The sequence below is a fragment of the Geothermobacter ehrlichii genome (genome assembly GCF_008124615.1).
Classification (GTDB): Bacteria; Desulfobacterota; Desulfuromonadia; order Desulfuromonadales; family Geothermobacteraceae; genus Geothermobacter; species Geothermobacter ehrlichii.
The window spans coordinates 1-56,696 of record NZ_VNIB01000003.1; the positions used below are offsets into that span (position 1 = coordinate 1).

At 62.8% G+C, this 56,696-nt stretch carries 51 protein-coding genes, 1 tRNA gene and 1 riboswitch (1 of these 53 running past the window's edge); of the genes, 31 read left to right on the forward strand and 21 right to left on the reverse strand.

The annotated features are described in order from the left end of the window. Positions 1-326 precede the first annotated feature (326 nt). The 5 genes from EDC39_RS03995 (at position 327) to EDC39_RS04015 (ending at position 7,451) form a co-directional block, all read left to right on the forward strand. Positions 327-1,145, forward strand: coding sequence for a radical SAM protein (locus EDC39_RS03995; protein ID WP_187426639.1), 819 nt, complete (start codon positions 327-329; stop codon positions 1,143-1,145). Positions 1,146-1,255: 110 nt separating this feature from the next. Beyond that, positions 1,256-1,561, forward strand: a complete 306-nt coding sequence (locus EDC39_RS04000) for a helix-turn-helix domain-containing protein (RefSeq protein ID WP_407925430.1) — start codon at positions 1,256-1,258, stop codon at positions 1,559-1,561. 421 nt (positions 1,562-1,982) lie between these two features. Next, complete coding sequence (locus EDC39_RS04005) at positions 1,983-6,533, forward strand: acyl-CoA dehydratase activase (protein WP_148895090.1); 4,551 nt, start codon at positions 1,983-1,985, stop codon at positions 6,531-6,533. Between the two features lie 178 nt (positions 6,534-6,711). Then, entirely contained in the window at positions 6,712-6,990 is a 279-nt protein-coding gene (locus tag EDC39_RS04010) for an EamA family transporter (protein WP_148895091.1), read from the forward strand. Positions 6,991-7,235: 245 nt separating this feature from the next. After that, a complete protein-coding gene (locus EDC39_RS04015; RefSeq protein WP_148895092.1) occupies positions 7,236-7,451 on the forward strand; it encodes a hypothetical protein in 216 nt (71 codons plus the stop codon). Here EDC39_RS04015 and EDC39_RS04020 read toward each other — a convergent pair. Then, positions 7,448-7,786, reverse strand: coding sequence for a hypothetical protein (locus tag EDC39_RS04020; RefSeq protein WP_148895336.1), 339 nt, complete (start codon positions 7,784-7,786; stop codon positions 7,448-7,450). The two genes, EDC39_RS04015 and EDC39_RS04020, sit on opposite strands and share 4 nt — an antisense overlap. A 23-nt stretch (positions 7,787-7,809) precedes the next feature. Here EDC39_RS04020 and EDC39_RS04025 point away from each other — a divergent pair, with 23 nt between their 5' ends. Beyond that, positions 7,810-8,721, forward strand: coding sequence for a radical SAM protein (locus EDC39_RS04025; protein ID WP_148895093.1), 912 nt, complete (start codon positions 7,810-7,812; stop codon positions 8,719-8,721). A 127-nt stretch (positions 8,722-8,848) separates the two neighbouring features. Here the strand turns inward: EDC39_RS04025 and EDC39_RS04030 are convergent, their stop codons facing one another. After that, the gene (locus tag EDC39_RS04030; protein WP_148895094.1) at positions 8,849-9,547 is read right to left on the reverse strand and encodes a DUF4124 domain-containing protein; all 699 of its coding nucleotides are present in this window, start codon (positions 9,545-9,547) and stop codon (positions 8,849-8,851) included. 139 nt (positions 9,548-9,686) lie between these two features. Next, positions 9,687-9,896 (reverse strand): hypothetical protein, encoded by a 210-nt coding sequence (locus tag EDC39_RS04035; RefSeq protein ID WP_148895095.1) that lies wholly within the window; start codon positions 9,894-9,896, stop codon positions 9,687-9,689. A gap of 467 nt (positions 9,897-10,363) precedes the next feature. Between EDC39_RS04035 and clpB the strand changes: the two genes are divergently transcribed. Then, on the forward strand, positions 10,364-12,961 hold the full coding sequence (gene clpB / locus EDC39_RS04040) for an ATP-dependent chaperone ClpB (protein ID WP_148895096.1): 2,598 nt from the start codon (positions 10,364-10,366) through the stop codon (positions 12,959-12,961). Between the two features lie 92 nt (positions 12,962-13,053). Here the strand turns inward: clpB and EDC39_RS04045 are convergent, their stop codons facing one another. Beyond that, positions 13,054-13,977 (reverse strand): LysR family transcriptional regulator, encoded by a 924-nt coding sequence (locus EDC39_RS04045; RefSeq protein WP_148895097.1) that lies wholly within the window; start codon positions 13,975-13,977, stop codon positions 13,054-13,056. Between the two features lie 177 nt (positions 13,978-14,154). Between EDC39_RS04045 and EDC39_RS04050 the strand changes: the two genes are divergently transcribed. The 3 genes from EDC39_RS04050 to EDC39_RS04060 all read left to right on the forward strand — a co-directional run bounded on the left by EDC39_RS04050 (position 14,155) and on the right by EDC39_RS04060 (position 17,657). After that, positions 14,155-15,087 (forward strand): YeiH family protein, encoded by a 933-nt coding sequence (locus tag EDC39_RS04050; protein WP_148895098.1) that lies wholly within the window; start codon positions 14,155-14,157, stop codon positions 15,085-15,087. Positions 15,088-15,151: 64 nt separating this feature from the next. After that, complete coding sequence (locus EDC39_RS04055; RefSeq protein ID WP_148895099.1) at positions 15,152-15,640, forward strand: universal stress protein; 489 nt, start codon at positions 15,152-15,154, stop codon at positions 15,638-15,640. Between the two features lie 436 nt (positions 15,641-16,076). After that, the gene (locus tag EDC39_RS04060; protein ID WP_246140175.1) at positions 16,077-17,657 is read left to right on the forward strand and encodes a cytochrome c3 family protein; all 1,581 of its coding nucleotides are present in this window, start codon (positions 16,077-16,079) and stop codon (positions 17,655-17,657) included. 129 nt (positions 17,658-17,786) lie between these two features. Here EDC39_RS04060 and EDC39_RS04065 read toward each other — a convergent pair whose 3' ends face one another. Beyond that, complete coding sequence (locus EDC39_RS04065) at positions 17,787-19,106, reverse strand: radical SAM/SPASM family putative metalloenzyme maturase (RefSeq protein ID WP_148895101.1); 1,320 nt, start codon at positions 19,104-19,106, stop codon at positions 17,787-17,789. 274 nt (positions 19,107-19,380) lie between these two features. Continuing rightward, positions 19,381-19,497, forward strand: a riboswitch (molybdenum cofactor riboswitch). A 21-nt stretch (positions 19,498-19,518) separates the two neighbouring features. On the opposite strand from EDC39_RS04065, the gene EDC39_RS04070 reads away from it, so the two are divergent. From EDC39_RS04070 to EDC39_RS04090, 5 genes are all read left to right on the forward strand, one after another. After that, entirely contained in the window at positions 19,519-21,255 is a 1,737-nt protein-coding gene (locus EDC39_RS04070; RefSeq protein WP_148895102.1) for an aldehyde ferredoxin oxidoreductase family protein, read from the forward strand. Between the two features lie 238 nt (positions 21,256-21,493). After that, positions 21,494-22,105 (forward strand): hypothetical protein, encoded by a 612-nt coding sequence (locus tag EDC39_RS04075; RefSeq protein ID WP_148895103.1) that lies wholly within the window; start codon positions 21,494-21,496, stop codon positions 22,103-22,105. Further along, positions 22,102-22,326: a MoaD/ThiS family protein gene (locus EDC39_RS04080; RefSeq protein WP_148895104.1), complete on the forward strand. Its 225-nt coding sequence runs from the start codon at positions 22,102-22,104 to the stop codon at positions 22,324-22,326. Before EDC39_RS04075 ends, EDC39_RS04080 begins: the two co-directional genes overlap by 4 nt. Position 22,327: 1 nt before the next feature. Further along, positions 22,328-23,146 carry a HesA/MoeB/ThiF family protein gene (locus EDC39_RS04085; RefSeq protein ID WP_148895105.1) on the forward strand — a complete coding sequence of 273 codons (819 nt, stop codon included), beginning with the start codon at positions 22,328-22,330 and terminating at the stop codon, positions 23,144-23,146. A 249-nt stretch (positions 23,147-23,395) separates the two neighbouring features. Then, on the forward strand, positions 23,396-24,151 hold the full coding sequence (locus EDC39_RS04090; protein ID WP_148895106.1) for a sulfite exporter TauE/SafE family protein: 756 nt from the start codon (positions 23,396-23,398) through the stop codon (positions 24,149-24,151). 16 nt (positions 24,152-24,167) lie between these two features. Here EDC39_RS04090 and EDC39_RS04095 read toward each other — a convergent pair whose 3' ends face one another. From EDC39_RS04095 to EDC39_RS04105, 3 genes are read right to left on the reverse strand one after another with little or no spacing between them, the layout of a single operon-like run. Continuing rightward, positions 24,168-24,950, reverse strand: coding sequence for an iron chelate uptake ABC transporter family permease subunit (locus EDC39_RS04095; protein ID WP_148895107.1), 783 nt, complete (start codon positions 24,948-24,950; stop codon positions 24,168-24,170). Next, positions 24,943-25,683 carry an ATP-binding cassette domain-containing protein gene (locus EDC39_RS04100; RefSeq protein WP_148895108.1) on the reverse strand — a complete coding sequence of 247 codons (741 nt, stop codon included), beginning with the start codon at positions 25,681-25,683 and terminating at the stop codon, positions 24,943-24,945. The genes EDC39_RS04095 and EDC39_RS04100 overlap by 8 nt, the downstream gene beginning before the upstream one ends. Next, positions 25,676-26,170, reverse strand: a complete 495-nt coding sequence (locus EDC39_RS04105; RefSeq protein WP_148895109.1) for a Fur family transcriptional regulator — start codon at positions 26,168-26,170, stop codon at positions 25,676-25,678. The genes EDC39_RS04100 and EDC39_RS04105 overlap by 8 nt, the downstream gene beginning before the upstream one ends. 127 nt (positions 26,171-26,297) lie before the next feature. On the opposite strand from EDC39_RS04105, the gene EDC39_RS04110 reads away from it, so the two are divergent. Further along, complete coding sequence (locus tag EDC39_RS04110) at positions 26,298-27,203, forward strand: zinc ABC transporter substrate-binding protein (RefSeq protein WP_187426640.1); 906 nt, start codon at positions 26,298-26,300, stop codon at positions 27,201-27,203. A gap of 154 nt (positions 27,204-27,357) precedes the next feature. Continuing rightward, on the forward strand, positions 27,358-28,254 hold the full coding sequence (locus EDC39_RS04115) for a zinc metalloprotease HtpX (protein ID WP_148895111.1): 897 nt from the start codon (positions 27,358-27,360) through the stop codon (positions 28,252-28,254). Positions 28,255-28,269: 15 nt separating this feature from the next. Here EDC39_RS04115 and EDC39_RS04120 read toward each other — a convergent pair whose 3' ends face one another. From EDC39_RS04120 to EDC39_RS04155, 8 genes are all read right to left on the reverse strand, one after another. Next, the gene (locus EDC39_RS04120; RefSeq protein WP_148895112.1) at positions 28,270-30,096 is read right to left on the reverse strand and encodes an ABC transporter ATP-binding protein; all 1,827 of its coding nucleotides are present in this window, start codon (positions 30,094-30,096) and stop codon (positions 28,270-28,272) included. Between the two features lie 251 nt (positions 30,097-30,347). Then, complete coding sequence (gene cbiQ, locus EDC39_RS04125) at positions 30,348-31,271, reverse strand: cobalt ECF transporter T component CbiQ (RefSeq protein WP_148895113.1); 924 nt, start codon at positions 31,269-31,271, stop codon at positions 30,348-30,350. After that, a complete protein-coding gene (gene cbiM / locus EDC39_RS04130) occupies positions 31,268-31,891 on the reverse strand; it encodes a cobalt transporter CbiM (RefSeq protein ID WP_148895114.1) in 624 nt (207 codons plus the stop codon). The genes cbiQ and cbiM overlap by 4 nt, the downstream gene beginning before the upstream one ends. Positions 31,892-31,904: 13 nt before the next feature. After that, positions 31,905-32,189, reverse strand: a complete 285-nt coding sequence (locus EDC39_RS04135; protein ID WP_187426641.1) for a hypothetical protein — start codon at positions 32,187-32,189, stop codon at positions 31,905-31,907. Beyond that, positions 32,186-32,527, reverse strand: a complete 342-nt coding sequence (locus EDC39_RS04140; RefSeq protein ID WP_148895115.1) for a carboxypeptidase-like regulatory domain-containing protein — start codon at positions 32,525-32,527, stop codon at positions 32,186-32,188. Before EDC39_RS04140 ends, EDC39_RS04135 begins: the two co-directional genes overlap by 4 nt. Positions 32,528-32,622: 95 nt before the next feature. Next, positions 32,623-33,411, reverse strand: a complete 789-nt coding sequence (locus EDC39_RS04145; protein ID WP_148895116.1) for a DUF4198 domain-containing protein — start codon at positions 33,409-33,411, stop codon at positions 32,623-32,625. A 32-nt stretch (positions 33,412-33,443) separates the two neighbouring features. Further along, on the reverse strand, positions 33,444-34,547 hold the full coding sequence (locus EDC39_RS04150; RefSeq protein WP_148895117.1) for an LbtU family siderophore porin: 1,104 nt from the start codon (positions 34,545-34,547) through the stop codon (positions 33,444-33,446). A gap of 234 nt (positions 34,548-34,781) precedes the next feature. Next, positions 34,782-34,857: transfer RNA gene (locus EDC39_RS04155), tRNA-Phe, on the reverse strand. A gap of 154 nt (positions 34,858-35,011) precedes the next feature. On the opposite strand from EDC39_RS04155, the gene otsB reads away from it, so the two are divergent. From otsB to EDC39_RS04205, 10 genes are all read left to right on the forward strand, one after another. Further along, positions 35,012-35,803, forward strand: a complete 792-nt coding sequence (gene otsB / locus EDC39_RS04160) for a trehalose-phosphatase (protein WP_246140184.1) — start codon at positions 35,012-35,014, stop codon at positions 35,801-35,803. Further along, entirely contained in the window at positions 35,803-37,233 is a 1,431-nt protein-coding gene (locus EDC39_RS04165) for an alpha,alpha-trehalose-phosphate synthase (UDP-forming) (RefSeq protein WP_148895119.1), read from the forward strand. The genes otsB and EDC39_RS04165 overlap by 1 nt, the downstream gene beginning before the upstream one ends. A gap of 374 nt (positions 37,234-37,607) precedes the next feature. After that, complete coding sequence (gene aroF / locus EDC39_RS04170; RefSeq protein ID WP_148895120.1) at positions 37,608-38,639, forward strand: 3-deoxy-7-phosphoheptulonate synthase; 1,032 nt, start codon at positions 37,608-37,610, stop codon at positions 38,637-38,639. 20 nt (positions 38,640-38,659) lie between these two features. Further along, the gene (locus tag EDC39_RS04175) at positions 38,660-38,938 is read left to right on the forward strand and encodes a hypothetical protein (protein ID WP_148895121.1); all 279 of its coding nucleotides are present in this window, start codon (positions 38,660-38,662) and stop codon (positions 38,936-38,938) included. Positions 38,939-38,951: 13 nt separating this feature from the next. Then, positions 38,952-40,283 (forward strand): DUF1015 domain-containing protein, encoded by a 1,332-nt coding sequence (locus EDC39_RS04180; protein WP_148895122.1) that lies wholly within the window; start codon positions 38,952-38,954, stop codon positions 40,281-40,283. Positions 40,284-40,509: 226 nt separating this feature from the next. Next, positions 40,510-41,598 carry a 3-phosphoserine/phosphohydroxythreonine transaminase gene (gene serC / locus EDC39_RS04185; RefSeq protein ID WP_148895123.1) on the forward strand — a complete coding sequence of 363 codons (1,089 nt, stop codon included), beginning with the start codon at positions 40,510-40,512 and terminating at the stop codon, positions 41,596-41,598. Between the two features lie 36 nt (positions 41,599-41,634). Further along, on the forward strand, positions 41,635-42,108 hold the full coding sequence (locus EDC39_RS04190) for a PaaI family thioesterase (protein ID WP_148895124.1): 474 nt from the start codon (positions 41,635-41,637) through the stop codon (positions 42,106-42,108). Positions 42,109-42,241: 133 nt separating this feature from the next. Beyond that, complete coding sequence (gene serA, locus EDC39_RS04195) at positions 42,242-43,834, forward strand: phosphoglycerate dehydrogenase (RefSeq protein ID WP_148895125.1); 1,593 nt, start codon at positions 42,242-42,244, stop codon at positions 43,832-43,834. 302 nt (positions 43,835-44,136) lie between these two features. Then, a complete protein-coding gene (locus tag EDC39_RS04200) occupies positions 44,137-45,861 on the forward strand; it encodes an acyl-CoA carboxylase subunit beta (protein WP_148895126.1) in 1,725 nt (574 codons plus the stop codon). A 63-nt stretch (positions 45,862-45,924) separates the two neighbouring features. Further along, positions 45,925-48,801, forward strand: a complete 2,877-nt coding sequence (locus tag EDC39_RS04205; RefSeq protein ID WP_148895337.1) for a biotin/lipoyl-containing protein — start codon at positions 45,925-45,927, stop codon at positions 48,799-48,801. A 235-nt stretch (positions 48,802-49,036) separates the two neighbouring features. Here EDC39_RS04205 and EDC39_RS04210 read toward each other — a convergent pair whose 3' ends face one another. From EDC39_RS04210 to EDC39_RS15280, 5 genes are all read right to left on the reverse strand, one after another. Continuing rightward, positions 49,037-49,255, reverse strand: a complete 219-nt coding sequence (locus tag EDC39_RS04210; RefSeq protein WP_148895127.1) for a hypothetical protein — start codon at positions 49,253-49,255, stop codon at positions 49,037-49,039. Positions 49,256-49,409: 154 nt separating this feature from the next. Continuing rightward, positions 49,410-50,243, reverse strand: coding sequence for a menaquinone biosynthesis family protein (locus EDC39_RS04215; protein WP_148895128.1), 834 nt, complete (start codon positions 50,241-50,243; stop codon positions 49,410-49,412). Continuing rightward, positions 50,236-50,973 carry a futalosine hydrolase gene (gene mqnB / locus EDC39_RS04220; RefSeq protein ID WP_148895129.1) on the reverse strand — a complete coding sequence of 246 codons (738 nt, stop codon included), beginning with the start codon at positions 50,971-50,973 and terminating at the stop codon, positions 50,236-50,238. Before mqnB ends, EDC39_RS04215 begins: the two co-directional genes overlap by 8 nt. Before the next feature lie 22 nt (positions 50,974-50,995). Continuing rightward, positions 50,996-52,084 carry a hypothetical protein gene (locus tag EDC39_RS04225; protein WP_148895130.1) on the reverse strand — a complete coding sequence of 363 codons (1,089 nt, stop codon included), beginning with the start codon at positions 52,082-52,084 and terminating at the stop codon, positions 50,996-50,998. A 203-nt stretch (positions 52,085-52,287) separates the two neighbouring features. After that, complete coding sequence (locus tag EDC39_RS15280) at positions 52,288-52,431, reverse strand: hypothetical protein (protein WP_187426642.1); 144 nt, start codon at positions 52,429-52,431, stop codon at positions 52,288-52,290. Between the two features lie 52 nt (positions 52,432-52,483). On the opposite strand from EDC39_RS15280, the gene EDC39_RS04230 reads away from it, so the two are divergent. From EDC39_RS04230 to EDC39_RS04245, 4 genes are all read left to right on the forward strand, one after another. Beyond that, on the forward strand, positions 52,484-53,053 hold the full coding sequence (locus EDC39_RS04230; protein WP_148895131.1) for a helix-turn-helix domain-containing protein: 570 nt from the start codon (positions 52,484-52,486) through the stop codon (positions 53,051-53,053). 57 nt (positions 53,054-53,110) lie between these two features. After that, the gene (gene scpA, locus EDC39_RS04235; protein WP_148895132.1) at positions 53,111-55,258 is read left to right on the forward strand and encodes a methylmalonyl-CoA mutase; all 2,148 of its coding nucleotides are present in this window, start codon (positions 53,111-53,113) and stop codon (positions 55,256-55,258) included. A 134-nt stretch (positions 55,259-55,392) separates the two neighbouring features. After that, positions 55,393-56,367: a methylmalonyl Co-A mutase-associated GTPase MeaB gene (gene meaB, locus EDC39_RS04240; protein WP_222862839.1), complete on the forward strand. Its 975-nt coding sequence runs from the start codon at positions 55,393-55,395 to the stop codon at positions 56,365-56,367. Between the two features lie 47 nt (positions 56,368-56,414). Then, positions 56,415-56,696 carry the 5' portion of a GxxExxY protein gene (locus EDC39_RS04245; RefSeq protein ID WP_148895134.1) on the forward strand. 102 nt of this gene lie beyond the right edge of the window, so only the first 282 of its 384 coding nucleotides appear in the window; the start codon lies at positions 56,415-56,417; the stop codon falls past the right edge of the window.

The following is a 56,696-nucleotide window of genomic DNA, read 5'->3' on the forward strand; positions in this document are numbered from 1 at the left end:
AGGTCATCAAGCGAATGGCTTATGGTTTCCGAGACGAGGCTTACTTCTTCCTTAAAATCCGCGCCGCGTTCCCCGGAAATCTACGATGAACCTTTTTTTTGCCTGGGGAGGCGGTTCTTTTCCGTCAGCTTAAGCGTTGGTCACCTCTTCACTTGTGCGGCGTACCGTACAGGTACGCCTCCGCGCTCATCGGTGTCCGTCTTGATCTGACGAAAAATCCCTCGCCCTTCAACGGGAAGGGCGAAAAGGGTTCGTCCCTCTTGCCGGCCGGTTGTCTTTCGGCCGGGTAGAGATTGTCGAACACAGGGTTGCTTGGAGCTGCTATGATGGTGCGGCATTCTGAACCGATCCCCTGCGTGATGGAAGAGACCCCCAATCAGCGCTTCGCGGTTGCCCTCGCCGACGGCCTCAGGGTCGAGGCGGTCTGGTACGCCAGCGGCACCCTGTGTATCTCGAGTCAGGCCGGCTGCGCCCTCGGCTGCCCCTTCTGCGCCTCGGGGCGGGGCGGCCTGCGCCGCAACCTGACCCTGGCCGAGCTGGAGCAGCAGGTCGAACAGGCGCGAAATCTGGGGTTGGCGCCACGGCGCCTGACCCTCTCCGGCATCGGTGAGCCGCTGCACAACCTGGCTACCGTCCGCCGCTTCATCGAGACCTGCCGTGCTAGGCAGCTGCCGGTGTCGCTGACCACCACCGGCACCCCGCTGGCAAAGCTGCGCGAGGCGCTACGTCTGCCCCACAACGGCCTGATGCTCTCCCTTCATGCCGGCTCTACCGCCACCCACCGGCGCCTGGTGCCGCGCGGCCCCGACTACGATGCCCTCTGGGAGCTGCTCGACCGCGAGCTGCCGCGCCTGTCGCGCCGCAACCGGCGCCGGATCGGCATCAACTATCTGCTGCTCGCCGGGGAAAACGATTCCGCCGAAGAGCTTGACCGGCTCGCCAGGCGCCTGGCGCCCCACCCCGAGCTGACCCTGCACCTGCTGGTCTGCAACCCGGTGCCGGACAGCCCCTTTCGCAGCCCGCCGCAGGAGAGCATCGACGCCATCCACACCCGCCTGCGCGCCGCCGGCATACAGGTGCGCCGCGCCAACCGCTGGCGCCGGCAGCAGGAGGGCGGGTGCGGGACGCTGGTATTGCGGCACTGATGAGCATTTGTTGAAAGTCCCGTTTTGCCTGTGCCATAACCGACTGGAATTGTTGCTTGGGGGGAGCATGAGATGAAGACGCTGCAAAGGCCACTTCGACAAAAAGCGAAGTGGCCTTTTGTTTTTTGCGGTGCAGTCAGACGTATCAACAATTAAACAACGTCCCCGAAAGTGACCCGATCGCCCAGCTGATTATGCAGATCATCACCAAGAGCCACATGACGCAAAAGGAAGCGGCGGAGGTTTTGGGCATGACCCAACCCAAGGTGTCGCTGATCATGAACGGAAGGCTGGAAGACTTCTCCCTCGAGCGGTTGATTATGGCCATGACGTCGCTCGATCGCGATGTGGAAATCCGCATTCGCAAGAAGCCGAGGTCCCGTGAACATGCGCGACTGAATGTTGTCTATGTGTAGGCTAGGGCTTTGATGCCTGCGGAAACGACACCCATTGAGTTAAAGGTGGGGGGAAAATCGGTATTATGCCCCCCGAATTCGCCGTGAAATATGGACTTTATAAAGTGCCGACGACAGCAGGCTGGACGAGGGCGCATGCCCCGCGGTGAAGAACATCGGAAGGCCGTGTGCGGGAAAACCGCAAGCACGGCTTGATGAGGGATGGCTGGTCAAGGCCGCCACGAAAAGGCTCTTTAGGCACCGTCAGACGAAAGGGACGGCAACGGATAGGCCGAACCTGAAGCTGCTGAGACCTGCTCTCTACTCTACCCACGTCCTACCAGAAATCTCATCATGTCCTGCTTTTTAGCTCAATTTGTGAGTGGTACACTTACGAATAGAATCTACCGTCCCGATTTTCCTATCCACCCAGGGAGGAATTATGCCTCAAGCGAAGAAGCGCCCCGTGGTCATTGGCCTCGACTCGGGCTCAACGGGCGTGAAGATCGTCACCGTCGACACCGGCACAGGCGGGATCATCGAAGTTCTTCCCTACCGGAGGCATCACAACAACTACGAGCAGACTGCCCGGGCACTGCTTCGGGAACTCCTCGGCCGCTACGACGTACAGGCGGTAAACGTCACCGGCTCGACAGGCAAGGTTCTGCACCTGGCCTGGCCGTCGACCTCATTCGTGGCGGAGGTCGAGGCCCAGGCCGCCGGGGCCAGGAGCCTGAACCCCGAGGTCGAAGCCGTTATCGACGGCGGCGGCTCGGAGATCAAGTTCTTCAAAGTCGACAGGGAGGGGCGCATCTGCGACTTCGCCATGAATCCCGAATGCGCCGCCGGCTCGGGGAACTTCCTCGACGTACAGGCCAAGCGGCTCATCCTCGAGATCGACGACGACTCCAACCCCGCCAGGCACTTTCCGACCCTGGGACTCGAGGCGATCCGCTCCGGCAAGACCGTCCCCATTTCAGGCCGCTGCTCCGTCTTCGCCAAGTCCGACATGATACACCAGCAGCAGAAACTGGTGTCCGTCGCCGCGATCGTGGGCGGACTCCACGAGTCAATGGCCAACAACATAAAGGCGACCATCATCCAGCAGCGCCTGAGAGGGTTCCGGGGCATCCTCGCCTTCCAGGGGGGGCTCTCGCAGAACACCTCCCTTTGTCACTGCCTGGCGACCCAGCTCGGCCTTGCACCGAACCAGCTCTTCCGCCACCAGTTCGGATACGCCGCGGGCGCGATCGGAGCGGCGCTGGCAGGCACACGCACCCCCTTCGACCCGACCGACCTCGACCGGGAGACCCGAAACGGCACTACGCACCACGTATGGGAAAAGCTCACCGAGGACTTCCGGGCCGAAAAGGGCGAGGTCTCCTCAGTGACGTGCGACCTTGTGCCCGGCGGCCCGCGGCTCAGGGCCTACCTAGGAATCGATATCGGCTCGGTGAGCACCAACGTCGTCCTCCTCGAAGAAGGGAGCGAGCAGGTCCTCGCCAAGTATTACGGACCCACCATGGGCAGACCGATCGAGGCGGTGAAAAAGGGCCTTGTGGACATGGTCGAAGACCTCGCCTCGCAGCTCGGTATCAGGGGCCCGCTCGAAGAAAAGGTCGCCGCCGTGGAGAGGCGGATCGAGATCGCCGGCGTCGCCACCACCGGCTCCGGCCGCTTCATGACCGGTCATTTCCTCCCCGCCGACTGCATCCGCAACGAGATCACCGCCCAGGCGACCGGGGCGGTGCGACTCGCCAAGCCGCTGGGCGTGCACATCGACACCATCTTTGAAATCGGCGGCCAGGACTCCAAGTACATCAAGCTCAACCCTGATGGCGGCGTGCGCGACTACACCATGAACAAGGTCTGCGCCGCAGGTTGCGGCTCGTTCCTCGAGGAGCAGGCCGAAAAACTGGCGCTCAACGTCAAGGAGGAGTTCGCCAGGATCGCCCTCTCGGCCGAGCGCCCCGCCAACCTCGGCGACCGCTGCACGGTCTTCATCGAGTCGGTGCTGGACAGCCTGTCCGGCTCGGGTGAGCCCAGGGAGAATCTGGTCGCCGGCCTGGCCTACTCCGTGGCCCACAACTATCTCAACCGCGTCGTCGAAGGACGTGACATCGAGGGCAACATCTTCTTCCAGGGCGGCACCGCCTTCAACAGGGCGGTGGTTCTCGCCTTCCAGAAGGTGCTGAACAAGCCCGTGTGGGTCACCCCCCACAACGAGGTCACGGGCGCCGTGGGCGCCGCATGCCTGGCCAAGGACTACGTCAAGGAGCAGCTCGCCGAAAACCCGGGCTACCGGACGCCGTTTTGTGGGATGCTCGAGGCGATCAACAAGCCGTATGAATCCGAAGAACGCTCATGCCGCCAGTGCCCGAACCGCTGCGAACTCCAGGTGGTCAAAGTCAGGGAGACCGTTGCCGGCCCAGACGGCCAGCCCGCCACGTGCCAGCGCATGATCTTCTACGGCGACCGCTGCGACGAGATGAACCTGAACCAGGGTCGGGGTAGAACCAAACAGGCGGACTCCTACCACGACCAGCGCAACCGGATCCTCTTCGACCAGCCCCTCAAACCCCAAAACCCGAACGGCAAGCGCATCGGCATTCCGCGGGCGATGTCCATGTGGGGTGAACATTTCCCGCTGTGGACGACCCTCTTCACGGAACTCGGTTTCGAGGTGGTCCTTTCGGGCGCCACCACCAAGACCACGATCGGGCGGGGCGCGGCCACTTCACTTTCCGACTACTGCGTACCGATCCGTACCGCCCACGGGGCTGTCCAGGAGCTCCTCGAGCAGGAGCCCAAGCCGGATTATATTTTCATCCCGCACCTCATCACTTACGAAAAAAGGAACCCGCGGACGACTCCGTACGCGTGTCTCTGGACCCAATGCCTGCCGATCGCCATCGGCGAGGCGTTCGATTTTGAAGCCCGGGGGGTGAAGCTCCTCAGGCCCGTCTGCGAGTTCCAGCGCCAAGGGCACCAGATGTTCGAGCTCGAGGAATACCTCACCGAGGAGCTCGGCATCTCGAAACGCCGCGTGCAAAAGGGACTGGAGAAGGGCTTCGAGGCGATGCGCAAAACCCGGAAGCACATCGTGGAACTCGGAAAGACCGTCCTTAAGGAGCTCGGCCCCGAGCACCCCGCCTTTCTGGTCATCGGCCGCGCCTACAACAGCTGCGATCCGGGTCTGTCGCTCGACATCGCCCTGAAGCTCCAGCGCCTCGGTCATCCGGCGATCCCCATGGAATTTCTGCCGCTTGAGGAGATACCGCTTGTCGAGGACCTGTCGAACATGTACTGGAAAAGCGGCGAGCGGATCCTCTCCGCGTTCCGCTACGCCGCGGAGCATGAGGGGCTGATCCCGATCTGGATCACCAACTTCGGCTGCGGGCCGGACTCCTTCATCCGCAAGCAGGTCCGGCATGTCATGGGCGAGAGACCCTACCTGGAGATCGAGCTCGACGAGCATACGGCCGACGCCGGGATCATTACCCGCATCGAGGCCTTCTACGACTCGTATCGGAGCACCCTCGAGTCCGTCCGCAAGCGCGCGAGGGAAAAACAGCAGAAGAAACCCGCCCACAAGTTCGAGATCTCAGGCAAAGAGGTTGGGCGGGGCCGCGTCCTCACCTTCTGCTACATGGACGACGCGACGTTCGCGCTCGCGGCGATCTTCCGCTCGCGAGGCCTGGAAGCGGTCGTGCTCCCGCGCACCTCGCCGGAAAGCCTCGCCCTGGGCAAGCGCTACAGCTCCGGCCAGGAGTGCGTACCGTATCAGACCACTCTTGGCGACAAACTCCTCTTCTTGACCTCGGACAAAAAGCGGTACCAGGTTCTGCCGGACGAGGTCAGGACCTTCGACCGGGAGATCCGGGCGGAGGACGTCATCTTTTACGATCCTTTTGCCTCCGGCCCCTGCCGTTTCGGGCAGTACAACGAGGGCTACAAGCGCATTTACGAGGAGCTCGGGATCCCGGTCCGCATGCTCTGCTCGGGTGACTTCAACAACTACGTCGATATCTTCAAGGACGCCTGGGACGCGTTCAGGACTGTGCTCCTCGCCTACGATGGCATCTGTGCCACGGACACGCTCCAGAAGGCGAAGCGCATCGTGCGACCCGTTGCGGAGAACCCCGAAGAGGTGACGGCGCTTTACCACAAGGCGGTCGCCGAGGTGGTCATGGTGCTGGAGAAAAGCGGCGACTCGTTCTTCGCGGTACGGGCCAAGCAAGAGGGGATTGAGGATATCCTCCGCCGCTATGCGAAAGCTTTTGCCGCCGTCCCACGCAATCCCGAAAAAGAGGCGGACATCGCCAACGTCGGCATGTTCGGCGAAATCTACGTGAGAAGCGAGCGGTTCATCAACGAGTCTCTGATCGACAGACTCGAGCAGTGCGGCATCCGCACCTACCTCGCGCCCACCAACGAGTGGATCCAGTATGCCAACTACGAGTACCTATGGGACAGGAAGACCTGGGAGCGATGCCGCAACCCCTGGCAGGTGCTGAGGCGCCTGAGCTACAGGCGGCACCAGATCGACGCGCGCCTCAAGCGCTGGTGGATGCCGCACAGGCTCAGGAAACTCCAGGAGCCGTTCAGGAGCCTCGAAGGCTGGTTGGAGGACCCCCACATCGAGGATACGATCGCCGCGGCCACGAACAAGGTCCCGTTCCATATCAAGGGAGAGCTCATCCTGTCATGGGGCCTGATACGGGAGATTCAGCACAACCCGAATCTGCACGGGATCGTGAACATCGGACCTTTCGGCTGCATGCCGAGCAAGGTGGTCAGCACGCTCCTCCACAACCCAGAGATCACCAAGCCCGTGTACGATGCGAACTACGACGGCTCGGTCACGAACACCCGCAGCCTCAAGATCGAGACCTTTGCCAGCCAGGTGAAGGCGTACGCCCGGAAAGCCCGCATGCCCCTTGGGGAAAAGCGATCCCTTGGAGATTGGGACGCCGGATTTGAACCGGAATGATGGGCATCAGAGCCCGAATGGGAGGTTAACGAACCATCTCTTTGTCCGCTGTTGGACAGAGAAAACGCTGCAAGTGCGCCCTCAGATTCTATTTGACAGAGGGCCTTTTCATGGGAGGGGGACATGGGAAGACGCTGAAAAGGCCACTTCGACAAAAAGCGAAGTGGCCTTTTGATTTTTGTGCGGAGTAGAATGGACCTGTTCAACAATTAAACAACGTTCCCTTGATCGGCCCTCGCTGGCATTTCCAACCGGAGGTTCCCTCTTCGCCATCCTCGACGCCGGCCTGCTCAGCACCACCATCGGCTGGTTGCTGCTCTCCTCGGCGATCCAGCATGTCCCGGCGACTTTGGCCGGGCTCTTCCTGCTGCTGCAGCCGGCCCTGGCGCTGGTCTGGGAGGTGGTTGTCTTCGGCAAGCCGACCGGATTGATCGAGGCAACCGGTATGCGGCGCTGATGCTTTCTGCCTGATAGGAGGTTCGTGGCGCGATCAGTTAAGTCCCGTGCTGACCACAGGGGGCGGACCTTGGTAAGATCTGAAACAGCATGCCCCCATGACGGGAAGAAAGGACAAACGCATGGTCCTTGATGGATATTGCTTTTTCGGGACAACCAACAGGAAAAGTCTATACGCGCACCCCCATTCCGGTTTATCCTGAGTGTAACGGAGAGATACTCCGAAGGAATGGAAAGGAGCGCAAAATGCAACGTAGCAGATATGAATATCTATGTGCCGAAGTCGAAGCTGGAAATGACGCCTTTGTATGTCATCCGGACAGTAACGAGGAAGGGATCATTACCGGCTGCGTTTTGAAAACAGGCCACATGCTGGTCAAAACCGCCCAGGGGCAGACCCGCTGCTGGGACTTTAACAGCTGCAAGGACCTGCAACATCCGAAGCAGGGTCCCATGATCTAGGAGGGACGATGGCTCGCACAGCGTTTTGACGCTATGCGGGCCGTTTTTTCTCCGGGAGATGTGTCGAGGCTCTGGCGCTCGAAATTGAGAATTCCCCCGGCCAGAAGATGCTGGCGTTGCTGATGGGAGACATCCAGCAGGGCCATGATCTCATGGCCATTGATGCACACAGGGATCTCGCGGTCACCTGCCTGTATGCGGGTCCGAATTCCTTTGAAGACGATTTCATCCCCCTGCTTGATCTTCGCATGATCACCCGGGTCTTTGAATGTCAAGGACAATATCCCGAAGTTGCACAGGTTTGCTTTATGGATTCGGGCGAAACTCTTGGCAATCCCTCACCAGGGGGAGTCAAATCATGAGCGGAAACTGGCAACCTGCGTACCTGCAACTGGGGATCGAGGAGCTGCAGTGCCGGGCCGAAGAAGCCCTGCGGCACCTGGAGTCCTGTGACCTCTGCGCCAGGGGCTGCCACATCAATCGGCGTCTTGGTACCGAAGGTTTCTGTCGCACGGGTCCGAAGCTGCGTGTCTACAGCCACGGCCCGCACTTTGGCGAGGAGCGGCCTTTGGTCGGTTGCCGCGGATCAGGCACGATCTTCTTCAGCCGCTGCAACCTCAAATGCGTCTTCTGCCAGAACTGGGAGATCAGCCACAGGGGTGAGGGATGCCTGGTCGGCCCCGAAGAACTGGCGGCGATGATGCTGGCTCTGCAGGGGGCCGGCTGCCACAACATCAACCTGGTCTCACCCAGTCACGTCGTCGCTCAGATTCTCGGCGCCCTGCCGCTGGCGGTCGAACAGGGCCTGAAGATTCCCATCGCCTACAACAGCGGCGGCTATGACAGCCTCGCGGCCCTGCAACTGCTCGACGGCATCGTTGATATCTATCTGCCCGACATGAAGTTCGCCGATTCACGGAAGGCCGCCCCCTGGCTGGGCGTGAACGATTACGCCGAGGTTAACCGCGCCGCCCTTGCCGAGATGTACCGCCAGGTCGGGGTGCTGCAGTGCGGCCCGACCGGCATCGCCAGGCGCGGGCTGCTGATCCGCCACCTGATATTGCCCGACAACGCTGCCGGCACCGACGAACTGCTGCGTTTTGTCGCCGGCGAGCTGTCGCCGGATGTCCACATCAACCTGATGGACCAGTACCGCCCCTGCTACCGTGCCGACCAGTACCCGCCCCTGGATCGCCGCCCGACCCGCGCCGAGCTGTGCCAGGCCCGCCAGTGGGCCAAAGAGCTGGGGATGCGCAACCTGCTCGGGTAGATAATCGCCTGAATACGCAAGAGGCCGGGCTTGACAGGTTGGCCATAGCCGCGGCTCCCACCCGGTGTCGGAATCCCCGGAAGTCGATTTCAAGAACGGTATTCCGGTCCCAGGAACGGCCAATTTCCTAGTCGAGGCAGGTAAAGTCTATACGTGTAATTTTCCATGCCGGTTTGGGATAGTTCCCATCCCAATAGTTCCTCGCTTTGGCCTCAAAAAGCCTCGACCCGAAACTCCCACCGGCATTACGCACCATTGTGCGGGCATACACGGCGCCGCCCCGGTCACTGCGCGCCTGGATGGTCAGGTGCAATTTCCTACATTTGGGTCCACCGGATATCCGGCCGCTCAACTCGACGTGCTTAGGCTTCTGCTCGGCGCTGGTCCGTTCTATGACATAGGTTCGCCTGGCGGACGCATGGGATTTTTGGGGTAGCACTTTCGACTGAGCACGGGCCAGGTAGTTTCGGGTCTCCTGCGCCCTCCTTGCATCGATACGGGCCTGTTCGGATTCGGGGATAGAGATTGTGTTGAGAGGCTTGAGGTTCACCGGTTCGGCATTGGCAGTAGGTCGGTTCGAGAAGTGGGTCACCCCTTTCTCGTCAACCCAGCGGTAGATTTGATCCTCAGAGATTTCGGGTTGTGCGGCGGGCCTGTTTGAAGTGGTGGCACCGGGGTTGTTTACAACCTGCGGTCGGGGAGGCATGGGCTGCCGTGCCTGGGTGGGAGGTGTCTGCGGGCGAGTGTCCTTTGGGGCAAAGAAATGTATGCCCCACGCAATGGCCGCTGTGATGACCAGGCCGACCCAGAATATGTGCTTGTCCAAGTTTTCCCTCCATAGAAAACATTGGACTCTTTTTACGTTGGTCTGAATTACCTGTCAATCTTAACCTTGACGTCATTGCGGCCGGGTTTTTGATTGAGCCTGCCTACCATCCGGCAGGCTCTTCTGTTTCGCGGACGGCTCAAGAATAGGAAGGGACCGGGTAGTCGGTCGAGCGTAGGTCGCAGACCTCACGGGGCCAGAAGGACACATAGCCATTGACCTCGATCAGGATGGTGTCCTTGTCGCAGCCGAGAAAGGTGCCCCTGACCTGGATGTCCCTGTTGCTGAACAGCAGGGGGGTGCCGACCGGGGTCTTGGCGCACAGTTGCCGAAAGTCACGTTCTGTCATGGTCTTATCTCCTTTTGTTTGGCCGGCAGTCCGACGGGTCCGTCAATCCAGGGGGCCTGGTCCTGCCGCAGGATCTCGGGTCGTAGTGCCAGGGGGGACCGCCCAGGCCGAGGGGGGCGCTCCGTCAAACGGGGGCGCCTCTATTTCTATTCTACCCGATTGTCGAATCGGCGGGCGACTCTGCCGGTACCCCGGAGAGGATGTCGCCAGGGCCGCCGCCTGTGGTCACGGGTGCTCATACTTGTCGCACGACATTGGACCTTGAGCGATTGCGACGTCGCAAGTGTTTGAAATGGCTGACTCCATTCGTGAAAACCCGCTGTTTTGCGGCCGGCCGGCTGGCATGCCCCTTGAAAATGACAGCCGGTGCCGGGGGCAATCCCTTTCAGGCCGATGCGCCTTGTATCCCCCCGGAGCTGACGTATTCTTTTTCAGAATGCGAAATTCGCGACAGCGAGGTGATATCTATGCGAATGGACAAGTTGACCAGCAAGTTTCAGATGGCTCTGGCCGAGGCCCAGAGCCTGGCGGTGGAGCGTGACCATCAGTTCATCGAGCCGCTGCACCTGATGAGCGCCCTGCTCGATCAGGAGGACGGTACCGCCCGGCCTTTGCTGATGCAGGCCGGCGTCGATCTGCACCGGCTGCGCTCGCGGTTGAACGAGGCCTTGGAGCGGCTGCCGCGGGTGCAGGGCGCCGCCGGTGACGTCTATGCCTCCAATGAGCTGAGCCGACTGCTCAACCAGACCGAAAAGCTGGCCCGCAAGCGTCGGGACCAGTACATCGCCAGCGAGCTCTTTCTGCTGGCGGCGGTGGAGGACCAGGGAACGCTGGGCGAGATTCTGCGCCAGGCCGGCGCCACCCGGGAGGCGCTCGAACGGGCGGTCGAGGCGATGCGCGGCGGCCAGACGGTGAACGATGCCAACGCCGAGGACCAGCGGCAGGCGCTGGAGAAGTACACCATCGACCTGACGGCCCGGGCCGAGCAGGGCAAGCTCGATCCGGTCATCGGCCGTGACGACGAAATCCGTCGCACCATCCAGGTGCTGCAGCGCCGCACCAAGAACAACCCGGTGCTGATCGGCGAGCCCGGCGTCGGCAAGACCGCCATCGTCGAGGGACTGGCCCAGCGTATCGTCAATGGCGAGGTGCCGGAGGGGCTGAAGAACAAACGGCTGCTCGCCCTCGACATGGGGTCGCTCATTGCTGGCGCCAAGTACCGGGGCGAGTTCGAGGAACGCCTCAAGGCGGTGCTCAAGGAGCTGTCCCAGCAGGAGGGACAGATCATCCTCTTCATCGACGAGATGCACACCATGGTCGGCGCCGGCAAGGCCGAAGGGGCCATGGACGCCGGCAACATGCTCAAGCCGGCCCTGGCGCGCGGCGAACTGCACTGCGTCGGCGCCACCACCCTCGACGAGTACCGCAAGTACATCGAAAAGGATGCCGCCCTTGAGCGGCGGTTTCAGAAGGTGTTGGTCGACGAACCGAGCGTCGAGGACACCATCGCCATTCTGCGTGGTCTCAAGGAGCGCTACGAGGTGCATCACGGCGTCGAGATCACCGACCCGGCGCTGGTGGCGGCGGCGACCCTGTCGCATCGCTACATCTCCGACCGGCAGCTGCCTGACAAGGCCATCGACCTGATCGACGAGGCGGCTGCGCGGCTGCGCATGGAGATCGATTCGCTGCCCGAGGAGATGGACCGTCTCGACCGGCGGCTGGTACAGCTGAAGATCGAGCGGGAGGCGGTGAAGAAGGAGACCGACGCCGCCTCTCTGGAGCGGCTGAAGAAGCTCGAGGAGGAGATCGAGCGGCTGGAGAAGGAATACGCCGACCTGGAGGAGATCTGGAAGGCGGAAAAGGCGGCCCTGCAGGGGACGGCGCAGCTCAAGGAAGAGCTGGAGCGGGCGCGGCTGGAAATGGACGCCGCCCGCCGTGCCGGCGATCTGGAGCGGCTGGCCGAGCTGCAGTACGGCCGCATCCCCGAACTGGAAAAGTCACTGCAGAAGGCGCAGGAGGCCGAGCGGCAGGAATTCAGGCTGCTGAGCAACAAGGTGACCGACGAGGAGATCGCCCAGATCGTTTCGCGCTGGACCGGTATCCCGGTCTCCAAGATGCTCGAGGGCGAGCGGGAGAAACTGCTCAAGATGGAAGAGGCCCTGCACCGGCGGGTGATCGGCCAGCAGGAGGCGGTGAAGGCGGTGGCGGACGCCATCCGCCGGGCGCGGGCCGGACTCTCCGACCCCAACCGGCCCAACGGCTCGTTCCTCTTCCTCGGTCCGACCGGGGTCGGCAAGACCGAGCTGTGCAAGGCGCTGGCCGAATTCCTCTTCGATACCGAGGAGGCGATGATCCGCATCGACATGTCCGAGTTCATGGAGAAGCACTCGGTGGCCCGGCTGATCGGTGCGCCTCCCGGCTACGTCGGCTATGACGAGGGGGGCTATCTGACCGAGGCGGTGCGGCGGCGTCCCTATGCGGTGATTCTGCTCGACGAGGTCGAAAAGGCGCACCCGGACGTCTTCAACGTGCTGCTGCAGGTGCTCGACGACGGCCGTCTCACCGACGGCCAGGGGCGGACCGTCGATTTCCGCAACGCCGTGGTGGTGATGACCTCCAATCTCGGTTCGCAGCTCATCCAGGAGCTGGCCGGCGAGGAGAACTACCAGCGGATGAAGGCGGCAGTGATGGAGGTCGTCGGTCAGCACTTCCGGCCCGAGTTCATCAACCGGCTCGACGAAATCGTCGTCTTCCATCCCCTGGGCCGGGAGCAGATTCGCGCCATCACCGACATCCAGATCGACCATCTGCGGCGTCGGCTGGCCGCCCGCGAGCTTCAGCTCGAGGTCAGCGAGGCGGCGCTCGACAAGCTGGGCGAAGCCGGCTTCGATCCGGTCTACGGCGCCCGGCCGCTCAAGCGGGCGATCCAGCAGCAGCTGGAGAACCCCCTGGCGCAGGAGATCCTCGCCGGCAAGTACCTGCCGGGCGACATCGTCCGGGTCGACGTGGCCGATGGCCGCCTGACGTTCGACCGCATAGCCAGGGCGGAAGTGGTTGCCTGAGCGAAAGAGCCGCCGGGACGGCAGCGGCCCGGCGGCCTGCTGGCAGTCGAGTGCCCGGCCCCGCCTTCGGACGGAGCCGGGCGCTTTTTTTTTCAGCCGGTGGCGGAATCCGCCGAATCGTCGCCGTTGGCCGGATAGTCCTGGCAAAAGGTGATAAAGCGGCGCAGGAGCCTGCTGCGGTATTTCTCGCCGTGCAGCAGCAGGTAGAAGTTGCGCCGCAAGTCGAGAAACGGGGTCTTCAGGGCTACCAGAGCGCCGCTCTGCCGCGCCCGCCGGGTGGCCAGCAGGGACAGGCAGCTGATGCCGAGCCCCGCCTCCACCGCCTCCTTGATCGCCTCGGTGTTTCCCAGCTCCAGGTAAACCCTGATGCCGTCCATCTTTCCCGCCAGGGCGTTTTCGAAGACTTCCCGCGTTCCCGAACCCTGCTCTCTCAATATCCACCTGGCCTGCATCAGGTCGTGGATGTCGATGTTCCTTTTTCTTGCAAGGGGATGTTCGGCTCCGGCGTGGATGGCCAGACGGTCCTGTCGCCAGGGAATGGTTTCGATGTCGGGCCGGTGGCAGAAGCCTTCGATGAAGCCGATGTCGATGGTGAAGCGGAGCAGTTCCTGGACGATCTGTTCCGTGTTGCCGACATCGAGCGAAAGCCGCGCCCTGGGGTGGGTCGAGGTAAAGGCCCCCAGGATGCGCGGCATCAGGTAGTTGCCGATCGTCGAACTGGCACCGACGCGCAGCAGGCCGGCCAGCTGTTGCTCCGGTCCGCTGAAAAGGGCGTCGATTTCCCGCACCCGGAAAAGGACATCCGCCGCCTTGGGGATCAGCACCCGCCCTTGGTCGTTCATCACCAGCCGCTTGCCGCGACGGTCAAACAACCTCTCTCCCAGCTGCCTCTCCAGTTCGGCCAGTGACATGCTGACCGCCGACTGCGAAAGCCGCAGGGTGTCGGCGGCCCGGGTGACGTTTCCTTCCCGGGCGACCGCGACAAATGCTTCCAGCTGCCTGAGTGTGATGCCCATTTGTGTCCCCCCCCCTTTATCATTTTTACTGATATCAATAACGAAAACTATATATTGGACTTGAGATAAAAGGAAGCATATTTTGTCGGACAGCATTTAGCTGCAAGCAAAGAGAAGCTTATGCGGAAAGAGGTTGAGAGCGACCTGGGTCGAGCAACTCGAAGGGAGTGATTGCAGATGGTAGGTATAAATTTAAAAAAAATCTTGTTCCTGGTACTGCTGGCGGCGTGTGCTTTCCCAATGGTCAGTACGGCTCATGCTTTGATCGCCGGGATAATGTTCAGTCTGCTCCTCGGCAATCCCTGGCCCCAGAGATCTTCGAACTGGAGCAGGAAACTGCTGCAATTATCGGTGGTGGGGCTCGGTTTCGGACAGAGTCTCGGACAGGTCTGGCAGGTGGGCAAGAGTTCGATTTTCTATACGGTTATCGGCATCTCTTTAACGCTACTGGTCGGTACGATACTGGGCCGTTTCTTCAGAACGGAAAAAAATACCTCCACCCTTATCTCTTTTGGGACCGCCATCTGCGGCGGGAGCGCCATCGCTGCCATGGCTCCGGTCATCAAGGCGAAGGATGATGAAGCGGCTCTGGCTTTGGCTACAGTTTTCACGCTGAACTCTGTGGCCCTTCTGGTGTTTCCTTTCTTCGGCCACCTCTTGCACCTCAGCCAGCAGCAATTCGGGGTATGGGCGGGACTGGCCATTCACGATACCAGCAGTGTTGTTGGGGCGGCAGCTGCCTACGGTTCTGAAGCTCTTGCCATTGGCACTACGGTCAAACTTGCCAGGGCCATCTGGATCATTCCTTTTGTACTTGGCGCGGCCTGGCTGACCAAGTCCGAGAAAAAGGCCAGGGTTCCCTTGTTCATTATTGGCTTCGTTGTTGCCGCAGCGATCCGTACCCTGTTGCCGCAGTTCGGGCAAGTCTGGACCGGACTGGCCGGATTTTCCAAACAGGCCCTGGTGATTACCCTGTTTCTGATTGGTGCCGGGCTGACAAAGGAGATACTGAAAAATGTCGGGATACGTCCTTTGGCTCAAGGCGTTGGCCTTTGGTTGCTGGCAAGCGGCATAACTCTGGTGGCGATTCTTAACGGCATGATCAGTTGAGAACCATTAAATACTAACCACAAAATACATCAGACATTACAAGAACATTACAAGAGGATAACCGATGAAAAGGTTTGAAAAAATTCTTTTTGCTACTGATTTTTCCACGAATGCGGAATACGCTTTTGATGTTGCGGTTACTTTGGCAGCAAAGTTGAATGCGAAAATAATTATGGTTCACGTGGTGTCAAAGCCTGTTGATCTGAGAAGTTTTTATGTGCCCCATGTATCTTTTGATCATCTGGAGCAGCAGGTTGAGAGAGATGCGACAGCGGCAATGAATAAGTTCATTGATGATAATGCAGAAAATTTTGACAATTTTGAAATTGCAATTCTTTTTGGAACTCCCTATGAGGAAATTGTGAAAAAAGCCGAAGAGGAAAAAGTCTCTCTCATCGTGCTGGGCAAACATGGTCACCGAGAAGTTGAACATTTTTTCTTTGGGACCACGGCAGATCGGGTCGTGAAAATGGCGACCCAGCCGGTTATGGTCGTTCGCCATCCAGAAATAAAGAGAGATAAAGACATAGTCGTAACCAGGAGCGAAGAGTGAAGTCTTCGGCCGGGCTGGGGAATCGGCGGCGCATCAAGTGTCACAAAGGTCGTGGCCGGCAAAACTTTGAGGTGCGTGATAACTTGTGGAAGATATCCCAGAATAAATGCTGCAAATGATGGGGAAGAAAATGAAAAGGTCGGTTTGGTGTGTCGGATTGCTGGGTGTGCTGCTTCTGCCGTTGACCAGCTGGGCTTATGATGCAGAATCATCCTGTGTACAATGCCACGGTGACCGGGCCAAAATGGACGAGTTGGGAGCCGGTTCCCTTTATCTTGATCCGGCTGCGGTGGACCGGGAAGTCAACATGGGTGGTGAACCTACTTGCGTCGATTGCCACCAGGGAAATGCCCAGACCGGGGACAAGGATCTTGCCCACCAGGGTCTGTTGAAACCGTTCCTGATGGCTGTGGGGAAAACCGTTAAGGGAGAGGCGTTGGACCGCAGTGTGGTTGGCCTTGTCCCCCTTGAACCGAGCGGCCCCAGCCAGCTTTCCGCCATGCTGCCCAAGCCCGCCAAGGAGACCCTGAAGAAGGCGGGCGTTAAAAAGGTGCTGGGTCTCTATTACCATGACCGCGACCCGAAGACCTTCGCCTATTCACCCAAGATAGCCGAGAGTACCTGCGGCAAGTGTCACGCCCAGGAGGTAAATGATTACAACAGCTCCGCCAAGGGGCTGCTGAAGCACCAGCGGGCCTTCCAGAGCTTTACCGAAGGGCTGCCCGGGCCACAGAACTGCGGCGCCTGGTTCGGCGATAACTTTGAGCGTCTCGCGGAGCAGACGGCGGTCCCTTACAGTGCCCGGCAGAATGCCGCCATCGATCGCCAGTGCAACAAGTGCCATGCGGGCTGCAATGACTGTCATTTCAAACCCTACAAAGGAGAAGGCCGTCACCTGTTCGGACGGCCGGAAACCCCGTCCTGTTACGGAGGCGGCCGGGCCACAATCTGCCATGCCGGGCCCATGGATCGACGCCGGGGGGCGGGATACATGCGTGGTGAATACGCGTTTCCCAAGGATTTGCCGCCGGGGGTTCATGTCCAAAACGGGGTTGGTTGCCTCGACTGTCACAATGTGACCAATCACCGGTTCGGACATCTGGCCAGTGACGAGGCACGTAACTCCTGCAATGAATGTCACCAGGAAATCGTCGAGGCGGTCCAAAGCTCGGAACATTCAAATGTCGATTGCGCTTCCTGTCACATCCAGGCCGTTGGCGGCTATCAGTTCACTTTCTGGGGGCCGGGCAATGTCGCCGGAGTGGAGACGCCCTACGCCAAGCACAAGGAGTATTACGGCAGTCGCGATCTGCCGACCCTGATCAAGAATCCGGCCGGCCGGTGGATTCCGGTCAAACCCTTTCCCATGGCGGTCTTGAACCAGAAAGATGACGTCGAGCCGTCGGGTCTGCGTTTCCGGGCCATCCCCAGGCGGACCATTCAGGGCAAGACCCAGCTGGGTGAACCGGAGGCCTTTGAAGTGGCACGCGAGTTGACCGATGTCAACGACGCCTTCATCATCAACGGCACCCGCAGCGACCTGCCCGGCAACAACAAGGCTCTGCTCTGGATCCAGATGGACAAGATGAGCCACGCCCTGGGTGCGGCCCGCAGCTGTGAAAGCTGTCATGCTTCAAAGAGCCAGGTTTCCCATTCCGAGTTCGTTTACGCCAGCAAGAAGGATGTAGCGGAACCCTTCCGCGGCAGCTACACGCTGGTTGCCGATGCCGAAGGGATGCGTTTCCTGGATATCAAGACCACCGAAATCAAGCCGAAGAACAAACGCCGGGTGGAGGATTTTGCCCCCTTCAAGTTTTTCCCCGAGGCCTGGAACGTGAAGGGGATCGACTTCTCCATTCCCTTTGATGAAGCCAAGTACAAGGGAAACCACGAGGAGCTTCAGGCTTTTCTCCGCAAGCTTGAACAGATGCCAGAAGGCAAGGATATTGTTCGCATCCGTGCGATTGCTGTTCATAACCTGGCCAAAGCCAAAGAGATGCTGGCAACATTGGACTAAACCACCATGTACTGATGGTTTAATCCAACTTCGGAGGTTTTGACCTCTATCTCGATGAGTGATGTCCGGTAGAGATTCCTCCTTTTGATGGCAGGCCGCGTCCTTTTTGGCGGCCGGCGAGGAAGGGCGCTATCTGAGGCACCGGAACAGGCCCATGCACCACAGGCAGCTGCCGCAGGGCTCGGTCCGCAGGTGGCAGTCGTGCTCGAAATTGTCGGTCTGGATATAGTCGCAGGGGGCCAGGGTGCAGGCGTAGCAGAAGGGATGGTCGTAATCGAGCACACTGTGGCGGAAGGCGCGGAATTCGGCGCTGTTCCAGATCTGCAGCAGGTTCTGTTCGCCGACCCGGCCGAAGCTGCGCGCCTGGACCTGCTGCTCCCAGCCGCTGGCGTGGCAGCGGTAGCTGTGCCAGAGAAAATAGCAGGGATGCACCTTGCCGTCCCAGCTGATGAAGGCGCTGCCGTCTTCGATAAAATCACAGCGGCGCAGGGCTCTGGGGATGATCTCCGGCAGCTCGAGGTCGAGGCCGAGTTCGGCGGCGAGCCGTTCGGCTTTTCGGAAGATGGCGGCCACCCGGTCGAGCAGGGCCCGGTCGATTTGCAGCAGCTTTTTCAGATCGAAAAAGACCCCCTTCTCTTCCGCCTCGGCCTTCATCCCCTCGACCAGATCGACGACCCGCTGCTCATCCACGCTGCGGGAGAATTTGAAGGCGACCCGGTGGTAGCGCTCGATGTCGATTCCCTGGGCCTTTCCCCGTTGCCGCCAGCGGTCGAACAGCTCCAGGGCCGCTTCGGTGCAGTCGGGATAGAGGCTCTCGCCGCGGCTGCTTTCGTCATAGGGAAGCAGATGGCTGACCAGAGCGAAGCTCGCCCCCCGGGCGGCGGCCCAGCGCAGGGTGTCGCAGAGCAGGTGGAGATTCTGCCGCATCAGCACGAACTCGATGCCGATCGCAAGGCCGGGGCGTTCGGTCCGCGCGGCCCGCAGGGCGGCGAAGGCCCGTTCGACCGCCTGCAGCTCGCCCCCCTGGCGCAGGGTGCGAAAAGCCTCGGGCGAGCTGGCGTCGACCGACAGGCAGATTCGATCGATGCCGGCCGCCGCCAGGGATCGGGCGCGCGCTTCGTCGAGCAGCAGCCCGTTGCTCTGAAAGCCGATCCAGCCGTGTTCGGGCATCTGCCGGCGGGCCAGGCGGATGAACTCGTCGATCCGGGGATGCAGCAGCGATTCGCCGATGCCGTTCAGGACCAGCGCCTCCAGCTGCTTCATGGCCGGCAGCAGTGCGCTGAAGGTCTCGGCGCTCATCTCCCCCTCCTGGATCCGGCCACCCGGGGCCTGCTTGACGCACATGGCGCAGCCGAGGTTGCAGTGCGAGGTGAGCTCGACGAACAGCTTGCCGGGATGGTCGCGAAAAGCGGGGGGCGGCTGTGTCTGGCGGGGATTCGAAAACGACATCGGTGCTCCTTGCTGCGGGAGAGATCTCAGTATGCCGGAGGTAGGTCCGCTGAGTAAAGAGCGGGAATTTTAATCGACGAAGGTGCCAAATCTCATTTTCAAGGTATGCTTGTGTTTTGTTCATGCTTTAATAGGTTGTTGAAAACTGTTGCGGTTGGCGATACGGTGTTGAAAACGGCCTCAAAATGCTCATTTACTGGTATGTAAACTGCGCTTTGTCAGCCGTTTTCGCCTTGTCTTGCCCGCCCTCATTACGTTTTTCAACACCCATGTAAAGAGAGTTTGACTCCGAGCCCGGCTGCCTAAGGGGATTGCCTATGGCGAAGGGCCGATGGGTTGGGCCGGAAACGGCTCCGCCTCCCTGGTGGAAAGGAGAGGGACTGGTCTTTTTAGCGTCAAAGGAGAGTTGTAAATGGACAAGATCGTCAGAATCGACATGGGGGCGGAAGGTGGTCCGAAAGTCACGACCGAGCCGGTCGGAGAATATGCCGGTCTCGGCGGACGGGCGATTACCTCACTGATCGTCAGCAGGGAGGTCGATCCTCTCTGCCATCCCCTAGGGGCCGAGAACAAGCTGGTGATTGCGCCCGGCATGTTGAGCGGTTCGACCGGGGCCATGACCGGGCGGCTTTCGGTCGGCTGCAAGAGTCCGCTGACCGGCACCATCAAGGAGTCGAATGCCGGCGGCCAGGCCGCCCAGGTGCTGGCGCGGATCGGTTACGCCGCCATCGTTATCGAGGGCAAGCCGGCCGGGGACGATCTCTACAAGATCATCGTCACCCCGGACGAGGTGCGGGTCGAGGTCGATAACAGCCTGAAACTGCTCGACAACTATCCTCTGATCGAAAAGCTGCGCGGCGAGTACGGCGACAAGGTGGCCTACATGTCGATCGGTTCGGCCGGCGAGCGGCTGATGCTCGCTGCCTCCATTGCCTGCACCGATCCGGAGCTGCGTCCCACCCGTCACTGCGGTCGCGGCGGCGTCGGTGCGGTCATGGGTTCGAAAAGGGTGAAGGCTATTGTCCTCGATGACGCCGGGCAGAAGCCCCGGGCGCCGAAAAATCCGGAGGCCTTCCGCGATGCCAACCGCAAGTTCGTCGAGGGGCTGCGCAAGCACCCGGTAACCGGCGAAGGCCTGCCGGCCTACGGAACCAACGTGCTGACCAACGTGCTCAACGAAGCCGGCGGCTATCCGACCCGCAACTTCTCTTCGGGCGTGTTCGAAGGCGGCGCCAGACTGAGCGGCGAGGCCCTGGCCGAGCTGGAGATCAAACGCGGCGGGGTCGCCACCCACGGCTGCCATCGCGGCTGCGTGATCCAGTGCTCCGGCATCTTCAACGACAAGGACGGCAACTACCTCACCAAGCAGCCCGAGTACGAGACCGTCTGGTCCCACGGCGGCCACTGCGGCATCGATGATCTCGATGTCGTGGCCAGGCTCGACTACATGGACGACAATTTCGGACTCGATACCATCGAAATGGGCGTGACCATAGGCATCGCCATGCAGGCCGGGCTGGCCGAGTTCGGTGACGGCGAGGCCGCCATCAGGCTGCTGGAAGAGGTCGGCAAGGGAACGCCCCTCGGCCGCATCCTCGGCAGCGGAGCGGCGGTTACCGGCAAGGTTTTCGGGGTCGAAAAGGTGCCGGTGGTCAAGAACCAGGCGATTCCGGCTTACGACCCGCGGCCGATCCAGGGGATCGGCGTCACTTACGCCACCACCACCATGGGGGCCGATCACACCGCCGGCTATGCGATCGCGACCAACATCCTGAAGGTCGGCGGGGATGTCGACCCGCTGGGCACCGAAGGCCAGGTCGAGCTTTCCCGCAACCTGCAGATCGCCACCGCGGCCATCGATTCGACCGGCATGTGTCTGTTCATCGCCTTCGCGATCCTCGATCAGGAAGAGACCTTCCAGGCGTTTCTCGACATGATCAATGCCTTCTACGGCACCGAGCTGACCGCCGACGGAGTGGCCGAACTGGGCAAGAAAATCCTTTCCGCGGAGCGCGAGTTCAACCGGCGGGCCGGATTCACCAACGCCGACGACCGCCTGCCGCGCTTCTTCTACACCGATCCGATCGCGCCGCACAACCAGACCTTTTCGGTGTCCGACAAGGAGCTGGACTCGGTTTTCAACTGGTAGGTCGATAAACGGGGGAGGTCGCTTGCGGCCTCCGCCCACGTCCGTGGTTTTTGCCGGAGGGTGCAGAGATGGAGAGAACGCAGAGGAAACAAAACTCGATTTTGGTTTTGAAACCAAACGAAGATTTGTTTTTTTCTCCGCCTCTGCGCCTCTCCATCTCAGCGTTAAATGGATTTTGACCTTTCTGGTGGCCGCCTGGATGTTCTGGCGGCAAACGATTTGGAATAAAGGAAGGGGAATGTCCGACAGACTCTCTCTCGAGCTGCAGCTGGCGCCGGGGCAGGAGACGATCTTCTTTCCGCTGCTGCAGGAGGGGGTCGAGCTGGAGCTGGAGGTCGGTTGCAGCGTTCGCGAGCTGCTGGCCAGGCAGTTCGGCATTCCCGGCGATTATCAGGCCAGCCGGATCAGCACCATCTTCCTGAATCACCAGGTGGTCGACGATGCGGCCGCTGCCCTGGTTGGTGATGGCGCCATTCTGGCCCTCTCCGGGGCGATGCCCGGTCTGGTCGGGGCAACCATGCGCCGGGGCGGGCGGCTGGCCGGATTGCGCGACGGCATCACCTACCGCAATCCGGAGCGGGTTCCCGAAGCCAGGCGGGGGCGAATCCACCTGAAGCTGTTCAACCTGCTGCTGCCGGAGCTGGCGCCGCGGATTCTGCGGCGGGGCATTCTGCTCGCGGCGGAGCGCTGCTGTGAGCTGCTGGCCGGGCAGGCGGAACCCTTTCCTGAGCCGGATTGTTGGCTGGAAGGCCGCCGGATGTCGGTCGGAAAGCTGAAAGACAAGCTGCAGGGACAGGCGAGCGGGTGTCTGCTGCAGCTCAGGGTTCATTTCGGAGACGAGAGACCATGAAGATTACCGTCAAGCTCTTTGCGACCTTCCGGCGCGGCCGGTTCGAGATCGAGACCCGGGAGTATCCGGAAGGGACAACCGTGAAGCAGGTGGTCGACGCGTTGGAGCTTCCCCGCGAGCAGCTCGGTATCCTGCTGGTCAACAGCCGGCATGTCGATCTCGACCGGGTGCTCGCCGATGGAGAGACGCTCGCCATCTTTCCCCTGGTCGGCGGAGGCTGAGATGGACAGTTTGCAGGACTATCTCCGTGAGCGGGCTGATGCCGGGCTGATCGCCTGGCGCTGTCAGCTCGAGGCGGCCGAGCGGTTCGGCCTGAGCATCGCCGAAGTCGAGGCCGTCATTCTTGACAACGGCCTGCTGCCGGCGCGCTACCAGCGAAACCGGCAGATGATTTCGGTCGAGCAGCAACGCCGGCTGTTTGCCAGCAAGGTGGCGGTGGTCGGCGCCGGTGGACTGGGCGGCTACATCCTCGAGCAGCTGGCCCGGCTCGGCGTCGGAACGCTTGTCGTCATCGACAACGATGTCTTCGAGGAGAACAATCTCAACCGACAGCTCCTTTCGGCGCCGCGCCATCTGGGGCGGGCCAAGGTCGAAATCGCCGCCGAGCGGATAGCCGAGATCAACCCGGCCGTCACCCTTGAGCCGCGACAGGTGTTGCTGGACGGCTCCAACGGCGCCAGGCTGCTGGCCGGAGTCTCATGCGTGGTCGATGCGGTCGACAACGTCAGCGCGCGCCTGGAGATCGAGGAAGTCTGCGAAAAGCTGCAGCTGCCGCTGGTGCACGGCGCCATCGCCGGCTGGTACGGCCATGTGACGACGGTGCTTCCCGGCGATCGGACGCTGAAGAAGATCTATCGCCACTGGCAGGGTGGCAAGGGGATCGAGGCGCAGCTCGGCAACCCCTCCTTCACCCCGGCCCTGGCCGCCAGCCTGCAGGTGAGCGAGGTCTGCAAGATTCTGCTGCGGCAGGGGCGGCTGCTGCGGCACCGGCAGCTGGTCTTCAACGTTTTCGACATGGAGATCGACGAAATCGAGTTCTGACCAGGAAGATGGCTTGCCGCGAAGCGGGGCGTGCTGTCGAAGGGTGACACGAGCGTGGATCGTGCCCTTGTCCGGGTCGTACGGCCAGGAGCAAGATCGCTACGATGCACTCTGACCGGGATCCGTTCCCTTTGGTTTGAGTTGCCGGGATTCACGAGAAAGCTTGCTTGCCAAACCGCCGCTTCGGGTTTAAGGTGCAGCGAAATCCGTCCGGAACTCGTTTGGGAACAGACAAAGGCTGTTGAAAAGATGGATCCCTACCTCTGGCAACTTCCCCTGCTGTTTGTCGTCGGCGTGATTGCCGGCATCCTCAACGTTCTGGCCGGCGGCGGTTCGCTCCTGACCCTGCCGCTGCTGATCTTCATGGGCCTGCCCGGAGCGATGGCCAACGGCACCAACCGCATTGCCATCTTCTGCCAGAACATCTTCGCCATCCGCGGCTTTCAGCAGAAGGGGATGCTGCCGCTACAGCTGGCCCTGCTCTGCACACCGCCGGCGCTGCTCGGCAGCTGGGTGGGGGCGAATCTGGCGATCAGCCTCGACGACCTGCTGTTCAAGCGCATCCTGGCGCTGATCATGATCGGGGTGATGGTTTTCACCGCCCTCGACCCGATGAAGCGGATCCGGCGGCAACAGGTCGCCTTCGGCTTCTGGCGCAAGCTGGTGCTGGTGATCAGCTTTTTCGGCGTCGGCGTCTACGGCGGTTTCGTCCAGGCGGGGGTCGGGTTTCTGGTCATCACCGCCCTGCTGGTGCACGGGCTCGACCTGGTGCGCATCAACGCAGTGAAGGTGTTCGTCATCTTCTGCTACACCTTCATCGCCCTCGGGGTCTTTCTCTGGCACGGGCAGGTCAACTGGCCCCTCGGCCTGGCGCTGGCCGTCGGCAATTCCCTCGGCGGCACCATCGGGCCGAAACTGGCGGTGGCCAAGGGGCACGACTGGATCAAGAAGGTGGTCACCGCCACGGTGCTGGCCTTTGCCCTGAAGCTGCTGCTCTTTCCCTGATATCCCTGATTTTATCTCATCGCCGGCGGCGTAGCAGGGAGAGCAGAAAGAGGCCTCCCGCCGTCAGGACGATTGACGGGCCGGCGGGCGTGTCCCAGTGCCAGGAGGCGGTCAGCCCGCCGGCCACCGCCAGCATGCCGATGACGGAGGCGGCCGCGCCCATGCTTTCGGGCGAGGCCGTCCACTGTCGGGCCGCGGCGGCGGGGATGATCAGCAGGGCGGTGACCAGGATCAGGCCGACGATCTTCATCAGGATCGCCACCACCAGGGCCAGCATCAGCAGAAAGAGGGCCTTGACCAGGTCGACCCGTACGCCTTCCACCCGCGCCAGGTCCTCATCGGCGGTCAGGCAGAGCAGGGGCCGCCAGAGCCGCCAGAGGAGCAGCAGGGCCGTCCCGCCGCCGAGATAGATCCACCACAGATCTCTTCCCGAGGTGGCGAGAATGTCGCCGAACAGGTAGCCGAGCAGGTCGACCCGGACCTCTTCCATGAAGGAGAGGACCACCAGGCCGAGAGCCAGGGCGGTGTGGCTGAGAATGCCGAGCAGTGTGTCGCCGGCCAGCCGTCCCTGGCGCTGCAGCAGGAAGAGAAGCAGGGCGAGCAGCAGGCAGACGGAGGTCACGCCGGCCAGCGGCGCCAGGTCGAAAAAGAGGGCGCCGGCGATGCCGAGCAGGGCGGCGTGGGCCAGGGTGTCGCCGAAATAGGCCAGGCGCCGCCAGACGATGAAGGATCCGTAGGGCCCGGCGACCAGGGCGACACCCAGTCCGCCGGCCAGAGCCCGCAGCATGAAATCATCCATGGCGATGGTCCCGATGGTGGTCCGTTTCGTGGCTGTAGATGGCCAGGCTACGGCTGGCCGCCGGTCCGAACAGTTCGAGAAATTCCCCCGTCCGGGCGACCGATTCGGGGCTGCCGGAACAGCAGATGTGGCGGTTGAGGCAGAGAACCTGGTCGGTCGCCGCCATCACCAGGTGCAGATCGTGCGAAACCAGCAGGATGCCGCAGCCGCGCTGCCGGCGGATGTCGGCCAGCAGCCGGTAGAGCTCGGCCTGCCCGTGGACGTCGATGCCCTGGGCCGGTTCGTCGAGCACCAGCAGTTCCGGGTCGCGCAGCAGGGCGCGGGCCAGCAGCAGCCGCTGCAGCTCGCCCCCTGAAAGATGGCTGATCTGGTGGTCGATCTGCTGCTGCAGGCCCACCTCGGCCAGAATCTTCCGCCGGCTGCCGGGCGCGGTCGGCCCGGCCAGCGAGAGGAAGCGGCGGGCAGTCAGGGGAAAGCTGGGATCGATGGCCAGCCGCTGCGGCATGTAGCCGACGCGCAGCCCCGGCGCGCGGCGGACCCTGCCGGCGGATGGCGGCAGCAGGCCGAGGGCCAGCTTCAGCAGGGTGGTCTTGCCGGCGCCGTTGGGGCCGATGATGGTCAGGATCTCGCCCCGCCTCACCTGCAGGCTGACCCGATCGATCAACAGGCGATCCTTGGCCTGGTAGCTGACATCTTCGAGCCCGAGCAGGAGGCGGTCCGTCGCTTCAGTCATGGTTCGCCTCCCGGCAGTGGTGACAGAGGCCGAAGATTTCCACGGTCTGCTCCTCGACGATGAACCCGGCTCGCTGCGAAGCGTTGCGGATGGAATCGTCCACCTGGCTGACGTTGAGTTCGTCCAGGGCGTTGCAGGAGCGGCAGATGAGAAACTGGCCGCTGTGGGGTTCATCCGGCCGGCAACAGCCGATCCAGGCGTTGAGCGAGGCGATGCGGTGAACCAGGCCGAGTCGGAGCAGAAAGTCGAGGGTGCGGTAAACGGTCGGTGGCGCCGCCCTCCCTTCCCGCTGCAGGCGGGCGAGCAGATCGTAGGCCCCCACCGGCCGGTGGCTCTGCCAGAGCAGTTCGAGAACCCGCCGCCGTAGCGGAGTCAGGCGGGCGCCCCGGGCGCGACAGACCTGCTCCGCCCGGTCGAGAGCCTGGCGGACACAGTCGCCGTGGTCGTGGTCCGGCGAAAAGGGTATGGAGCGGCATCCTGCCGGCATGTTTTCCTCCCGGTGGACTTGGCGGCCGGGTTGGTCGGCCAGGACGAACGTGCTATATTATAACATAACCCGGGCGGCGGAAAAGATTTCGCCCGGGACGTTGTTCCGTTTCTGCACCGGGAGGCCGATGCCGATGATCCGCATGGTGGTTTTTTTCGTCTGCTGTCTGTTGACAGCGAGCCCGGTTTTCGCGGCTCCGAAGCTGGTGGCGAGTCTCAAGCCGCTGGCCGATCTGGCGGCAGGGGTTGTCGGCGACCCTTCGCGGGTCGAACTGCTGCTGCCCGGTGGGGCTTCGCCGCACAGCTTCACCCTGCGGCCATCGCAGATGCGGGCCCTGGCCGCTGCCGACCTGGTGGTCTGGGTGGGGCCGCAGCTGGAAAACTTTCTTGTCCGGCACCTCGCCTCTTTGCCGGAGGAGAGGCTGCTGACCTTCGGCTCCCTGTCCGGAGTGCGGTTGCTGCCGGCCCGGCGGGGGGGTGCCTGGCGGCACGAGGCGGTGGAGCATGACGAAGATGGCGACATCGACCCCCATCTCTGGCTTGATCCGGACAATGCCCGCCTGCTGGTGCTGGCCCTGGCCGAGCGGCTGGCCGGAATCGATCCAGAGAACGGGACGGACTACCGGCGGCGGGCCGAGCGGCTGGCCGGGTGGATTGCGGCGCTGCAGCAAGGTCTTTCCGACCGCCTGGCAGCGGTGCGCACGAAAAAGTACCTGGTCTTTCACGATGCCTACCAGTATTTCGAGCGCGCGTTCGGCCTCGAGCCGCTGGGAGCCCTGGCCATTCATCCCGACCGGCCGCCTGGGGCGCGCCGCCTGCGCGAACTGCGCGACCTGCTGCGGCGGAGTGGTGCCGTCTGCGTGTTCAGCGAGCCGCAGTTCGAGCCGAAACTGCTGCGGGTGCTGACCGAGGGGCTGGCACTCCGTCACGGACAGCTCGATCCGCTCGGAGTGGATCGTCCCGTCTCCGGTGCTTCCTACCTCGACCTGCTGGCCGGCCTTGGCGACGGGCTGGTCTCCTGCTTGTCCAACTAAAGGACACGGCCTGTCGCATTCCTGTCGCCGGCGACGTCGCCGAAGCGTTTTGTCCGTCCGAAAAGGGCGCAATTTCGGCAGTTTGCTTCGGCACGGTTTGTGTTTCTTCTCCCGCTGGATAGCGAAGAACCCACAGCGAGGGGGAGGAGAGACAATGACCGCCTGGCGTATCGATGGCCATGCCTGGCTTTACAACCTGCTGCGCAACCGGCTGCACTCCCTGCTGCTGCTCGCCTGCACGGTGGCGATACCGGCGCTGGCGGAATGGCTGCTCTGGGGGCGGGACGGCCTGCTGGTGCTGGTGCCGGCGGTTTTTCTGGTTCTGCTGATCGGGGTCAGGATTTCGCCGCGGCTGGTGATGCGTTTTTACCGGGCCCGCCCGCTGTCACCCTTCGAGGCGCCGCAGCTTTACCGGCTGGTCGAGGAGCTGGCGATCCGGGCGGAGCTGGAGCAGATCCCCGCGCTCTACCTGCTGCAGACCCCGATGGTCAACGCCTTTGCCGTCGGCGATTCGCGGGACGCCGCCGTGGCGGTCACCTCCGGCCTGCTGCAGACCCTCGACCAGAGGGAACTGGCCGGTGTGCTGGCGCACGAAATCAGCCACATCCGCAACCGCGACCTGCGCCTGATGGCCCTGGCCGGCTGGAGCGAGCAGATCACCGGTCTGCTGGCGGGCCTGGGGCTCTTGCTGGTGCTGTTCAACCTGCCGCGGGCCCTGGCCGGCCAGGTGCAGATCAACTGGACGGCGCTGTCGCTCCTGCTGGCGGCGCCCTACCTGTCGACCCTGCTGCAGCGGGGCCTGTCGCGGGTGCGGGAATTCGATGCCGACCTGACCGCCGTCATGCTGACCGGCGATCCCGAGGGACTGGCAAGGGCTCTGGCGCGGCTCGAATGGCGGGAACGCTCCTTCTGGCGCCGGATGCTCGGACCGGCTCCCGGCGACCTCCCCTACCTGCTGCGGACCCATCCGCCGACGGAGGAACGTATCCGGCGACTGTCGGAGGTGAGCTGTCCGGGACGTATCGGCGGCCGCATCGTCCACCCGGCCTGACCTGGTGCTGCCGGCTCAGTGTTCGTGGTCGTGCGGTTCCCGGTCGTGGTCGGGATGCTCGTGATCGTGATAGAGCCGTGTCGGCGGATGCTCGTGCCGGTCGTCGGCGTCGTGCCGGTGCACGAAGCTGTGGCTGTGTTCGTGCTCGTGCTCGTGGGGATGGCAGTGCACCAGGTCGCCGTGCCGGTGTTCATGCTCGTGCAGATGCCGGTGGCGGTGGGAATGCTCATGCACATGTTGCAGCTGGCGGATCTCCAGGGCGCAGCGATCGCGGTAGGTGTAGTCGAGGCCGTTGAGTGAGGCCAGGTCGCTGGCATCGAGAAAGGCCCCGGTCGGCAGGTCGCGCAGAATCGTTCCCTTGTGCATGACCAGCGTGCGTGAGGTCAGGTTGCGCACGAAGAACATGTCGTGGGTGACCAGCAGCAGGGTGCAGTCGAGCTGGCGCAGGATGTCGAGCAGCAGCTCTTCGCCCTGGGGATCGAGCCCCGCGGTCGGTTCGTCGAGCACCAGCACCTCCGGATCGAGCGCCAGTACGCTGGCCAGGGCAAGGCGTTTGCGTTCGCCGCCGGAAAGTTTCAGCGGAATCCGCTTCTCGAAACCCTGCAGCCTGACCTTGGCCAGGGCTTCACCGACCCTTCGTTCGACCTCCAGCTCGCTGTAGCCCAGTTGCCGCGGACCGAAGGCGACCTCGTCGAAGACGCTGGCGCAGAACAGCTGGTCCGAACAGTCCTGGAAGACCAGGCTGATCTTCCGCCAGAGCTGGCGGAGGTTGCGGCGGTCGACCGGTCGTCCGGCGAAGCGGTAGCTTCCCCGCCCCTGGTGAATGCCGAGCAGACAGGCGAGCAGGGTGCTCTTGCCGGCCCCGTTCTCCCCGACCAGGGCCACCCGTTCTCCCCGGTCGATCTGCAGGTCGATACCGCGCAGGGCCCGGGTGCCGTCTGGATAGCTGAAATGGAAGTCTTCCAGTTCGATGAGCGGCCGCCCGGCCGGTTTTGCCGCCGGTTCCGGCTCCGGGTCGGCCACGGTTTCGCTCCGGGCTGAATCCGCTGGCCGGTCGCTGCCCGTTTCCATGGGCTCGGCGGCGAAGCGGAAGGAGAAGTCGAGGCCGTGTTCACGCAGGGAGGCCCGGTGGGAAACCAGCTCGCGCATGCTGTAGTCGTGATGGATGTGGCCGGCGTCGAGAACCACGGCCCGGTCGCAGAGCTCGTAGAGAAAGAGCAGGTCGTGACTGATGATGATCAGGGTGCCTGCGTAGTCGCGCAGCAGTTCGACGAAGACCGCTTCCTGCCGGGGATCGAGATTGGCGGTCGGCTCGTCGAGAATCAGCACCTCGGGGCGCATGGCCAGCAGTCCGGCCAGGGCGGCGCGTTTCTTCTGGCCGTAGCTGAGGGCGTGCGGCGGCTTGTAGACGAGATCGAGCAGATCGACCTGCTGCAGGGCCCGTTTGGCGGCGATTTCCGCCTCCCTGGCCGACAGTCCCTGGTTGCGGGGGCCGAAGGCGACATCTTCCAGCAGGCTGTGGCAGAAGAGCTGGTCGTCCGGGTCCTGGAACAGCAGGCCGATCTCCAGCCGGGCCCGACTCAGATGCTCTTTGCGCAGCAAAGAGCCCTTGTAGAAGACCTCGCCCCTGTCGGGCGCCAGCAGCCCGCACAGCTGCTTGACCAGCGTCGTCTTGCCGGAGCCGTTGTGGCCGACCAGGGCCAGCCGGTCGCCGGGGGCGACGGAGAGATCGATGCCGCGCAGGGCCTGAAAGCCGCCGGGGTAGGCGTACTCCACGCCGCGCAGTGCGAAGAGGGATTCGCCCGGGTTGGGCAGGGGGGCTGGTCGGTTGAGATCGTGCATGGGTTCAGGTCAGAGGCGCAAGGTTAAAGGTTGAAGGTTTGGACCGCCATGAGTCCCAGGCGAAAGTATTATCTCGCGCTCGCTCGTTTTTCTCGCTAAAGGCGCAAAGACCGCAGAGGCAATACGCCGAAAGACTCTCTCCTTGTTTGCTTTTCTCTGCGTCTCGAGTGAGCAACTGCGAACGGGCGCGAGACCGCTTTTGGGGGTCTGTTGCCGGCATCCGTGGCGTTCTGCGACAGGGTCCCACGGCGTCAAAAAATCAACCTGTCGGCCAGCAGCAGACCGAGGCCGAGCAGCAGAAAAAGGCCGGCCAGCAGCAGATCCCGGCCCCGGGCCGGTTGCGGCTCCGGTTCGGGAAAGCGGTCGCGGTAGCCGCGGGCCTGCATGGCGTCGTAGACCCGTTCGGTCCGCTCGAAACTGCGGACGAAGAGCATGCCGAGATAATTACCGTAGGCGCCGAGCGCGCGACGGCTGCTGCCAGGGCGGAAGCCGCGAAGGCGCATGCCGGTGGCCATGCGCCAGGCCTCGTGGCGAAAGACGTAGCTGTAGCGATGGGCCAAAAGCAGCATCTGTCCGAAGATGGCCGGCATTCCGAGCCGGCGCAGCCCCTGCAGGGTGCGGGTCAGCGAGGCGGTCGCCAGCAGCGGCTCCATCAGCAGGGCCACCGCGCTCGCCTTGAGACAGATCACCAGGGCCCGGTGCAGGCCGCGCAGGTTCCAGGTCAGGGATGGCAGAGAATCGAACCGGATCAGCAGGTCTCCGGGGTGGGCCGGTGCGGAGAAGGGCATCACCAGCAGGAACATGCCGAGAAAGCCGCTCATGGCGAGCAGGCGTGCCAGGGCGCGGTCAAAGGGCAGACCTGCCGCCACGATCAGAGAAACGGCGATGCCGCAGGCGGCTGCCGCCGTCTGCCAGTTTTCGATGGCGACGACGAGGAAGGCGAAACCGAGCAGACCGAGCAGCTTGCAGCGGACCTCCCAGCGGTGGATCGGGGATCCACCGTCGTTTGCGGCGTCGATCTGCGGCAGGGACCAGTCCGGTTCGCCGTCCCGGCGTTTGCCGGATTCGCGCGTCAGGCGGCGCACGCCAAAAGCGCTGGCGGCAGCAAGCAGCAGCAGCGTCAGCAGAATGCCGGCCAGGCTCCAGCCGGGCAGGGTGACCGGTTCCGGATTCACGTGCCCTCCCGGGAGGCCCGGAAGGGGGCCTGCAGCAGTTCCGGCTTGACCCGGGCGAGAAAGGAGATGGTGATGGCGGTCACCACCGCCTCGATGCCGATAACCGGCAGGTGAGCGAGCAGGGCCAGCTTGGCGACACCGAAAAAGTCCTCGCCGCCGGTGGCCAGCAGGCAGGCCAGCAGAACGGCCGCCAGCAGGGTGCCGAGGCCGCCTGCCAGTCCGCCGACCAGCATCTGGCGCCTGTTGTCCTGTCCTTTCAGTGTCTGGAAGATCAGGCCGCAGAACAGGGCCGGCAGACCCATCATCAGGGCGTTGGCGCCAAGCGCCGTCAGGCCGCCGAACTGAAAGAGCAGGCTCTGCAGCAGCAGCCCGAGCATGATGGCGAGAAAACCGCTCGGTCCGAGCAGGGCGCCGACCAGCCCCGGAAGCAACAGATGAACGCTGGTCGGACCGAAGGGGATGTGGATCAGCGAGGCGACGAAGAAAGTGGCGCTGACGACGGCGATCTTGGGCAGCTGCTCATTGCGGGTGCGACGAACGCTCCAGGCGGCGATGGCGCCGCTGACGACATAGCTGGCCACCGAAACCGTCGTTGGAAGGACTCCATCCGATATGTGCATGGCCTTGTCCTGTCTATTTGCGTCGTGCGGCGACAAAAAAGGCGACGCCGAACAGACCGAAGATATAACCGATGCCCCCGAATATTTCCTGCATGCCCGGTTTGTCGAGGTCGGCCCGCAGGGCGGCGATCTCGCGCTGGATACGGCGCAGGTCGCGGGAAAGCTTTGAATTTTGCGCGTCTATTTTGGCGACCGCTTCGGAGCAACCGCTTTCGGCGGCCCGCAACGGCTGCGGACTGCCGAAAAGAATCGCGGCTGCGAGCAGACTGTAGCACAGAATGCGGCGACAGGCTGTCATTGTCCGGCCTCCACCTCGGTTTTTTTCAGCCTGAAGCTGTTCCTGTGTCCCATGGTCGCCTCTATGACAATTTTCAGGTCATCGACCTTCGGGATCGCAAAGTTGAAAAAACCTTCCTTGTTGGTGGTCCCTGCCAGCAGCTGTTTGCCGTTGCTGTCGTAGACCAGCACCTTGCCGCCCTCCACCGGGCGCCCGTCCGGGAAGTAGCTTTCGGTGAAAATCTTGCCGTTCTCGACGTAAGCGAACAGATTGACCTTGTGCGCCAGGGCGTTGCCGGCAAAGAGCAGGACCAGCAGCATCGCCGGAATCAGCGTGCCTTTGAGTTGGAGCTGTTTCATCTGTCTGTCCTCTCAGGGAAAGAAAAGAGGCCAGCCTGCCGCAACGGACCATCCGCAGCGGCAGGCCTGTCCAGGTTGTTTTTTCTTCTGATCCTTTATTTCATGTCGCGGGTGTGGACCCAGTAGACGGCGCCGATTTCAATGTTTTTTTCCACGCCGTCGTGTTTCATGGTCCAGTCGGCTTCGTTCAGGGCGGCGAATCCCCACCAGCCGGCCTTCGGCATGGCGTAATGGAAGATGCCGTTGGCGTCGGCCTTGATCACCTGGGTCACGTAGGGATCGGACGGCGCGTTGATGATGCTGATGTTGTCCGGCGATTCGTTCAGGTATTCGATTTCGACCTCGGCGTAAGGGACCGGTTTCCCTTTCAGCAGGACCTGACCGGAAAAGATGTTGCCGGTCCACAGCCCGTAGGGCCGGGTCAGGGGAACGATTTCGGTTTCCAGCCCCATCGGCTGATCCCAGCCCGATTCCAGGCCGAGGGCGTTCACGCAGACCTTGGTGTAATGGATGATGAACAGGTCTTCGGCCGGCTCCCAGTAGGGGGCCGGTTCGACGTAGAAGGTGTAGTCGCCGGGACGGCGGATCTTGAAGTCGGTGGTCCAGAAGGTAAATTCCCGATCCTGGTCGGGGCTTTTGCCCTTGGTTGCCCGCAGGGTATCGAGCAGGTCGGTTTTCCTGCCGTTGTGCATGACGCCGAACTGCTTCGGCTTGGCCATTTCCATGTAGTGCCGCTCCATCGGGTGGATGAATTTCACCTGCAGGTTGATGATCTTGCTGTCATCCTGGGTGACGATATCGTCGGACGGAACGATGGTGCCGAAATGGGCGTGACAGGGGGCGGCGGCAAGCAACAGTGCCAGCATCATGAGCAGGCGTTTCATTTTCTCCTCCTTGTGATTGTCGGGTTGCCGGTTCAGAATTCAAAGGCCAGCTGGCCGGTCAGAGAGTGGCTTTTCGCCTCGGCGTCCGGGTCGGCGTAGAGGTATTCGAGAGCCAGGACGGCGTGCGGGAAAATGCCGTAGGAACCGGCGATTCCATACCGCCTGACATCATCCTGGAAGTCCCGGGCGCCTTCCGCCCGAACGGCAAGCTGCGTGCGGTCGTTCGGCATCCAGGCCGCCTCCAGGTTCCAGGCCAGGGGCCGGTTGCCGGTCAGTTCGGACAGTCCTACCAGGGGCCGATCGAAATTGTCCAGGGCGCCGAGAATTTCGGCCTCGAAATCGAACTGTCCGAAGACGGCGGAAAGGTAGGCGGCGGCGGCGGGAACGGCCGAGCCGTAGAGGGTTTTGTCGGCGACCAGGCCGTTGTCACTTTCCGCCAGGTCGCTGATCCAGGAAAGGCCGAAGCCGAAGGTCTCTTCCGGCTGGAAGGTGGCGGAAACCACTACGGTGTCGATACTGTCATTGTCGGTGTCGACGGCACCGTTGAAAACGCCGAGACTCAGGTTCGTGGTCTCGCCCTCCAGACCGAAGATTGCGGCGGTGTCGCTGGTTTCGCCGAGTTCGAGCGTCAGCGGATCGCTGATCAGGTGGCTGTTGAAGTTGCCGAAGGGAAGATAGAGCTTTCCGGCCTGCAGGGTCGGGGTCATGCCGGCAAGCCTGTTCGGGCAGGCGAGACTGATGACCGCTTCATCGACCTTGAGCGTTTCGTCGTCCGGATTGTCGGGATCTTCTTCGTAAAGCAGGATGACATGGCCGCCGAGGTTTTCGTTGATTTCGGTTTCCAGCGAAAGCTGGGCGGTGGCCAGGGTCAGGTCGCTGTTTTCCGTTTCTCCCTCGGTTTTTTCGAGGCTTGCCTCGAGTTCGAGCAGGCCGCCGATGCTGAGGTGCTTGCCGAGCGCGGAGAGAGTGAAGGGAGCTTCCTCGGCGGGCTCCTGTTCCTCTCCCAGTCTCGATTCCAGGGACCGGATCCGTTCCTTGAGGCTTTCGATCTCGGATTTGGTGTCCGGATGGGCGGCCAGTGCCGGCAGGGTCGAGATGATCAGCAGAAAAGTCGCAAGAGACAGAATGCGCTTCATGTTGCGGTGCTCCTTTGATGGTCTGGATATTGAGGGGCGTTCAGTGTTACGAAAATAAAAATTTGTAACACCATAGGAGGCCCGAAGGCGGATGTCAACCCCAAAAGTGTGACAAATCTAAGATTTCGTGTTACGGATGGCCGTGAAAGGGCCACAGGGTGGTTTTGGTTTGTGTGCAGGGGGATGAAAAAACGAAGCCCCCGCGGTCGGTATCGCGGGGGCTTGATGATGGCGTGGTGCCCAGGGACAGAATCGAACTGCCGACACGAGGATTTTCAGTCCTCTGCTCTACCGACTGAGCTACCTGGGCGAAGCAGAGACCCGTTTATAGCCAAAGGGGCCCCGGGCTGTCAAGGAAAAATGATGCGGTACGCAGGTTGCCGGGATTGCTGCAAAAATATGGTAGACTTGCACCCGTGTCCACAGTGCTTTCAAGACGTTGAAGGGAGTTTCCGTTGTCGAACATGCCGGAGCCCGGGCTGCCTGCCGCTTTCTGGCGGGCCGTCCGGAACCATGACCGCTATCTGCTGTTGCTCGACTACGACGGAACCCTGGCGCCCTTTGTCGCCGAGCGTGACCGGGCCTTTCCCCATCCCGGTGTCGAGGGGCGGCTGGAGTCGATCATTGCCGCCGAGAACTGCCGCACCGTGATCGTCACCGGCCGGCCGGTCGCCGATATTCCCCGGCTGTTGCGGCTTCCCCGCCTGCCGGAAATCTGGGGCTGTCATGGCTGGGAGCGTTTGCGGGCCGAAGGTCGGCTCGAGTCTCCCGGATTGCCGCAGAGCTGGCGGCGTGCCCTGGTCGAGGCGGCTGCGCTGGAGGGCATCGGCTGCCCGCCGCATGCCGTCGAGCGCAAACCGTTTTCGGTGGCGGTGCACTGGCGCGGGCTGGACGGGGGCGAGCGGGAGCGCCTGCAGGTCGGTGCCCGCAGGCTTCTCGGAGAGCTGGCGGAGCGATATCTGCTGGAGCTGCACCCCTTCGACGGCGGACTGGAACTGCGCTGTCCGGGGCGGGACAAGGGAAGCGTGGTGCGCGACCTTCTGGCCGAGGAGCCGCCTTCGGTCTGCGTCGTCTACCTGGGGGACGACCTGACCGACGAGGACGCCTTTGCCGCGCTGGAAGGTCGCGGCCAGGGCATCCTGGTGCGCGAAGAGGTGCGGCCGACGCGGGCGACCTGGTGGATTAGGCCGCCGAACGGGCTTTTGCGTTTTCTCGACGACTGGAAGAAACTGCTTGTTGCGGGAGGGACTGAGTGATGCTGGCAGGACATCGTCTGGTGGTTGTTTCCAACCGGCTGCCCGCCGTGATCCGGCAGGACGAGGATCGCTGGGAGGTGGCGCCGGGATCGGGAGGACTGGTGACGGCGCTGGAGCCGGTCGTTCGCGCCAACAGTGGCGTCTGGACGGGCTGGCCCGGTTGCGGCGGGGAGGCGCCGGTCGAGGCCCTGCTCGACCAGTTCGGAGAGCGCCGCGGCTACCGGCTGATTCCGGTGCCGCTCGACGGGAAGGATGTCGACGGTTTCTATCACGGATTTTCCAACGAGACCCTCTGGCCCCTCTTTCATGACCTGCTCGGTCACTGCCAGTTCCGCAGCTCGACCTGGCAGGACTATCAGCGGGTCAACAGTCGCTTCGCCGAGGTGATGTCCCGCCAGGTCGGCGACAATGACCTGGTCTGGGTGCACGACTACCAGCTGATTCTGGTCGGCGCCGAGCTGCGCCGGCTCGGCTGCCGCAACAATCTCGGGTTCTTTCTGCACATTCCATTTCCGTCGCCCGACCTGCTGCGGCGGCTGCCCTGGAAGGAGCCCCTGCTGCGCGGGCTGCTGGAGTACAATCTGATCGGCTTCCAGACCCTGCGCGACCGGCGCAACTTCGTCAACAGCGTCAATCTGCTGGACGATGTACAGATCATCGCCCGCAAGCGCTACCACACCCTGCTGCAGTACCGGGACCGGGTGGTGCGGGCCGGCAACTTTCCCATCAGCATCGATGTCGCCGATTTCGAAAGGCGGGCGCGGGCCAAGGAAGTGGACGAGGCCGCCTGGTTCCTGCACGAAAATCTCAGGGGGCGGCAGCTGATTCTCGGCATCGACCGGCTCGACTACACCAAGGGGCTGCAGCAGCGGTTTCTCGCCTTCGAGCGGGCGCTGGAGATCTGTCCGGAGATGCGCGGCCGCAGCTCCCTGCTGCAGATCGTCGTTCCCAGCCGCACCCTGGTGCCTGAATACCAGCGGCACAAGGAATTGCTCGATCGCGAGGTCGGCCGCATCAACAGCCGCTTCGCCGAATCGGGCTGGGTGCCGATCCACTACCAGTACCGCTCCCTCGACTCGGTCCAGCTTCTGGCCCACTACCGGGCGAGCGAAATCGCCCTGATCACTCCGCTGCGCGACGGCATGAACCTGGTCGCCAAGGAATACTGCGCCTGCTCCATCGACAACAACGGCGTCCTGATTCTGAGCGAGTTCGCCGGCGCCGCCGACCAGATGGGAACGGATGCGCTGCTGGTCAATCCCTATGATGTCGACGGAACGGCCGAGGCGATCTGCAAGGCCTTCCACATGCCCCTCGAGGAGCGACAGCAGCGGATGCGCCGTTTGCGGCAGGATCTGCGGCGCAACGACGTACATCGCTGGGTCGGCCGTTTTCTGCAGGACCTGGTCGCCGCCGGCCGGGTGTCCTGAGAGCTTTTGCTTGCCATTTGCCAGCGTATCTGTTACTTAACAAAAGCTGAATCAGTCAAGACTGGCCGGATTTTCGGACCGGCCGGAATCGACGCGGCGCTGATTCCGAACAGGGGAGTTTCGTCACCGATGATGCACTGGTCCTTCCGGTTTTCGTTTTTCTTTTTTGGCAGCTGGTTTTTTTCGAACCGTCTGCCTCTGGGCCGGTTGTGACTTTCGGATAGGCGATTCCCCGCGACACAATCAGGAAACCATGGGCAGACCGGATGCGGCCTCCCGTGGTTTTTTCGTTTCTGGTCGATGGACGAAGGAAGGCGGGAGGCGAAGCCCATGGGCGAACGTCCACCCGCCATCGACCGGAACGGAGTGAAGGAATGATCATCGTCATGAAGTCCAGCGCCGGCAGGAAGGAGCTGGCGGAGGTCAAAAAAAGGATCCGCGAGCTCGGCTACAAGCCGCACGTCATTCACGGCACGACCCGCAATGTCGTCGGCGCCGTCGGTGACGAGCGGGGCAAGGCGGTACTGCAGACCCTGCAGACCCTGCCCGGGGTCGAAAGCGTGGTGCCGATCCTCAAGCCCTACAAGCTGGCTGGCCGCGAGGTCAAGCCCGAGCCGACCCTGGTCGAAATCGTCCCGGGGCTGGTGGTCGGAGGTGAAGAGTTCGTGGTCATGGCCGGCCCCTGTTCGGTGGAGTGCGAGTCGCAGATTCTGGAGACCGCCAGGGCGGTCAAGGCCGCCGGCGCCCGGCTGCTGCGGGGCGGTGCCTTCAAGCCGCGCACCTCGCCCTACGCCTTTCAGGGGCTGGAAGAGGAAGGGCTGAAGCTGCTGGCGCTGGCGCGCGAAGAGACCGGCCTGCCGGTCGTGACCGAGGTGGTCAACCCGCGGGATGTCGAACTGGTAGCCCGCTATGCCGACGTCATGCAGGTAGGCGCCCGCAACGTGCAGAACTTCGCCCTGCTGAAGATGCTCGGCCAGCTCGACAAGCCGATCCTGCTCAAGCGCGGCATGTCGACGACCATCCAGGAATACCTGATGAGCGCCGAATACATTCTCGCCGAGGGTAACCGGCGGGTGATCCTCTGCGAGCGGGGCATTCGCACCTTCGAGACAGCGACCCGCAACACCCTCGATATCGCCGCGGTTCCGGTGCTCAAGAACCAGACCCACCTGCCGGTCATCGTCGACCCGTCGCACGCCACCGGACACGCCCACCTGGTGCCTCCCATGTGCTACGCGGCGGCGGCGGCCGGAGCCGACGGGCTGATCGTCGAGGTGCATCCGCATCCGGAGGATGCCGCCAGTGACGGACCGCAGTCGTTGCGGCCCGAAGATTTCCGGCAGATGATGACCCGGCTGGCGGCCTTCACCGACGCCGCCGGCCGCACCCTGAACGGGGCCGACTGACGGCGCGAAAGGAGAAGGAGATGTATTTCATTCCCCTGAACCAGCTGGAGAGTGTCGAGTTGGTCGTGCACGCCCTGCGCGCGGCCGGCGGCGAGGCGGACTGCGAAAGCTGCCCCGCCCGCCGGGTCTGCATGAAGCAGTGTCTGGCCGTCGCCGAGGGCATCGGCCGCATGCTGGCCGAAGGTACCCTGCCGACCATCGGCGAAGCCCCAGCCGGCGACCAGGAAGAGGGACCGGCCGCGCCGGCCGGCAAGCCGCAGCCCGAGGGCGGCGCATCGCACCTGAAACGGATCAAATAGGACAGCGCAAACCATGGATTTCTCCGCGATCGGACTCAAGGTTCCCGACATTCTCATCCCCGCCCCGGAGGTCGATCTGAGGCGCTGGGCGGTGATCGCCTGTGACCAGTACACCTCGCAGCCTGACTACTGGCAGCGGGTCGAACAGGAGGTCGGCGACGCCCCTTCGACCCTGAAGATGATCTTTCCCGAGGTCTATCTCGAACAGCCCGGGAGCGAGGCGCGGATCGCCGCCATCAACCGGACCATGCGCGACTACCTCGATGCCGGCGTGCTGCGCCGGCTGCCGGCCGGTTTCGTGCTGCTCGACCGGGCTACGGCGCGGACACCCTCGCGCAAGGGGCTGATGGTCGCCCTCGATCTCGAAGCCTACGACTACCGGGCCGGCGCCGACAGCCTTATCCGCGCCACCGAGGGGACCATCCTCGACCGTCTGCCGCCCCGGATCAAGGTGCGGCAGGACGCCTGCCTGGAACTGCCGCACATCATGGTGCTGATCGACGATCCCGGGCGGACGGTCATCGAGCCCCTGTTCGCGGAGGAGCTTCCCCGGCTGTACGATTTAGAACTGATGGCTGGCGGCGGACATCTGCGCGGCTGGCAGGTGAGCGAGCCGCGGCTGCTGCAGCAGGTCGGCCGCGCCCTGGCGCGCCTGGCCGAGCCCGAAACTTTCACCGCCCGCTACCGGGTCGAGGGGCGGGCTCCCCTCCTCTATGCCATGGGAGACGGCAATCATTCCTTCGCCACGGCCAAGGCGATCTGGGAACAGACCAAGGCCGAGGCCGACGACCCGCGACAGGTGATGGACCACCCGGCACGCTGGGCGCTGGTGGAGCTGGTCAACCTGCACGATCCAGGCCTGGAGTTTGAGGCGATCCATCGGGTGGTGTTCGACGTCGATCCCGAGGCGCTGCTGGCGCGCCTGGGCGCTTCCCTGCAACAGCAGGGCTGTCGTGTTCGGCAGAGCGTGCTGGCCGATGCCGGCCAGGTGCGGCAGGCGCTGGCTGAGGAGGCGGCGACGCAGCGCTTCGCCTTTGTCGCCGGCGACCGTTTCGGACTGATCGAGGTGGACGGCGCTCCGAGCAGTCTCGCGGTCGGTACCCTGCAGGCCTTTCTCGACCGGGAGCTGGAGGCCGGCGGCGGGCGGATCGACTATATCCACGGCGACGAGGTGGTGACCCGGCTCGGTTCCCGGCCGGGCTGCGTCGGTTTCTACCTGCCGGCCATCTCCAAGTTCGAACTTTTTCGCAGCATCGTTCTCGACGGCGCCCTGCCGCGCAAGACCTTCTCCATGGGGGAGGCCGACGAGAAGCGGTTCTATCTGGAGTGCCGCAGCATAAAATAGAGCGTTTTCAGCATGGGGACACCAGGGCGCGAACAAGATTTGCGCGCAGAGCCGCAGAGCCGCGAAGAAGATCCGGAAGGGAAAACCGTTCAATGGCGGATACGGCGAACTCCCGAAAGGACGGGCTCTGCATCTCCGCGTCTTGAGTGAGCTCAAGCGAACGGACGCGAGTCTTGCTGGAGAGGTTGCAGGTTTTCCGAGTTCATCACAGGAGCCAATACGAGAAATGTCACAGGTATGGAATTTCGGTGCCGGGCCGGCGATGCTGCCGCGGCCGGTGATGGAGCGGATTCGGGACGAATGGCTCGACTACAACGGCATGGGGGTCTCGGTCATCGAGATCAGCCATCGCTCGAAGGAGTTTCAAGCCGTTCTCGACGAGGCCAAGGCCTTTTTCCGGCAGCTGACCGGCCTGCCCGACAGCTACCGGATCCTTTTTATCCATGGCGGCGCCCGCATGCAGTTCGCGGCTCTGCCGCAGAATCTGGCAGGCCGGTCCCCTTCGCGCAAGTGCCTCTATGTGGAAAGCGGCAATTTCTCCCGCCTGGCGGCGAGCGACGCCCGGCCCTTCGCCGACGTGCGGGTCATCGCCTCCAGCGCCGAAACCAATTACGACCGGCTGCCCGAGGTCCCGGCCGAGGCCATCGAGCAGGATGCCGCCTATCTGCATCTGACCAGCAACAATACCGTCTTCGGCACCCAGTGGCGGGAATTCCCCGAGGCCGGCGGCGTGCCGCTGGTCACCGACCAGACTTCGGAAATCCTTTCCCGGCAGCTCGATTTCAGCCGCTTCGGCCTGGTCTACGCCGGGCTGCAGAAGAATCTCGGCCCTTCGGGCATGGCACTGGTGATCGTGCGCGAGGACCTGCTCGGCCATGCCGACGAGCGCACCCCGCTGCTGCTCAACTACGATCGTGCCGCGGCGGACGATTCCCTGACCAACACCACCAACACTTTCGCCGTCTATGTTGTCAGGTGCGTGCTCGAATGGATTCGCGACGAAGGAGGGCTTGCCGAGATGGAACGACGCAACCGGAAGAAGGCCGACCGCCTCTACCGGCTGCTCGACGCCAGCGATTTCTACCGCCCCTTCGCCCGGCCCGAGCATCGCTCGATGATGAATGTGGTCTTTCATCTGCCCGACGACGAGCTGGAACGGCGGTTTCTGCAGGAGGCGTCGGCGGCCGGACTCTACGCCCTGAAGGGGCACCGGGCGGTCGGCGGCATCCGGGCGTCGATCTACAATGCCATGCCGCTGCAGGGGGTGGAGGCGCTGGCCGACTTCATGACCGATTTTGAGCGGCGCAACGGCTGAGCGGCCGCGGGCGCCGGAAGGAAGGATGATCTGGATATGACCGACATTCAGCTGAACATGGACGGCGAACCGGGCTGGGAGCCTTTCGATGCTCCAGCCCTGGTGGGTGCTTCTCTTCGTTTCGTTTCCGGTGACCGGACCGGGAACCGTTTTCGCATGCGCTATTTCCGCAACGCAAGCGGCGAACTCGTCGCTCGGGTCTGGTTCGGACCGGAAACCGAGGGGCCGCCGGGACATGCCCACGGCGGCAGCATCGCCGCGGTGCTCGACGAGGTGCTGGGACTGGCCGCCTGGGCGGCCGGCTATCCGATCGTCGTCGGCAATCTCAATATCCATTTCCGCCACCTGCTTCCCCTGCAGACCGTGGTTCAGGTCGACAGCGAGGTCGTGGCCGCCGCCGGCCGCAAGATTTCGGTGCGGGGGCGCATCGTGCTCGGCGACAGGATCTTTGCCGAGGCCGACTGTCTCTGCATCACCCTGCCCGAGGAGCAGAGGCGGCAGCTGGGCTGAACAGCCGCCAAATCCCGAAGCAGGTGGTGGCTGTGAGCCGGTATACCGGTTGACAGAACTCTTTGTCGGGGCCTAGAATCGCGCCTCCGGCGCTGTTTGTCGTGTGCGGGCAATTGCCTTTGGAGAATGCAAGATGAAAGTCATCGTTACGGACGAGGTTTCGGAAAGTGGCCTGCAACTGCTCGAGGATGATCCCCGGGTCAGTGTCGATGTCAGGCTGAATCTGTCGGCCGACCAGCTGCGGGAGGTCATCGGTGAGTACGACGCCATCATCACCCGCAGCGGCACCCGGGTGGACGTCCCCCTGCTGGAGGCCGCCGGCCGGCTGAAGATCATCGCCCGCGCCGGGGTTGGTATCGACAACGTCGATGTCGAGGCCGCCAGCCAGCGCGGCATCATCGTGGTCAACGCGCCGTTCGGCAACACCAACTCGGCGGCCGAGCACACCATGGCCATCCTGCTGACGCTCTGCCGCAACGTCACCCGGGCCAATGCCAGCCTCAAATCCGGAGAATGGCAGCGCGCCCCCTTTACCGGCTACGAGCTCAAGGGCAAGACCCTCGGTGTCATCGGTCTGGGCAAGGTCGGCGGTCGGGTCGCCCTGCGCGCCCGCGCTTTCGAGATGGATGTGGTGGTCTACGACCCCTACATTTCGGAGAAGCGGGCCGAGGATTTCGGCACCCGCCTGGTCGAACTCGACGATCTGCTGCGGCTTTCCGACGTCATCACCGTGCACACGCCGCTCAACGACGAGACCCGGGGCATGATCGGCCCGGAGCAGTTCGCCCGCATGAAGCAGGGGGTGATTATCATCAATTGCGCGCGCGGCGGCGTCTATGATGAGGCGGCCACCCTCGAGGCGCTTGAGAGCGGCCGGGTGGCCGGAGCGGCTTTCGACGTCTGGAGCGAGGAACCGCCGAAGGGCGAGCTGCTCAAGCAGCTGATCAGCCATCCGAAGATGGTGGTGACGCCGCACCTGGGAGCGAACACCTTCGAGGCGCAGAAGAACGTCGCCATCGACGTCTGCCGGGAAATCCTCAACTATCTCGACGGCAAACCGCTGGAGAACGCGGTCAATATTCCGCGCTTCGATCCCGATCTGATGGAGCACATGAAGCCCTACATGGCGCTGGTGGAGACGATCGGCGATTTCATCTCCCAGCTGGCGCCGGCCAATCCGAACAAGGTGATCTTCACCTACAGCGGCAAGCTGGCCCGCTACGACTGCTCGCCGCTGACCGTCTGCGGTCTGGCGGCCCTGCTCGACCGGCATACCGATCAGGAAGTGAACCTGGTCAACGCCAGCCTGGTCGCCCGCGAGATGGGAATCGAGGTGGAAGCGGTGCGGACCACTGAAGCCGAATCCTATTCCAGCATGGTGACCCTCACTCTTGAAACGCCGACCGGAACCCGGGTCATTGCCGGCACCCTGTTCGAAGGACGGCCGAAGATCGTCAAGATGCGCAACTTCGATGTCGACTTCTGCCCTGAGGAGCACATGCTGGTGCTCAGCTACCAGGACCGGCCGGGGCTGATCGGCAAGATCGGCACCATCCTCGGCGACGCCGGCGTCAATATCGGCAACATGACTCTGGGCCGCCGCGAGAAGGGGGGCAAGGCGCTGGTCGTCTTTTCCATCGATTCGCCCGCCGACGAAGCGACTCTGGAGCGTATCGTCCAGGAGGTACAGCCCGACTATCTGCGCGCCGTCCACCTGCGGCGCTGAGCCGTTGTCGGTTGCTGATCCGCTGTCTTCGAAACCCCGCCCGGCCGTTTTCCGGGCGGGGTTTCGTGCTTTAGATGCCGGTTCGGTGCCCTGAATATTGCCGTTTTAAAATCCCTGATGCATTTTTACTGTGAGTAAATATCTCCTTGACAAATCCCTGCGTTTTCTGGTTTTTTATCCCGGTCCGTAAAAAGATGTTTTATCTCATGGGGAGAGGTCCCGCCGGTTCGGGACCGGTTTGACCGGCAACCGCCGCCGGTTTCTGCCGGCGGCCCAGACTCAGACTGCAGAAGGAAGCTGTCATGTCCGAAAAAGCAATCAAGCCCTGTTTGAAAAACCCCCTGGCACCGCCTGAAGAAGTCGATTTCAACATTCCCGGCGAAATTGCGGGCGAGGCCGGTCCGTACGAAGAGGTGATGAAGGAGGGCCTGGAGCTGATCCAGCGGCCGATCAAGTCGGTGCCCGTCGCCCAGGTCGAGAAGCAGCACTTCAAGAAGCGGATGACCGTCTGGGAGCGGATCAAGGTTCTGACCCAGGCCGAGCCCAACATCCTGTTCCAGAACTGGGGCAGGAACCTCGACGGTGCCTCCCTGGTGACTGGCATTCTCAATATCAACGGCCGCGATGTCGGCATCTACGGCCACGACTTCACCGTCCGGGCCGGCTCCATCGACGCCACCAACGGCCGCAAGCTGGCCCGGCTGTTCACCATGTGCGGCGAGAAGGGCATTCCGCTGATCGGCATGAACGACTCGGCCGGCGCCTTCGTTCCGGCCGGGGTCGGCGGGCTCGACGGTTACGCCGAGGCCTTCACCGCCCTGCGCAAGATCAGCGGCGTGGTGCCGACCATCATGTGCATGTTCGGCTTCAACGCCGGCGGCGGCTCCTACCTGCCGCGCCAGGGCAGCTTCGTCATCCAGCCGAACGACACCTTCTTCGGCCTGACCGGCCCCGGTGTCGTCAAGTCGGTGCTCGGCGAGGACATCACCCCCGACGAGTTGGGCGGTCCCAAGGTGCACGGCGCCTCCGGGGTCGCCGATCTCACCGTGCCCGACGAGGTGGCGGCCCTGCGCACGGCCCTGCGCCTGCTCAGCTACATCCCGGACAACAACCACAGCATGGCACCCTACCAGCCGACCAGCGACCCGCTGGACCGCAAGACCTGGGAGATCAACACCCTGCTGAAAAAGGCCTTCAACTCGCCGACCGGGTTCAACACCCCGTTCGACGTCTCGATCATCATCCAGCAGATCTGCGACCACGGCGACTATTTCGAGATCCAGCCCACCCGCGCCCGGGAGGCGATCACCGCCTTCGGCCGGCTCGGCGGCCATGTGGTTGGCTTCGTCGCCAACAACTCGGCGGTCGCCTCCGGCCAGATCGACTGCGACTCGGCCCTGAAGATCGCCCGCTTCGTGCGCTTCTGCAATATCTACAACATTCCGCTGATCTTCATGGAGGACACCACCGGCTTCCTCCCCGGCCGCGAGCAGGAGGCCCGCGGCATCGTTCAGGCCGGCCGTTCGATGCTCGATGCCATCATCGACGTGCGGACGCCGCGCATTCTGCTGATTCTGCGCAACGCCTTTGGCGGTGCCTACGCCTCCTACAACAACTATCCGACCGGTGCCGACCTGGTCCTTGCCCTGCCCACCACCCGGCTGGCGGTCATGGGGCCGGCCGGCAAGGAGTTCGTCTACAAGAACGAGCTGCGCAAGATCCGCGGGTCGATCAAGCAGCGTATCGCCGAAGGGACAGCCGAGCGGATCAAGGCCGGCATGGACGGCGAGGCGGCCAAGAAGGACGCCGAGGCGGAAGCGGCCGAATGGCTCAAGGAGCAGGAGACCCTGCTCAACCAGCGCTACGAAAAGGAACTGATGAATCCCAAGGAGGGTCTGGCCCTTGGCTCCATCTCCTCCATCGTCATGCCGACCGACCTGCGCAAGGTTCTTGGCGAGAATCTCCACTTCCTGCTGCGCCACTACAAGCCGAGCGCCTGGCAGGATGTCCAGCGCGAGTTCCATTAAGAAGAAGATGGAGCAGGATTGAAGATGAAAGCCAACAGAGATTTCGACGTGGAGATGACAGCTATGGCACAGACGACCGATTACTATATGAACAATCCGTTGATTCACCGCGACCGCCGACTGGGCAAGTCGCCTTCGGCCTGGGTCCGTTCCTTTTCCTGCGAAGACCTCAAGCCGTTGATCGTCTGCCGCGGACCGATCCGCATGGAGGCGATGACTGTCTACGAGGAGATGGGAATCACCCATTACGGCATCCTGCTGTCGGAGAAGGATTCCATCGTCTATCCCAACGCCCTGTCGCCGGAGCTGCGCAAGCTGACCGACAACAGCCGCGTCCACCGGGTGCCGGACTATACCGGTGCCACAAAGGAAGAGCGCGTCCAGCGCATCCAGCAGATCATCGGCATTGCCCTCGACAACGGCTACAACGCCGTTTTCGCCGGTTACGGCTTCATGGCCGAGGATGACGAGTTCGTTCAGGCGATCGAGGACGCCGGCCTGATGTTCATCGGCCCCTGCGCCGCCACCCAGCGCGCCGCCGGCAAGAAGGACGAGGCCAAGCGGACCGCCCTGCAGGTCGACGTCTCGGTCACGCCGGGCATCGACAATGTCACTGCCCGCACCCTGGTGAGCAAGTATCCCGACCGCGAGGCGCTGCTGGCGCTGGTCAAGGCCCAGGGGCTGGACTGCGACGAGAAGGTGCTCGCCGACGAGAGCCTTTCGCTGGAGGAGCTGGCCGATCACATTCTCGCCGCCTCCTACGAGAAGGGCATCGACCTCTTCTCCATCGAGGAGCTCTGCGCCCAGGTGGAGAAGGAGTGTGCCGCCATGTTCCGCCAGTATCCCGGTTCCCGCATCCGCCTCAAGGCGATCGGCGGTGGCGGCGGCAAGGGCCAGCGGATTCTCGGGGCCTCGATGCTGACCAAGAAGAACCCGACCGACGCCGATATCGCCAAGGCCGCCGCCGAGGCGCCCGAGCTGGTGCGCGAAGTGCTGCTCGAGGTCAAGGCCAACGGCGTCGGTGACAACAAGAACGTGCTGATCGAGCTGAACATCGAGCAGACCCGGCACAACGAGATCCAGATGCTCGGCAACGGCACCTGGTGCATCGCCCTCGGCGGCCGCGACTGCTCGCTGCAGATGCACGAGCAGAAGCTGCTCGAGGTGTCGGTTACCCAGGAAGGGCTGCAGCTCGAGATCGAGAAGGCGAAGAAGGCCGGTCTGACCGAGCAGGTCAAGGCGCTGGAGACCGACCTGAAGGTGCTCAAGCGGATGGAGGAGGAGTCGGAGCGCTTCGGCGTCGCCGTCGGCCTCGACTCGGCCTCGACCTTCGAGTGCATCGTCGATCGCGACCGGCACTACTTCATGGAGGTCAACACCCGCATCCAGGTCGAGCACCGGGTCACCGAGCTGGTCTACAGCCTCAAGTTCACCAATCCCGACGATCCCGAGGATTACTTCATCGTCGAGTCGCTGGTCGAGGCCATGGCCCTGCTCGCCATGCACAAGGACCGCCTGCCGCGCCCCGAGCGGATTCCCCGTTTCGGCGCCGGCGTCGAGGCGCGTCTGAATGCCACCGATGACTCGCTGTCGCCGAGCGCCGGCGGTGTCATCCGCTACTGGTCGAAGCCGATCGAAGGTGAAATCCGCGACGACCAGGGAATCTGCATTTCCAATCCGGACACTGGCCTGTTCATGCGCTACCATCTCGCCGGCGCCTACGACTCGAACATCGCCCTGCTGCTGACCAAGGGCGACGACCGTCAGGCCGCCTACGAGCACCTGGCCAAGGTGCTGCGCTGTACCACCCTGCGTGGCACCAACCTGGCCACCAACCTCGAGTTCCACTACGGTCTGGTCAACTGGTTTCTCGGCTGGAATGTCATGGCCAAGCCGACCACCCGGTTCGTCGTTCCCTACCTGACCCTGGTCGGCAAGCTGAAGGAAGAGGCGAACAAGCTCGACGTGGTGCATGCCTTTCTCGCCATGAAGAAGCACTACGCCAAGCTTTACGCCGACGACCCCGAGGCTGCCAAGGCGGCGTCCGAAACCCTCGACCGCAAGGGCACCCTGCTCACCCGGCCGATGGAGATTCTGCTGGGCGATCCGCACCTGCTGTCGGGCTGGCTCTCCATCAACCGCAAGAACTTCTCGCTCGAAAACGGCAAGGTGGTCTGGAAGCGCAACCCGCTGGTGATGGTCGAGGAGACCTACGAGTATCTGAACATGACCTGGCGCGAGGACGCGCCTGCGGCCGAGGTTATCTGGACCCACGACCGCGATCTGCTCAACGACGCGCTCGGCTTCTACGCCCAGCTGCGGGAGCGGTTCGGCCTGTCGAAGGACGAGTTCGTCAAGTTGGACCAGATCCTGGCCAAGGAGAAGCCGCAGGGCGGCTTCGACAAGGAGACCTGGGAGGCCATCCGCTCGGCGCATGTCGGCTACACGATGGGCAACGAGCTGCTCGGCATTCTCTTCCTCATCGCCGAGAAGACCGATTTCTACGATTTCCGGGTCGAGGACAACCTGGATGTGACCATCCCCGACTACCTGAACGATCCGGAGCTGCAGGCGGCGATGAAGAAGGTGCTGGTGCCGCCGCCGGCCACCAAGGCGGACGAGATCGTCACCCCGGGTGGCGGCATGTACTACGCCCAGGAAGCGCCCGGCATGCCGCCCTTCGTCAAGGAAGGGGACCACGTGGAGAAGGGGCAGCCTCTCTTCATCCTCGAGGTCATGAAGATGTTCAACAAGATTCCGGCGCCCTTCTCCTGCACCATCGACAAGATTCTCATCGACGGCACTGACGGCGTCATCGTGCAGAAGGGGCAGCCGATCTTCAAGGTGACTCCGGACGAGAAGTTCGTCGAGGTCGATCCGAAGGAGCTGGAAAGGCAGCGCCGCGCCACCACCGAGGAGTATCTGCAGGCGGTACTCTGAGACCGTTTCCTTTTTTCGTTGCGATGAAAAGCGCCCCCGTCGAATCCGGCGGGGGCGCTTTTTTTACCTGAATCAGTTGGTTCATGCCGAATGGGGAGTGCAAGTGTTTGGTCTGAACGAGTTTTTCAAAAATCTTAGGCGCACCCATAGGTCCGCCGGTGATTTTTGGGAAACGCAGGCAGGTCAATTGAGGTGTGCTATCCGCCGGTGATGAGCTCGCTGATTCAGGTTTTACCTAGCCGGTGGTGCAGTTGTAGTCGTCCCCCTCGACCCGTTCGCTGCCCGCCTCGAGAAAGGAATTCGGCTGCGGCTCTTCGATGACGGTGATCTTGCCGTGATTGACCGACCAGAGGGTGTGGCAGACCCGGCAACGGCGCAGTTCTTCGTCGAGGCCGTTGCTGTGAACGTTCAGTTCGAGGGACGATTCGTGGCTCTTGCAGACCGGACAACGCATGGCAGCCTCCCGTGTCAGAAGGGCCGGGCGGGGCTGGTGGCGGGTGGAGGACAGGGCCCCGGTACCCGAAAGCCCGAGGAAAGATCTTCTTTCATTCTAGCAGTTGCCGGATGGGCCGCAAGAAAGGGGGGAGGCGAGGGAACAGTGCCCGGATTCAGTCGATGAACAGCGGCAGGTCACAGGCGGGAATCAGCCCCCGTTCTTCGGCCTTTTGCAGCAGCAGGCGAACCGCCCTTTCGCCTTCGTCGCCGAGATCCCGGGAAAAATCGTTGACATAAAGGGCGATGTGCCGGTCGACTACGGTTTCTTCCATTTCCTGGGCGTGGCACAGGATATAGGCGCGGGGTGCATCGGGATGGGCGAAGGCGTGTTCGACGCTGCGGCGGATGGCCGCATCGACCCGCCGGATCAGATCCGGTCCGAGAGCACGCCGGGCGAGGATGCCGCCGAGGGGAATGGGGCAGCCGGTCTCCTCTTCCCACCACTGGCCGAGGTCGAGCAGGCGGACCAGACCATGGCGCTGGTAGGTGAAGCGTGACTCGTGAATGATCACGCCGGCGTCGCAACGGCCGGCAGCCACCGCCGGCATGATCCGGTCGAAGGGCATGACGACCGTCTGATCGAAGCCTTCGGCACAGAGCTGCAGCAGCAGGTTGGCGGTGGTCAGCTCTCCGGGGATGGCGACCGGCCGCTGCCGCAGGTCGGACATCCCGATGCCGGGTCTGGCTACCAGCAGGGGACCACAGCCGCGGCCGAGCGCTCCGCCGCTGCGCAGCAGGACGTAGTCGCGGCGCAGGTGACCGAAGGCGTGGTAGGAGATCTTGGTCAAGTCGAGAACGGCGCGGCGCGCCAGCTGGTTGAGTGTCTCGACGTCTTCCAATCGCGCCCTGACGGTCGGCGCGTCGGGCAGCAGGCCGTGCACCAGGGCGTGGAAGATGAAGGTGTCGTTGGGGCAGGGGGAAAATCCGAGGGTCAGAGCATCAGTCATCGTCGTCTCCCGGCCAGGTTTCAAGCAGATGCAGTACCGCCTGCTGGGCGATCTCCATGGCCTTGGGCAGATCCCAGTTCTGCCGCTCGCGCCGTCCGGCGAGGTTGGAGATGCCGCGCAGCTCGAGCAGTGGAATCCGGTAGCGCCGGGCGGTCAGCGCCAGGGCACCACCCTCCATGTTTTCGCAGATGCCGTCGCTGGCGCGGGCCCGCGTTTCGCCCTGGCGATCGGTGCCGGTGCAGGTGGATACGGTGACGAAAGGCCCGCCGGCGAAGGCGCGGCCGGTCTTTGCCGCGAACGGCCGCAGCCGCTCGCGTCCGAAGCGGAACAGTCTGTCGTCGAGGGGGATGCGGTTGAACAGGGGCGGCTCTTCCGGCAGCAGCGGCAGGCCGAGCTGCCGCAGGTCGAGAAAGCCGTCGGGCGAGTCGCTCCCTTCGTCGAGCAGGATTTCCGACTCGGCCAGAGCCAGGTCGCCGATCTGCAGGCCGCTGCCGGCATAGGCGCCGCCGCAGCCGAACAGCAGGCAGGCGTTTGCTGCACTGCTTGCCAGGTAGCTGGCGGCGGCCGCCGCCGCATTGGCCTTGCCGGGCCCGGTCAGAACCAGTTCCACCCGTCGGCCGGCGAGCCGGCCTCGATAGAGCGGAAAACGGCCGGGCAGCGTCCCCGCCGGCGTCAGTCTGCCGGTCAGCTGGCGGGCCTCGAACTCCATGGCGGCGAAAAGGGCGATCATGACGGAGAGGACTCTGGCGGCGTCAGGCCGGCTGGTACCATCCGGCGCGGATCAGGTCGCGGCGCAGGCTGGTACCCTGGTTGCGGATGATGCCCTGGTACCAGAAGCGCTCGCTGCGCAGGGTGATGTTGCCGGGGGCGTCGAGACGCTTGCGTCGATCGACCAGGGCCTTGCGGAAGCGCCGGTCAGGTTCGTCGAGAATGGTTTCGAGTTTCTGCCGCAGGCCGGCCGGAACTCCTTCGATGACATACTGAATCAGGTCGCGCAGTTTCAGCCCCTGCTGGTATTCCCAGAGATCGCCCTCGAACAGGCGGTCGCACTCGTCGACGAAATCGCTCCAGTCGAGAAGGATGGCACCGAAATCCTCGTCGGCATAGTCGGCGAATTCCTCGTGCTGGCGCAGCCGCTGTTCGATCAGGTCCTGTTCCCGGCGCGAGAGGTAGAAGGAGAGTCCATCCTCGACCTGGTACATCTCGAGGCGGTCGACCAGCTCCCGGCAGAAGACCTGAAAGTCGAGTTCGTGGCGCGGCAGGACGGCGAGTTCGGGGGGAAGTGCGTTGCGCCGGTAACACTGAAGGGAGAGGTGGTCATGGCCGAAATCGGCCGGAAAGACCAGGTCGGAATTGTGGGGGATCCCCTCCCGGGCGAAGAGGCTGGTGGCCTGCAGGTGATTACCGGTGAAACAGGTGAAGATCTTCTCTTCGGAAAAGAAGATTTCGATGCCCAGCCGGTTGTTCGCCAGGCCGAAGCCGACGAAACCGTCGTGAATCAGCCGTGGAAGGTAGCGGTGCAGTTCCCTGAGCAGGGTTTCGGTCGGCAGATAGGGGGAATAGAAGACGGCCGGTTCGCTCTGTTCGTTCTCGTCACCGCTCCAGTCGTCGAGGTAGTATTCGAGAATGAGGAAGGATTCGTCAGGCAGCAGTGTGCGGGCGAAGGTGCGAAAAAGGGCCGCCACCCGCCCTGCGCCGATCATCGCCGTCAGCCGGTAGGAATCGGAGCAGTCCTCCAGGGGGGAGAACGTATAGCCTTCCGCCAGCTTGCGACCGTAATGTCTCAGCTCCCGGGGCCAGGGCTGGATGCCGAGGGGAAAATCGAACGCGGTCGGAATCAAGTTCGGGTCCTTCCGGAAGGCGGCCGGACAGACGTTGGCTGGTGGTGGTTGCGCCTGCCGGGCCGGTGTTGTTGCCGGCATATAGCCGGATAGCGCCAAGTTAGAGGATTTGCCGAAGAGTGTCAACTGCGTCACAGTTTGTTGGCCGGCGAAGGCAACGGCAAGTTCGAATTGCCAGACAATTTTTAAGGATGCTTAAAAAGTCAGGCGGCATCGAATGTAGCTTGTACATGCAGGCAGCCGGAAATCTTCGTCGATTCGCCGCTCTGCTGCTTGTTCTGCTGGACGCTGACGGCGGAGATTCTTTTTACCATTAGTAAATTAATATGGTTGACAATTTTTTCCATTTCCGATATATCGGCGGAGATAAAACCCTTTTTTATTCCAGACGGCGAAAAGATGTCCCAGCTCGAATACAATATTGGCGCTAAAATCAAGAAGTTGCGCAAGGCGCGCAAGCTCACCCTGCAGGATGTAGCGCGCGAAACCGGCTTTTCGCCGGCGCTGATCTCGCAGATTGAAAACAACAACGTCTCGCCGCCCATCGCCACCCTTTCCAAGATCGCCCGTTTCTTCGATGTCAAGATGGGACATTTTTTCGAGGAGGACGAGGAGGAAGTCCGCTACGAGGTGGTGCGCAAGGGAGAGCGGCGGGTGGTCAGCCGCGTCATCTCCGCCAAGGGGACCGGGCACGGCTACACCTACGAAACCCTTTCCTACCGCAAGCGCAACAAGAAGATGGAGCCTTTCATGCTCACCATCTCCGAGCGGGCCGGCGAGGAGACCCTCTACAACCACGAAGGTGAGGAGTTTCTGCTGATCCTCAAGGGCAAGGCGGAAATTCTGCTTGAGGAAGAGCGGGTGGTGCTCAAGGAGGGGGACGCCGTCTACTTCGATTCGTCGCTGCGACACCGGCTGCTCGCCTGCGAGGGGGAAGAGGTGCAGGTTCTCGCCGTTGTCACCCGTTGAGTCCGGCGCCTGCCGTTTCAGTCTGGAAAGACCAATCCAAAGACAAGGGGTAGAACGATGAGCAAGTTTCCGCGCCCGACGCTTGCCGACTGGGAAGCCAAGGCCAAGAAAGAGAAGAAGACCGACGATCTGTCCGGTTTCAAGTGGGAGACTCCGGAAGGGATCACGGTCAAGCCGCTCTATACCGAGCAGGATCTCGAGAAGCTGGAAACCCTGGGAACCCTGCCCGGCCTGCCGCCCTACGTGCGTGGCCCCATGGCCACCATGTATGCCGGCCGGCCCTGGACGGTGCGCCAGTACGCCGGCTTTTCCACCGCCGAGGAATCGAACGCCTTTTACCGGCGCAACCTGGCGGCGGGACAGCAGGGGCTGTCGGTCGCCTTCGACCTGGCGACCCACCGCGGCTACGATTCCGACCATCCGCGGGTGGTCGGCGATGTCGGCAAGGCCGGGGTGGCGATCGACTCGGTGGAGGACATGAAGATCCTCTTCGACGGCATTCCCCTCGACAAGGTGTCGGTTTCGATGACCATGAACGGCGCCGTGCTGCCGATCATGGCTAATTTCATCGTCGCTGCCGAAGAACAGGGCGTCACCCAGGAGAAGCTGGCCGGGACCATCCAGAACGACATTCTCAAGGAATTCATGGTCCGCAACACCTACATCTATCCACCCGCGCCCTCCATGCGCATCATCGCCGACATCATCGAGTACACCAGCAAGTTCATGCCGAAGTTCAACTCGATTTCCATCTCCGGCTACCATATCCAGGAGGCCGGAGCCAATGCCGCCCTGGAGCTGGCCTTCACCCTGGGCGACGGACTGGAGTACGTCAAGACCGCCCTCGCCCGTGGTCTGGACATCGACGCCTTTGCGCCGCGTCTTTCCTTCTTCTTCGGCATCGGCATGAATTTCTTCATGGAGGCCGCCAAGCTGCGCGCCGCCCGCTTCCTCTGGGCCGAGCTGATGCAGCAGTTCAATCCGAAGAATCCGAAATCGCTGGCGCTGCGCACCCACTGCCAGACCAGCGGCTGGTCGTTGACCGAGCAGGATCCCTACAACAACGTCATCCGTACCACCCTCGAGGCGCTGGCGGCGGTGCTCGGCGGCACTCAGTCGCTGCACACCAATGCCCTCGACGAGGCGATCGCCCTGCCGACCGATCATTCGGCCCGCATCGCCCGCAACACTCAGCTGATCATCCAAGAGGAGACCGGCATCTGCAACGTGGTCGATCCACTGGGCGGTTCCTACTATGTCGAAAACCTGACCGCCTCGCTGGTCAACGAGGCGCGCAAGGTTCTCGCCGAGATCGACGAGATGGGCGGCATGACCCGGGCGATCGAGTCGGGCATGCCCAAGCTGCGCATCGAGGAGTCGGCGGCGCGCAAGCAGGCCGCCATCGATTCCGGCCGCGACGTCATCGTCGGCGTCAACAAGTACCAGCTGGCCGAGGAGGAAGAGATCGAGGTTCTCGAGGTCGACAACACCGCCGTGCGCGAGGCGCAGATCGCCCGGCTGCAGAAGATTCGCGCCGAACGGGACAACGACGCCTGCCGGCAGGCGCTGGACGCCATCACCGCCGCATGCGAGAATGAACGGCAGAATCTGCTCGAACTCTGCGTCGAGGCGGCGCGCCGGCGGGCCACCGTCGGTGAAATCTCCGATGCCATGGAAAAGGTCTTCGGCCGCCACAAGGCCGAAATCAAGCTTGTTTCAGGAGCCTACGGAACCGTGGTCGAGAAGGACGAGGATTTTGCCGAGTTGAAGAAGCGCATTGCCGCCTTCACCGAAAAGGAAGGCCGTCGGCCGCGCATCCTCATTGCCAAGATGGGGCAGGACGGTCACGATCGCGGTGCCAAGGTTGTGGCCAGCGCCTACGCCGACGCCGGCTTCGACGTCGATGTCGGACCGCTGTTCCAGACGCCGGAAGAGGCGGCCCGCATGGCGGTGGAGAACGACGTCCACGTCGTCGGCGTCTCCTCCCTGGCCGCCGGGCACAAGACCCTGGTGCCGCAGCTGATCGACGAACTGAAGAAGCTCGGCGCCGAGGATATCGCCGTGGTCTGCGGCGGCGTCATCCCCCGCCAGGATTACGACGCCCTCTATGCCGCCGGCGCCAGCAGAATCTTCGGTCCTGGCACGCCGATCACCGTCTCCGCCGGCCAGACCCTTGACGCCATCGAGGAGAAGAAGGCCAATTGAGACGGCATTGACCAGTTCATTCAGACTCGCGCAGAGACGCGGAGATGCAGAGGAGATGCTGCTCTCTGCGTCTTTGCGTCTTGAGTGAGCGCAAGCGAACGGACGCGAGACAACAAGACAAGGATTGTCCATTGATTCGTATCAAGGAACTCGCCGCCGGTGTCCGCGCCGGCAACATCCGCTCGTTGGCCAAGGCCATCACCTTGGTCGAAAGCCGCAGCCCCGACCATTCGCTGGCCGCTACCACCCTGCTCGACGAACTGCTGCCGGCCGCCGGCAACGCCATCCGCATCGGCATCTCCGGCGTGCCCGGCGTCGGCAAGAGCACCTTCATCGAGGCTCTCGGTCTCTACCTGACCGGTCGCGGTCACAGGGTGGCGGTGCTGGCGGTCGATCCCTCGTCGCAACTGTCCGGCGGCTCCATTCTCGGCGACAAAACCCGCATGGAGGAGCTGTCGCGCGATCCCAATGCCTTCATCCGTCCCTCCCCCTCCGGCGACACCCTCGGCGGGGTGGCGCGCAAGACCCGCGAAACCATGCTGGTCTGTGAGGCGGCCGGTTACAATGTCATCATCGTCGAGACGGTCGGCGTCGGGCAGTCGGAAATCACTGTCGCGTCCATGGTCGACCTCTTCGTGCTGCTGCAGCTGCCGGGCGCCGGCGACGAACTGCAGGGGATCAAGAAAGGGGTGATGGAGATCGCCGACCTGATCCTGATCAACAAGGCCGAAGGGGACAACCGCCCGCGAGCCGAGCTGGCCAAGTCGCAGATCGAAACCGCCCTGCACATCATGCAGCCTAAAAGTTCAAGCTGGCAGGTGCCGGTGCTGCTCTGCTCCGCCCTGAAAGGCGAAGGGATCGCCGAGACCTGGCAAACCATCGAAGACTACCGCCGGACCATGGAGCAGAGCGGCGAATTTGCGGAAAAACGCCGCCTGCAGGCCAGCGACTGGATGTGGAGCCTGCTGATGGACGGCCTGAAGGATCTCTTCATGCGCGATCCCCGGGTCGCCGCCCTGCTGCCGCAGGTGCAGGACGCCGTCGCCAACGGCACCTCGACCCCGGGGGCGGCGGCGCGCCGACTGCTGGAGGTGTTCAAGAGGCACTGATGTATTTATCTCGCGCAGAGGCGCAGAGTCACAGAGAGGGATGGTTCATGGATGAACCGCTGAACTGGTTGTCGGGGCAGGTTGTGGATGCCGCTTTTCGGATTCATGTCAGGCTCGGTTCCGGCTTGCTGGAATCGGTCTATGAAATGGTTCTGGCTTATGAACTGGAAAAGCGTGGGCTCAGTGTTGCACGGCAGGTTCCGATCGAAATCAGGTATGACGATTTGTTTATAAAAGAGGCTTTTCGGGCCGATCTGATTGTTGAGGATGCTCTGATCATCGAACTCAAGTCGGTGGAAACACTCTTGCCGGTCCACAGCAAGCAGTTG

Excerpts from the sequence above, each read along its gene's own strand:
- EDC39_RS03995 (WP_187426639.1), top strand. The coding sequence starts at position 327 with ATGGTGCGGCATTCTGAACCGATCCCCTGCGTGATGGAAGAGACCCCC.
- EDC39_RS04005 (WP_148895090.1), top strand. The coding sequence starts at position 1,983 with ATGCCTCAAGCGAAGAAGCGCCCCGTGGTCATTGGCCTCGACTCGGGC.
- EDC39_RS04015 (WP_148895092.1), top strand. The coding sequence starts at position 7,236 with ATGCAACGTAGCAGATATGAATATCTATGTGCCGAAGTCGAAGCTGGA.
- EDC39_RS04025 (WP_148895093.1), top strand. The coding sequence starts at position 7,810 with ATGAGCGGAAACTGGCAACCTGCGTACCTGCAACTGGGGATCGAGGAG.
- EDC39_RS04035 (WP_148895095.1), bottom strand. The coding sequence starts at position 9,896 with ATGACAGAACGTGACTTTCGGCAACTGTGCGCCAAGACCCCGGTCGGC.
- clpB (WP_148895096.1), top strand. The coding sequence starts at position 10,364 with ATGCGAATGGACAAGTTGACCAGCAAGTTTCAGATGGCTCTGGCCGAG.
- EDC39_RS04045 (WP_148895097.1), bottom strand. The coding sequence starts at position 13,977 with ATGGGCATCACACTCAGGCAGCTGGAAGCATTTGTCGCGGTCGCCCGG.
- EDC39_RS04050 (WP_148895098.1), top strand. The coding sequence starts at position 14,155 with ATGGTAGGTATAAATTTAAAAAAAATCTTGTTCCTGGTACTGCTGGCG.
- EDC39_RS04055 (WP_148895099.1), top strand. The coding sequence starts at position 15,152 with ATGAAAAGGTTTGAAAAAATTCTTTTTGCTACTGATTTTTCCACGAAT.
- EDC39_RS04065 (WP_148895101.1), bottom strand. The coding sequence starts at position 19,106 with ATGTCGTTTTCGAATCCCCGCCAGACACAGCCGCCCCCCGCTTTTCGC.
- EDC39_RS04070 (WP_148895102.1), top strand. The coding sequence starts at position 19,519 with ATGGACAAGATCGTCAGAATCGACATGGGGGCGGAAGGTGGTCCGAAA.
- EDC39_RS04075 (WP_148895103.1), top strand. The coding sequence starts at position 21,494 with ATGTCCGACAGACTCTCTCTCGAGCTGCAGCTGGCGCCGGGGCAGGAG.
- EDC39_RS04080 (WP_148895104.1), top strand. The coding sequence starts at position 22,102 with ATGAAGATTACCGTCAAGCTCTTTGCGACCTTCCGGCGCGGCCGGTTC.
- EDC39_RS04085 (WP_148895105.1), top strand. The coding sequence starts at position 22,328 with ATGGACAGTTTGCAGGACTATCTCCGTGAGCGGGCTGATGCCGGGCTG.
- EDC39_RS04090 (WP_148895106.1), top strand. The coding sequence starts at position 23,396 with ATGGATCCCTACCTCTGGCAACTTCCCCTGCTGTTTGTCGTCGGCGTG.
- EDC39_RS04095 (WP_148895107.1), bottom strand. The coding sequence starts at position 24,950 with ATGGATGATTTCATGCTGCGGGCTCTGGCCGGCGGACTGGGTGTCGCC.
- EDC39_RS04100 (WP_148895108.1), bottom strand. The coding sequence starts at position 25,683 with ATGACTGAAGCGACGGACCGCCTCCTGCTCGGGCTCGAAGATGTCAGC.
- EDC39_RS04105 (WP_148895109.1), bottom strand. The coding sequence starts at position 26,170 with ATGCCGGCAGGATGCCGCTCCATACCCTTTTCGCCGGACCACGACCAC.
- EDC39_RS04110 (WP_187426640.1), top strand. The coding sequence starts at position 26,298 with ATGCCGATGATCCGCATGGTGGTTTTTTTCGTCTGCTGTCTGTTGACA.
- EDC39_RS04115 (WP_148895111.1), top strand. The coding sequence starts at position 27,358 with ATGACCGCCTGGCGTATCGATGGCCATGCCTGGCTTTACAACCTGCTG.
- EDC39_RS04120 (WP_148895112.1), bottom strand. The coding sequence starts at position 30,096 with ATGCACGATCTCAACCGACCAGCCCCCCTGCCCAACCCGGGCGAATCC.
- cbiM (WP_148895114.1), bottom strand. The coding sequence starts at position 31,891 with ATGCACATATCGGATGGAGTCCTTCCAACGACGGTTTCGGTGGCCAGC.
- EDC39_RS04135 (WP_187426641.1), bottom strand. The coding sequence starts at position 32,189 with ATGACAGCCTGTCGCCGCATTCTGTGCTACAGTCTGCTCGCAGCCGCG.
- EDC39_RS04140 (WP_148895115.1), bottom strand. The coding sequence starts at position 32,527 with ATGAAACAGCTCCAACTCAAAGGCACGCTGATTCCGGCGATGCTGCTG.
- EDC39_RS04145 (WP_148895116.1), bottom strand. The coding sequence starts at position 33,411 with ATGAAACGCCTGCTCATGATGCTGGCACTGTTGCTTGCCGCCGCCCCC.
- EDC39_RS04150 (WP_148895117.1), bottom strand. The coding sequence starts at position 34,547 with ATGAAGCGCATTCTGTCTCTTGCGACTTTTCTGCTGATCATCTCGACC.
- otsB (WP_246140184.1), top strand. The coding sequence starts at position 35,012 with ATGCCGGAGCCCGGGCTGCCTGCCGCTTTCTGGCGGGCCGTCCGGAAC.
- EDC39_RS04165 (WP_148895119.1), top strand. The coding sequence starts at position 35,803 with ATGCTGGCAGGACATCGTCTGGTGGTTGTTTCCAACCGGCTGCCCGCC.
- aroF (WP_148895120.1), top strand. The coding sequence starts at position 37,608 with ATGATCATCGTCATGAAGTCCAGCGCCGGCAGGAAGGAGCTGGCGGAG.
- EDC39_RS04175 (WP_148895121.1), top strand. The coding sequence starts at position 38,660 with ATGTATTTCATTCCCCTGAACCAGCTGGAGAGTGTCGAGTTGGTCGTG.
- EDC39_RS04180 (WP_148895122.1), top strand. The coding sequence starts at position 38,952 with ATGGATTTCTCCGCGATCGGACTCAAGGTTCCCGACATTCTCATCCCC.
- serC (WP_148895123.1), top strand. The coding sequence starts at position 40,510 with ATGTCACAGGTATGGAATTTCGGTGCCGGGCCGGCGATGCTGCCGCGG.
- EDC39_RS04190 (WP_148895124.1), top strand. The coding sequence starts at position 41,635 with ATGACCGACATTCAGCTGAACATGGACGGCGAACCGGGCTGGGAGCCT.
- serA (WP_148895125.1), top strand. The coding sequence starts at position 42,242 with ATGAAAGTCATCGTTACGGACGAGGTTTCGGAAAGTGGCCTGCAACTG.
- EDC39_RS04200 (WP_148895126.1), top strand. The coding sequence starts at position 44,137 with ATGTCCGAAAAAGCAATCAAGCCCTGTTTGAAAAACCCCCTGGCACCG.
- EDC39_RS04205 (WP_148895337.1), top strand. The coding sequence starts at position 45,925 with ATGGCACAGACGACCGATTACTATATGAACAATCCGTTGATTCACCGC.
- EDC39_RS04210 (WP_148895127.1), bottom strand. The coding sequence starts at position 49,255 with ATGCGTTGTCCGGTCTGCAAGAGCCACGAATCGTCCCTCGAACTGAAC.
- EDC39_RS04215 (WP_148895128.1), bottom strand. The coding sequence starts at position 50,243 with ATGACTGATGCTCTGACCCTCGGATTTTCCCCCTGCCCCAACGACACC.
- mqnB (WP_148895129.1), bottom strand. The coding sequence starts at position 50,973 with ATGATCGCCCTTTTCGCCGCCATGGAGTTCGAGGCCCGCCAGCTGACC.
- EDC39_RS15280 (WP_187426642.1), bottom strand. The coding sequence starts at position 52,431 with ATGGAAAAAATTGTCAACCATATTAATTTACTAATGGTAAAAAGAATC.
- EDC39_RS04230 (WP_148895131.1), top strand. The coding sequence starts at position 52,484 with ATGTCCCAGCTCGAATACAATATTGGCGCTAAAATCAAGAAGTTGCGC.
- scpA (WP_148895132.1), top strand. The coding sequence starts at position 53,111 with ATGAGCAAGTTTCCGCGCCCGACGCTTGCCGACTGGGAAGCCAAGGCC.